Here is a 49,425-nt window from a genome sequence, read left to right as displayed (position 1 = left end):
AATCGTACCCCCCCCCCCCACAGAGCTCCGCCCCCCAACCTCCTGCCCCCCCCCCCCCCGCTTTCCCGTGACCCGGGTCAGGGCGTGCCGGGGTCGCGGTGGTGCGCGGCGATGCCGAAGCGTCCCTGTTCGCCGGGAGCGGAGTCGACCGGGTGGAGGCGGGAGAGGGAGCTGACGACCTGCTCGTCGGCGGGCTTCTCGGCCGCTTCGAGTTCGGCCAGGTCAGCCGCGGAGACGAGGGCGACCAGCGGCTTGCCGTGGCGGGTGACGACGACGCGCTCCCCGCCGTAGACGACGCGGTTGATGAGGTCGGCGAGCTCGGCCCGGGCTTGCGTCACCGGGATCTCGTAGGTCATGCTCCTCATCTTACGGCCTGTACGTCCTGTACATTTTTTACCGATGGAGGTGCCCGACATGGACGCCCGACACGTCCTGCCCTCGTTCACGGAGCGGACCGGCTTCGGAACCCGCACCCTCGACCCGTACTCCAAGCTCCTGGAATCGCGGATCGTCCTCCTCGGCTCGCCGATCGACGAGACCTCGGCCGACGACGTCATCGCGCAGCTGCTGTACCTGGATCACGCGGCCCCCGGCCAGGACATCGCCCTGTACATCAACTCGCCCGGCGGAGCGGTCCACGCGATGACGGCGATCCACGACACGATGGGCTCGCTCCACTGCGACGTGGAGACGACCTGCCTGGGCCGGGCCGAGTCCACCGCGGCGGTGCTCCTCGCCGCGGGCACCCCCGGCAAGCGCATGGTCCTGCCCGGCGCCCGGGTCACGCTCGAACAGCCCGCGCTGGACGAGCCGATGCGGGGGCAGCCGAGCGATCTGGACGTCCACGCGCGCGAACTGCTGCGGCAGCGCGCGCTGGTGGCCGCGATGCTCACCGAACACACCGGGCAGGAGCGGGAGCGGATCGACGCCGACCTCGACCGCACGACGGTCCTGGACGCGCCCGCGGCGGTCGCGTACGGACTCGCCGACCACCTCGTGAGCCGCCGGCGGGCGCCCGCCGGCGGCGCGGCGCGGTGAGCGCGCGGTGGTCCCTGAGCTTCCGCCGCTGCCCGCCCTGACCCGGGCCGAGGGCGAGTTCGTCGACGCCTACCTCGAAGTCGTGGACCTCCTGGGGAAGATCAACCCATCCAGGGGTTCGCATACCTATGGAGCCCTGCGCGCGGCACAAGCCCTGGTGGGACGAGTGGAGGCGTTGCGCGCCGCCCTGACGCTCATGCACATGCGGGGCGAGAACGAGGTGCACGCGGACACATTGGCGCGTGCCCTGCGGGTGTTGGACGGCGAGCGGAGGACGGGCCGGGTCACCGTGCCGCAGACCCGAGCGAGTTGACATACCGGCGTGTCGTGTCGAGGGCCGGACGGCCGACGTGCGCCGCAGATTCCCTCGCTCGTTCGGCGTAGTCGACGAGTCGACACATGCGTCGGGAGAGTTGCGCAACAGGTGTACACATCTGGCGGAATCGAACGTTCCATCGCTGGTGCGGGGCTCGTCGGCCAAACCTCGGAAGATCACAAAGGCTGCCTGTCCACCTGAATGGATCAGTCGTGAGGAGCCTCACATATCGCCGTTTCAGCTCGGTTTTCGCCCATGTCGTGGGTCAAGATCCCTGACGACGACAAGCCCCCGCCGCCGCGGCGGGGCGGTCCGGGCGGACGCCGAGTCCTGCCGCTGTCCCGGACGTCTGGTCGGCAGGAGTGGATCGGCAGGAGTGGAGGACCCGATTTTTGCGGGGCGTACGCGCTGTTCCGGCAGCGAGGCCGCCCCTTGGGGTGAAGCCGCAGCCGCGGCCGGGCATCTTCGCCAGCCCGAACCCGACAGGTCATCCTTCGCAGGCGGCTGACGAAGGGTTGCGCATGACTGCGCAGATGCACGTCCCGTCCCTGCTGTCCCGGGCCGGAGCCGTCTCGGCTCTCACCCTCGCCGCCGTCGGCGGCACGCTGCTCGCCCCAGGAGCGGCGCCGGAGGCCCAGGCAGCCACCTCACACGCGTACAAGGCACTCAGCGTCGCCCAGTCCAAGAAGGGAGCCCCGTACCGGTACGGAGCCAGTGGACCCACCCGGTTCGACTGCTCCGGCCTGACGCTCTACGCGTACAAGAAGGCGGGCAAGTCGCTGCCCCGCACCGCGCAGCAGCAGTACAACAAGACCCGGCACATCGCCGCGTCCAGCAGACAACAGGGGGACCTGGTCTTCTTCCACTCCGGTGGAAGGGTCTACCACGTCGGCATCTACGCCGGCGCGGGCAAGATCTGGCACTCGCCCAAGACGGGCTCGTGGGTGAAGCTCGACAAGATCTGGTCGTCGAAGGTCTACTACGGCCGCGTCCGATGACGGCCCCCGGCCGCTGACGCGGCCCCTCGGACCGGCCTGAGCGGCGGGGTGGCGCCGCCCCGCTCTCCGCCCGGACCGCGGCCCCCGGCGTCCCCTCCGGAGCCCTTCCCCGACGACCGGCTCCCCGGCGGCACCGCCGGAGCGGGCTCACCCGGACGGCCGCACCCGCGCCACCGCCTCCCCTCCCCCGCGCGACCGCGCGGCCGCCCTGTCCCGGTGGCCGGCGGTCCCCGCGGGGGCGGGGTCAGCGGATCGGCACGGGAGCGGCCGCCCAGGGGAGGGTGATCCAGACCGTCTTGCCGCCGTCGTCCGTCGGCGTGACGGAGAACCGGCCGCCCGCCGCGGCCGCGAGCGAGCGGATGATGACCAGACCGCGGCCGTTGTCCTGCTGGACCGCCGCCGGGAGGCGGCGGGGCCGGCGGGGATGGCTGTCGGTCACCCCGATGTGGAGGACCTCCTCGCGCACCAGCCTGATGTCGACGGTGAACGTCGGCGAAAGGCCGAAGGTGTGGACGACGGCGTTGGTGGCCAGTTCCGAGACGATCAGGCGGATCGCGTCGGCGGTGTCCGCGGCGTCGTCGAGTCCCCAGCCGGTCAGGACGTCCGCGACGTACCGCCGGGCCGTGGGGACCGAGGCGGGTTCGCTCGGCAGCGTGACGGATGCTTCCTGATGATCTGCCATGCGACGCTGTCCCTTTCCCGCCGGGCACATCGTCCCGGATTGCACTACGCGTCAGAGTGCCACCGATCGTGCCGCCCCGGGCGGGGTTCCACCAAGATATGTCCCTGTCTGTCGCCCGAAGCGGTGAACTCCACGACCCCGGAACGCGCTTGGGCAGCGGTCACCGCGGCCGGCAGCCGCCCGCCCGGACCGGCGGCGCCTCACCCGACGGGCGCCGTCCGCAGGATCGTCTCCACCGCGCGCTCGATCTGCGCGTCGGTCAGGTCGGCCCGGGCCGTCAGGCGCAGCCGCGAGATGCCGTCGGGCACCGAGGGCGGCCGGAAGCAGCCGACCGCCAGCCCCTGGTCGCGGCAGTCCGCGGCCCAGGCGAGCGCCGCCTCCGGAGAGGGGGCCCGGACCGAGACGACGGCCGCGTCGGGCCGGGCCGCGGTGAGGCCGGCGTCGGTCAGCCGCCGGTGCAGGACGGTCGCCACCGTCCTGGCCCGCTCGGCGAGCCCCGGCTCCGCGGCGATCCGCCGCAGGGCCGCGAGCGCGCCGCCCGCGGCGGCGGGGGCGAGCCCGGTGTCGAAGATGAAGGTGCGGGCGGCGTTCACCAGGTGCTCGACGACCCGGGCGGGCCCGAGGACGGCGCCGCCCTGGCTGCCCAGGGACTTGGAAAGGGTGAGGGTGGCGACGACATCCTCGGCGCCCGCCAGACCCGCCTCGTGCAGGGCGCCCCGGCCGCCGTCGCCGAGGACGCCGAAGCCGTGGGCGTCGTCCACCACGAGACCGGCGCCGTGCGCGCGGCAGGCCGCGGCCAGTTCCGTCAGCGGCGCCCTGTCGCCGTCGACGGAGAACACGGAGTCGCTGACGACCAGGGCGCGGCGCCCGGGGTGCGCGTCCAGGGTCTTGCGTACGGCCTCGGGGTCGGCGTGCGGGACGACGGCGGTCTCGGCGCGCGCGAGTCGGCAGCCGTCGACGATCGAGGCGTGGTTGGCGGCGTCGGAGACGACGAGGGAGTCCCGGCCGCCGAGCGCGGTCAGCGCCGCGAGGTTGGCCGTGTAGCCGGAGGAGAAGACGAGGGCGGCCTCGAAGCCGCAGAAGTCGGCGAGTTCGCGCTCCAGGCGCGCGTGCAGCCGGGTGGTGCCGGTGACGAGGCGCGAACCGGTGGAGCCGGCGCCCCAGCGCCGTGCCGCCTCGGCGGCCGCCTCGGTGACCTCGGGCCGGCGGGTGAGGCCGAGGTAGTCGTTGCTCGCCAGGTCGAGGAGGTCCGACTCGGCCGCCCGGGGCCGCAGCGTCCGGACGAGACCGGCTTCCGCCCGGCGGCGCGCCTCGGCGTCGGTCCAGTCGAACGCGGTACGGCGCGGGCCCGCGGCCCGTGCGTCGTCGGCCTGTGGCATGCGGCGATCCTTTTGTAGGCAGCGCACAGACACTAGCCGGAGGGAGCCGGGGTCGGGATGTGGTCATCCACACACCCCGATCGGGGGCGTTTGTTCGGTTCCTCCTTGGCCCGGGGGTGGGCGGTAGGCAAGGATCAGCGGTTATGGACCTGCTGAACACGCTGGTGGAGAAGGGGCTGCGGCGCGAGCTGCCGACCCGTGAAGAAGCGCTCGCCGTGCTGGCGACGTCCGACGACGAACTGCTCGATGTGGTGGCCGCGGCCGGCAAGGTGCGCCGCCAGTGGTTCGGCCGCCGGGTGAAGCTCAACTATCTGGTCAACCTGAAGTCCGGGCTCTGTCCCGAGGACTGCTCGTACTGCTCGCAGCGCCTCGGCTCCAAGGCCGAGATTCTCAAGTACACCTGGCTCAAGCCGGACGAGGCCTCGCAGGCCGCGGCCGCGGGTGTCGCGGGCGGCGCCAAGCGGGTCTGCCTGGTGGCGAGCGGCCGCGGTCCGACGGACCGGGACGTGGAGCGCGTCGGCAGGACCATCGAGGCGATCAAGGAGCAGAACGAGGGCGTCGAGGTGTGCGCCTGTCTCGGTCTGCTCTCGGACGGCCAGGCGGAGCGGCTGCGGGAGGCCGGCGCCGACGCGTACAACCACAACCTGAACACGTCCGAGGCGACGTACGAGGGCATCACCAAGACCCACACGTACGCGGACCGGGTGGACACCGTGCAGAAGGCGCACGCCGCCGGTCTGTCGGCGTGCTCGGGCCTGATCGCGGGCATGGGCGAGACCGACGAGGACCTGGTCGACGTCGTCTACGCGCTGCGCGAGCTGGACTCGGACTCGGTGCCGGTCAACTTCCTCATCCCCTTCGAGGGGACCCCGCTCGCCAAGGAGTGGAACCTCACCCCGCAGCGCTGCCTGCGGATCCTCGCGATGGTCCGGTTCGTCTGCCCCGACGTGGAGGTGCGGATCGCGGGCGGCCGTGAGGTGCACCTGCGTTCGATGCAGCCGCTGGCGCTGAACATCGCGAACTCGATCTTCCTCGGCGACTACCTGACGAGCGAGGGCCAGGCCGGCCAGGCCGACCTCGACATGATCGCGGACGCCGGTTTCGAGGTCGAGGGCGCGGGCACCACGACGCTGCCGGCGCACCGCGCGGACGCGCTCGCCGCGGCGGGTGGCAGCTGCGGCTCGCACGCTCCGGCCGGGGCCGGCGGCTGCGGTGCGCAGGCGCAGGCCGACGGCGACGCGGGCTGCGGCGGGCACGCCGGCGGCGGCTGCGGTCCCTGCGGCGGCCACGCCGCCGAGCCCGCCCAGGCCCCCGCGGCCGGGGCGGAGACGGAGGCCCCCACCAACGGTGCCCGGCCCGATCTGGTGGCCGTGCGCCGCCGGGGTGCCGGCACGGACCTGGCGCCGAATGCGTAACGACGAACTGCTCGCCCTGGACCGGGCGCACGTCTGGCATCCGTACGGCCCCATGCCGGGCCGTGCGGAGCCGCTGGTCGTCGCGTCCGCCTCGGGTGTGCGCCTCCGGCTCGCCGAACCCGCCGAGGGCCAGGACGAGTTGGTCGACGGCATGTCCTCGTGGTGGTCGGCGATCCACGGCTACAACCACCCCGTGCTCAACGAGGCGGTCCGCGGACAGCTGGACCGGATGAGCCACGTCATGTTCGGCGGGCTCACCCACGAGCCCGCCGTCCGGCTCGCCGCCCGGCTCGTCGAGATCACGCCCGAGCCGCTGCGGCACGTCTTCCTGAGCGACTCGGGCTCCGTCTCCGTCGAGGTGGCGGCCAAGATGTGCCTGCAGTACTGGCGTTCCCTCGGCCGCCCCGAGAAGCAGCGGCTACTGACCTGGCGCGGCGGCTACCACGGGGACACCTGGCAGCCGATGTCGGTCTGCGACCCGCAGGGCGGCATGCACGAGCTGTGGACCGGCGTCCTCCAGCGGCAGGTCTTCGTGGACGCGCCGCCGGCCGCCTTCGAGGAGTCGTACGCCGAGCTGCTGCGGGCCGAGATCGGGCGCCACGCGCACGAGCTGGCCGCCGTGGTGGTGGAGCCGGTGGTGCAGGGCGCGGGCGGGATGCGCTTCCACGACCCGGCGTACCTGCGGGTGCTGCGCGAGGCGTGCGACGCGCACGACGTCCTGCTCGTCTTCGACGAGATCGCGACCGGGTTCGGCCGCACGGGCCGGCTGTTCGCCGCCGACCAGGCGGGCGTCTCCCCCGACGTGATGTGCGTCGGCAAGGCGATGACCGGCGGCTACCTGTCGATGGCGGCCACGCTCTGCACGAGCCGGGTCGCCGACGGGATCTCACGGGGCGAGGTGCCGATCCTGGCGCACGGGCCGACCTTCATGGGCAACCCGCTCGCCTCGGCCGTGGCCCTCGCCTCGCTCGACCTGCTGCTCTCCCAGGACTGGGAGGTCGAGGTCAAGCGGATCGAGACCGGGCTGCGGACCGGCCTCGCGCCGGCGGCCGACCTGCCGGGCGTCCGCGAGGTGCGGGTGCTCGGCGCGATCGGCGTCGTCCAGCTCGACCACCCGGTCGACATGGAGGCGGCCACGCGCGCGGCGGTCCGGGAGGGCGTGTGGCTGCGCCCGTTCCGGGACCTCGTCTACACGATGCCGCCGTACGTGACCGGGGACGAGGACCTGGCCAGGATCTGCAGGGCGGTCCGCGCGGCCGCGGCGGCCGGCTGACCGGCCCGCGCGGAACGGGCCGGTCGGAGCGAGCCGGTCAGGGTGAACGGAAGGAACGGGACAGCAGTGGGAATCATCGTCGTCAGCGGTACGGGGACGGAGATCGGCAAGACCGTGGTCACGGCGGCGGTGGCCGCCGTGGCGACCGCGGCGGGACGGTCGGTCGCCGTCCTGAAGCCCGCCCAGACGGGCCTCGGCCCGGACGAGCGGGGCGACGCGGACGAGGTCGTCCGGCTCTCCGGCGCCGTGACCTCCGCCGAGCTGGCCCGCTTCCCGGAGCCGCTGGCCCCGGACACGGCCGCCCGGCGGTCGGGGCTCGCCCCGGTCGGGCCCGCCGAGGTCGCCGAGGCCGCCCGGAAGCTCGCCGCCGAGCACGACCTGGTGCTCGTGGAGGGGGCCGGCGGCCTCCTGGTCCGCTTCGACGAGGAGGGCGGCACGCTCGCCGACGTGGCCGCGCTCCTCGACGCCCCGGTCCTGGTCGTGGTCCCGGCCGGTCTCGGGACCCTCAACTCCACCACGCTGACGGGCGAGGCCCTGCGGGCGCGCGGCATCGAGCAGCTGGGCGTCGTCGTCGGCAGCTGGCCGGACGCGCCCGACCTCGCGGCGCGGTGCAACCTCGCCGATCTGCCCCGGTCGGCGCGGGCGCCCCTGCTGGGGGCCGTGCCGGAGGGCTCGGGGTCGCTCGCCCCGGCCCGCTTCCGGGCGGCGGCGGGCGACTGGCTCGCGCCCGCGCTCGGCGGCCGCTGGGACGCGGAGGCGTTCGCCGGAACCGTCGGAGTCTGACGTCCGCACGGCCCCGGCCGCGGTCGATCCGTAGGCTGGGGCCATGCGCGCTCACGTTCAGGAGATCGTCTTCGACTGTGCCGGTCCGGCCGCACTCGTCCGGTTCTGGTCCGGGCTCCTCGGCGGGGACCCCGTCGACCGCGGCGAGGACTGGTCGTACGTCGATCCGCCGGAGTTCGTCCGGATCGCCTTCCAGCGGGTTCCCGAGGGCAAGGCGGCGAAGAACCGGCTCCACCTCGACCTGGAGGTCGAGGACCCCGAGCGCGCCGCCGACGAGGCCCTCGCGGCCGGCGCGGTCAGGGTCGGCGGACTCGTCACCGACGAGCAGGGCTCCTTCCAGGTCATGCGGGACCCGGAGGGCAACGAGTTCTGCTTCGTGACCGGATGAGGGGCGCACGGTGACCCCGCCGCGGCCCGGGAGCCGGGCACCCCGCGTCCATCACCCCCTCTTCGCCCGGTTCTACGCGCGCGTGAGCGTGTCGGCCGACGTGCACGGCGGGGTCGGCGCCCTGCGCGCGGAACTGCTCTCCGGGCTCGCCGGCCGGGTGGTCGAGATCGGCGCCGGCAACGGGCTGAACTTCGCGCACTACCCGGCCGGCGTCACCGAGGTCGTCGCCGTCGAGCCGGAGGACCATCTGCGCGGGCTCGCCGCGGAGGCCGCACGGCGGGCGCCGGTCCCGGTGACCGTGCGGAAGGGCACGGCCGAGGACCTGCCGGCGGAGGACGCCTCCTTCGACGCGGCCGTCGTCTCGCTGGTGCTGTGCACGGTACGCAGCGTGCCGCGGGCCCTCGCGGAGGTGCGCCGGGTGGTGCGCCCCGGCGGCGGGCTGCGCTTCCTGGAGCACGGGGCGGCGGACTCCCCCGGTCTCGCGCGCGTGCAGCGGGGCCTCGACCGCACGGTGTGGCCTCTGCTGTTCGGCGGCTGCCACACCTCCCGCGACCCGCTCGCCGCACTCGCGGCGGCCGGTCTCACCGTGGTGACGTCCCGCTCCTTCGACCTGCCGGAGAACGGCCCGCGCCTGCCGTCCTCGCCCTGCTTCCTGGGCACGGCCAGGATCTAGGGGGCGTCTGCCGAGGGCCTCCGCGCGGCCGCCGTCCGTCCTGCGGAACTCCGTGGCACCGCCGCGGCCGGCCGTGGTGGGATCGCGCCATGATCGATCTTCAGATACGTGCCGCCACCGCCGCCGACGCCGAAGACGTCCTGGCCTTCTGGAAGGAGTCGGCCGAGGGGACCTCGATCTCGGACGACACGCACGGGGTGAACCGGCTCGTCGAGCGCGACCCCGAGGCCCTGATCCTGGCCGTGGCCGACGGACGGATCGTGGGGTCGGTGATCGCCGGCTGGGACGGCTGGCGCGCGTCCCTCTACCGGCTCGCCGTCCTGCCCTCGCACCGCAGGCGGGGGATCTCCACCGCGCTGCTGCGGGCGGCGGAGGAACGCTTCGTCGCGCTCGGCGGCCGGCGCGCGGACGCGATGGTCCTGGAGGCGAACGCGTCGGGGCAGCGGCTGTGGACGGCCGCGGGGTACGGACGCGAGGAGCGCTGGCGGCGCTGGGTGAAGCCGCTGAACGGGTGAGTCCGGGCCCCCGCCGGACGCGATTCGCCGCGCCGTTCCGGGTTTGCCCGGGACGGCCCGGGGGAGGTGAGCAGCACCGTGTCCCACGGGTGATCACCACCACATCCGGGGTCTGCGGGCGGGGGCGATCACCTCCTCGCTTTGCCCGTCCTTTACCATGGTGGCTCATCCCCACGACCGAAAGGTGTGAGCGTCCGCCCATGGGCGAGCCTCCCAGTAGCACTGGTTCCGACAGCTCCGGCTTCGACGGCCGACATCGAGCGATCCTTCTCCCGCTGACTGATCATGGGACGGAGGTGAACCGATGACCGAAGTGCTCCTGCTCCTCCTGGCGCTCCTTCTCTCCCTCGCGTGCGGCGCCTTCGTCGCGGCCGAGTTCTCGCTCACGACCGTCGAGCGCGGCGAGCTCGAGGCCGCCGCGGAGCGCGGCGAACGCGGGGCGGGCAGCGCCCTGAAGGCCGTGCGGTCGCTGACCTTCCAGCTCTCCGGCGCCCAGCTGGGCATCACCGTGACCAACCTGGTGGTCGGCATGCTCGCCGAGCCGTCGATCGCGAAGCTGATCCGCGGCCCGATCGAGGCCCTCGGCCTCTCCCCCACCGTCGCCTCGTCGGTGGCCCTCGTCCTGGGCACGGCCCTGTCGACCGTCGTCCTGATGGTCGTCGGCGAGCTGGTCCCGAAGAACTGGGCGATCTCCTCGCCCCTCGCCGTCGCGAAGGTGGTCGCCACCCCGCAGCGGGTCTTCACGGCCGCGTTCAAGCCGCTGATCAGTCACCTCAACAACACCGCCAATCGCATCCTGCACCGCCTCGGCATGGAGCCGACCGAGGAGCTGGCCTCCGCCCGCTCCCCGCAGGAGCTGGTGGCGCTCGCCCGGCACTCCGCCAAGGAGGGCGCGCTGGAGGCGGACACGGCCGAGCTGTTCGTCCGTACGCTCAACCTGGCCGAGCTGACCGCGGAGAACGTGATGACGCCCCGCGTCCAGGTCACCGCCCTGGAGGTGCAGGCCACCGCCGAGGACGTGGCGAACGCGACCCGGGCGACGGGCCTGTCCCGCTTCCCGGTCTACCGCGGCAGCCTCGACTCGGTCGTCGGCATCGCGCACATCAAGGACGTGCTCGCCATACCGGCCGACGAACGGCCCCGCCGCCGCATCGGCGAGATGCTGCGCGAGCCGCTGCTGGTCCCCGAGACCCTGACGGTGGACCGCCTCCTCGACCGGCTGTCGGGCAAGCAGACGATGGCCGTCGTCATCGACGAGTACGGCGGCACGGCCGGCGTCGTCACCCTGGAGGACATCGTCGAGGAGGTCGTCGGCGAGGTCCGCGACGAGCACGACCCGCACGAGACGCCGGACCTGGCGCGGGCGGGCGAGGACGCGGACGGGCGCGAGCTCTGGTCCGCGGACGGCGCCGCCCGCACGGACCAGATGGAGGCGATCGGCCTCCGCCTGCCGGACGGACCGTACGAGACCCTCGCGGGCGTCCTCGCCACCGAGCTGGGCCGCATCCCCGCGGTCGGCGACACCGTGGAGCTGGCCGGCTGGCGCCTCGACGTCGTCGACGCCTCGGGCCGCCGCGCCGCGCGCGTCCTGATGCACGCGCCCGCCCATGACCCGGCGGACGAGACCGGGGACGAGACCGGGGAGGCCCGCCGATGACCGCCGTCCAGCTGTTGATCGGTCTGCTCACGCTGGTCGTCAACGCCTTCTTCGTCGGCGCCGAGTTCGCCCTGATCTCGGTCCGCCGCAGTCAGATCGAGCCGCTGGCCGAGAACGGGGACCGCAGGGCGCGCAGCGTCGTCTGGGGCCTTGAGCACGTCTCCGCGATGCTGGCCGCCGCGCAGCTCGGCATCACGCTCTGCACCCTGGTGCTCGGCATCGTCGCCGAACCGGCCATCGCACACCTGCTCGAACCGGTCTTCGACGCGCTCGGCGTGCCGCACGGCCTGGTGCACCCGATCTCGTTCGTGATCGCCCTGTCGGTCGCGACGTACCTGCACATGCTGCTCGGCGAGATGGTCCCGAAGAACATCGCGCTCGCCGAGCCGACCCGCTCCGCGCTGCTGCTGGGCCCGCCGCTGGTGACGCTCGCGCGGGCGCTGCGCCCGGTGATCTTCACGATCAACGCGTTCGCCAACACGCTGCTGAAGCTGATGCGCGTGGAGGTCAAGGACGAGGTGGCGGCGACGTTCTCGGACGACGAGCTGGCCAGACTCGTGACCGACGCGGGCCACGCGGGACTCCTCGACGACCGGGCCGCCGAGCGGCTGCACGACGCCCTGGAGCTGGGCCGCCGTCCCGTCCGGGACGTCGTGATGCCGGCGGCCAAGGTCGTGTACGCGCGGGTCGGCACCACGGCCGAGGAGCTGGAGGCGCTGGCCGCGCGGACGGGCTTCTCCCGCTTCCCCGTGGTGGACTCCGAGCGCCGGATCCTCGGCTACCTGCACGTCAAGGACGCGCTGGACGTCTCCCCGCGCGACGTCCCGTTCCCGGTGACGGCCCTGCGGCCGATCGCCCGGGTCCGGGCCGCCACCCCGCTGGACGACGTCCTGACCGCGATGCGCCGCAGCCGGACCCATCTGGCGGCCGTGCTCGACGAGGACGACAAGCCGGCCGGCCTCGTCACGATGGAGGACGTGCTGCGCGAGCTGGTGGGGCGCCCCGCGGCGCCGTGACCGCACCCCGCGGACGACGAGGGGCCCCGGGATCGATCCCGGGGCCCCTCGGGCGTGTCAGAGCGCGGTGGCGGCGAGCCAGTCGTCGAGCAGGTCCCGGTCGCCGGTGCGGGTGAAGCGCGGGTCCTCGGCCGCGTACCGGCGGTGCAGGAGCAGCAGCAGCTCCCCGGCGTCCGCCTCGACCGCGGTGGTCGGCGCTGCGGCCCCGTCCTCCCGCGTCCAGGTGAACCCGCCGCCGCCGAGGGTCAGGTTCCGCACGGAGCCGCTGTCGCGGGCGGTGAACCGCAGGACGGCGCCCTCCCGGTCCAGGTGGGCGACGGGTTCGGCGATCCAGGGGACGTAGGGGGCGTCGGCGAGGAACCGGTCGATCGCGGCCTCCGCCGTCGCGGGGTCGAGCGGTGCGGCGGCGCCGTCGAGCGCGATCTCGGCGTCGGCGAGGTGGACGACCGCCTCGTCGAGCAGGCGCCGCGGGTAGGTCCGGACGTGCGGGTCGGCGCCCGGGGACCAGACCGGCAGGTCCGGATCGGTGGCGCGCAGGGTCTCGAGGACCCGCTCGGCGCCGTCGGCGAGCCACCCCGCGTACGCGGCGGGGTCCGCCGGCAGGTCGAGCGGGACGTCGGCGACGTGGACGCGGACCGCGGCCCGGGTGCGTACGAGGAGGTCGGTCCAGCGGTGCAGGGCCCCGAGGTGCCGGGTGAGGTCCGCGAGGGTCCAGCCGGGGCAGGTGGGGACCGGGGTCGCCGGGTCGGCGTCCGCGACGACGGCGGCGAAGCGCCGCACGCGCGCGGCGACCGCGTCGCACACCGCGGCATGGGCTGCGGGGGTGGTGGCGTGGGCCAGCGGCGCGCGGGGGCCGGGCACCACGGGATCGGCGGTGGCGGTGTGCGTCGCGGCCGTCACGGTCGTGCTCGTCGCGGCGGTACGCGTCACGGTCGCGCCCGTCGCCGGGGCGTCGGCGATCCGGGCCGGGAGGCGGAGCAGGGCGTCACGGCGGGCGCCTTCGGGGCGGCGGAGCGCGGCCCGCCGGACGAGGCCGTCGAGGGCGCGGCGGTCGGCCGGCGGGAGGCCGGAGAGGGTGCGGGCCGTGGACTCCAGCCACGTCGTCGCCGTGCCCGGGTCGACGGCCTCGTCCTCGGCGGTCTCGACCGCCGCCACCAGTTCGGCCAGGGCCTCGGCCAGCGCGGCCGACAGCGTCTCGCTCATGGGGTTTCCCCTCCCGGGTCTCCAACGGCATCCCGCGCATACCGCACGGTATGATCGCTCCGTCATGGAGATCAATGCCACGTACAACAGTCTCGTCGCCCTCGGCGACAGTTTCACCGAGGGTATGTCGGACCTGAAGCCGGACGGCTCGTACCGGGGGTGGGCCGACGTCCTCGCGGGCCGGCTGGCCGCCCGCTCGGCCGACTTCCGCTACGCCAATCTCGCCGTGCGCGGGAAGCTCATCGGACAGATCGTCGAGGAGCAAGTCGGCCTGGCCGCAACGATGCAGGCCGATGTGGTGACCCTCGTCGGCGGGCTCAACGACACCCTGCGGCCCAAGGTCGACATGGTGCGCGTGCGGGACCTGCTGACCGAGGCAGTGGAACGCCTCACACCGGCCTGCGGGCAGCTGGTCCTCATGCGCAGCCCCGGCCGCAACGGCCCGGTCATGGAGCGCTTCCGGCCCCGGATGGAGGAGCTGTTCGCGCACATCGACGCCCTCGCCGACCGGCACGGCGCGCTGGTCGTCGACCTCTACGGCGCCCCCTCCCTCGGCGACCCCCGGATGTGGGACGTGGACCGGCTCCACCTGACCGCCGAGGGCCACCGGCGGGTGGCCGAGGCCGTGTGGCAGACCCTCGGCCTGCCGCCGGAGGACGAGTGGCGGACCCCGCTGCCCCCGTCGGCGCGGCCGGGCTGGACGAGCCGCCGGCTGGCGGACGCGCGGTTCGCCCGGGAGCACCTGGGCCCGTGGATCGGGCGCCGGCTGACGGGCCGCTCCTCCGGTGACGGCCGGGCGCCCAAGCGGCCCGAGCTGCTGCCGTACGCCGCTCCGGCCGTCGCCGTGACGGACCCGGGGGCCACGCGCGCGTGAGCTGCGTCTCGTAGCAAGCTCCACATCGGACCGTGGCGCTGGCCTGCAGAAACCGCCAGTAGAATCTGTCCACGTGACTGCTGTGACTGCGAAGCCCCGTATCCCCAATGTTCTGGCCGGCCGCTACGCCTCCGCGGAGCTCGCCGTCCTCTGGTCCCCCGAGCAGAAGGTGAAGCTGGAGCGCCGGCTGTGGCTCGCCGTGCTCCGCGCGCAGAAGGACCTCGGGATCGAGGTTCCGGACGCCGCCCTCGCCGACTACGAGCGCGTTCTCGAGCAGGTCGACCTCGGCTCCATCGCCGAGCGCGAGAAGGTCACCCGCCACGACGTGAAGGCACGGATCGAGGAGTTCAACGCCCTCGCCGGTCACGAGCACGTCCACAAGGGCATGACCTCGCGCGACCTCACCGAGAACGTCGAGCAGCTGCAGATCCGGCTCTCCCTGGAGCTGATGCGGGACCGCACGGTCGCCGTCCTGGCCCGTCTCGGCAAGCTGTCCGCCGAGTACGCGGAGCTGGTCATGGCCGGCCGCTCGCACAACGTCGCCGCCCAGGCCACCACCCTCGGCAAGCGTTTCGCGACGGCCGCGGACGAGCTGCTCGTGGCCTACGCCCGCCTGGAGGAGCTGCTCGGCCGCTACCCGCTGCGCGGCATCAAGGGCCCGGTCGGCACCGCGCAGGACATGCTGGACCTGCTCGGCGGCGACGCCGGCAAGCTGGCCGACCTGGAGCGGCGGATCGCCGGTCACCTCGGCTTCGCGCACGCCTTCACCTCGGTCGGCCAGGTCTACCCGCGCTCGCTCGACTACGACGTGGTGACCTCGCTGGTGCAGCTGGCCGCCGCCCCGTCGTCGATCGCCAAGACGATCCGCCTGATGGCGGGCCACGAGCTGGTCACCGAGGGCTTCAAGCCCGGCCAGGTCGGCTCCTCGGCGATGCCGCACAAGATGAACACCCGCTCCTGCGAGCGCGTGAACGGCCTCATGGTCATCCTGCGCGGCTACGCGTCGATGACCGGCGAGCTGGCCGGCGACCAGTGGAACGAGGGCGACGTCTCCTGCTCCGTGGTCCGCCGCGTCGCGCTGCCGGACGCCTTCTTCGCCCTGGACGGCCTCCTGGAGACCTTCCTGACCGTCCTCGACGAGTTCGGCGCCTTCCCGGCCGTCGTCTCCCGCGAGCTGGACCGGTACCTGCCGTTCCTCGCGACCACCAAGGTCCTCATGGGCGCCGTGCGCGCCGGCGTGGGCCGCGAGGTCGCCCACGAGGCCATCAAGGAGAACGCCGTCGCCTCCGCCCTCGCCATGCGCGAGCAGGGCGCCGAGCGCAACGAGCTCCTCGACAAGCTGGCCGCCGACGAGCGGATCCCGCTGGACCGCGCGCAGCTCGACGAGCTGATGGCCGACAAGCTGTCCTTCACGGGCGCGGCCGCCGACCAGGTCGCGGCCGTCGTCTCCCGGATCGAGGAGATCCTCAAGCAGCACCCGGAGGCCGCCGCCTACGCCCCCGGGGCGATCCTCTGACCCGGACCCCCCGGTTCACCCAGCAGGAGCTGGAGGCCGCCCGCGACCGCGTCGTCCCCGACGTGGCCGCGGGCGGCCTTTCCGTTCTCTTCTGCGGGATCAACCCGGGTCTGATGACGGCGGCGACCGGCCACCACTTCGCCCGGCCGGGCAACCGCTTCTGGCCGGTGCTGCACCTGTCCGGCTTCACCCCGCGGCAGCTGCGGCCGGACGAGCAGGACGAGCTCCTGGCGTACGGCCTCGGGATCACGAACGTCGTGGCGCGGGCGAGCGCCCGGGCCGACGAGCTGAGCCGCGAGGAGTACGTCGAGGGCGGGCGGATCCTGTCGGCGAAGGTGGAGCGGCTCGCGCCCCGGTGGCTGGCGGTCGTCGGCGTCACCGCGTACCGCACGGCGTTCGGCGAGCCGAAGGCCGCGATCGGGCCGCAGCGGCGCGTGATCGGCTCCACCCGGGTCTGGGCGCTGCCCAATCCGAGCGGCCTCAACGCGCACTGGTCGGCGGCGACGATGGCCGAGGAGTACGCCCGCCTCCGCGAGGCCGCCGGGGTGCCCGGCCCGTAGAGCGGGAGCCTGACGAGGCGCGGCGGTCGGCTACGCCCGGGGGTGTCCGCTCCCGTCCGGGGGCGGCTCCGCCGGCGGGGCGACCGTCGTGACCACGGCGAGGAGCTGGAAGGGGAGTTCCCGGTCCCCCTGCGAGACGCCGAGTCCGACCCAGGCTCCGTCGGCCTGCCAGAGGTAGAGGTCGGGGGTGTGGCCGCTGAGCGTGGACCAGGGCTCGGGTATCTCCTCGCCCTCCATGGAGCGCTCCAGGACGGACCAGAGACGGAAGCGGAGGGGCGGGCCCCAGCGCGCGGCGAGGAGGACGGCGAGCCCCTGCCGTTCCGCTTCGTACTGGTCCTCGACGGCCTCCCGGCGCGTGCCGTCGTCCTCCCAGAAGTCCTCGCTGGTCGCCAGTTCGGCCAGGTGGAAGCCCGGACTCCCGTCGAAGCCGCGGGCCCTGAGTAAATCGATCGTCGCCAGGTGGTGCGCGGTGGTCGCCATGGACCCAGTAAAGCCCCCGGCACTGACAGTTGGCGTCGCGTCAGGAGCGCCGGAGGGCGCGGGCCGGGGGCGGCGCTCGCCGCGGCCCTGCCCATTGAGTACCATCCGCCGAAGAGGTGCACGAGCTGGGAGGACACACTGTGGGGCGGCTGACCGGCGGGGATCCCTCTCTGCTGCGGCGGATCAACTCCGCGGTGGTACTCCATGCGCTGCGCGGCGCCGACGCGCCCACGCTCACGGACCTGACCCGGATCACGGGGCTCTCGCGGCCCACGGTCGAGGGGGTCGTCGAGGGGCTCATGGAGGGCGGGCTCGTCGTCGAGTCGGCGCCCGAGGAGGGCGAGGCGCGGCGGCAGGGCCGTCCGGCGCGGAGGTTCCGCTTCCGTGCGGAGGCCGGCCATCTGCTCGGCATCGAGATCGGCCCGCACCGGGTGGCCGCGCTGCTCTCCGGCCTGGACGGCCGGATCATCGGCGCGGGGTCCCGCGAGGTGTCGGAGACGGCGCCCGAGGACGAGCGGCTGGACAAGGTGCGGGCGGTCGTGGCCGACGTGCTGCGCAGGGCCGGGGTCGCCCGGTCCAACCTGCGGGCCGTCGGCGTCGGGACCCCCGGCATCGTGGAGGCCGACGGCACGGTGCGGCTGGGCACGGCCCTGCCGGGCTGGACGGGCCTGGCGCTCGGCGAGCGGCTGCGGCGCTCCTTCCGCTGCCCGGTGATCGTCGAGAACGACGCGAACGCGGCCGCCGTCGCCGAGCACTGGAAGGGCGCCGCGACCGACTCCGACGACATCGTCTTCGTGCTCGCCGGGCTGAGCCCGGGCGCGGGGTCCCTGATCGGCGGCCGGCTGCACCGGGGGTACGGCGGGGCGGCCGGCGAGATCGGCGCCCTGCACCTGCTGGGCCGCGGGGTCACCCCCGAGCACCTGCTGTCGACCACCGACGAGCCGCTGCACCCGCTGGACGAGCAGGCGGTCGCCGAGGTGTTCGCGCTGGCCCGCAAGGGCGACGCGCGCGCGGAGGCGGCGGTCGAGCGCTTCATCCAGCGCCTCGTGCACGACGTGGCGGCGCTGGTCCTGGCGATCGACCCCGAACTCGTCGTGGTCGGGGGCTGGGCGGCCGGTCTCGACGGCGTCCTCCCGCCGCTCCGCGAGGAGCTGGCCCGGTTCTGTCTGCGCCCGCCGCGCGTGGTGCTGTCGCTGCTCGGCGAGGCCGCCGTGGGCACCGGCGCCCTCCGGCTCGCCCTCGACCACGTCGAGGAGCAGCTCTTCGCCGTCGACGGCACGGTGACGGCCCGCCGCTAGGGGATGTTCCCTGCGACGGGCCGTGGGCCGCGATCGGTGGACGGCGGTGCCGCCGCGGGTGCTACGAGGCCATCACCAGGTCGCCGGAGTCGCCGAAGGTGAGGCGGCAGGTGTCGGCGCGGTAGGTGGCGACGGACACGGCGGCGGTACGCCCTCCGGAGAGGTAGCGGGTCGTGACGACGAGGACGGGGGCGCCGGGCAGCCGGTCGAGCTCCTTGGCGTCGTCGGCGCGGGCGGAGCCCAGCTCGACGGCGCGGTCCTGGCCGTCGAGGGCGAGGTGCTGCAGTTCGCGCAGCACGGCGCGGGCGCGGGCCGGCCCGGCGGGCATGTCGATCGCGGTGAGACCGGGAACGGAGGCCGCGGGCACGTAGAGGAGCTCGGCGGCGACCGGCTGGCCCTGGGAGATGCGGAGGCGGCGCACGACGTGCACGCGCTCCTCGGCGCCCGTCTCCAGGACGCGCGAGACGGCGGCCGGGGCCACGTCGGCGGCGGAGTCCAGGGACTGCCAGGCGTCGTCGCCGACACCGGGCCAGGCGTGCTGGGTGGTGGAGACGTCCACGCCGACGCGCGGCGGGGCGACCGTGGTGCCGACGCCGCGGCGCCGCTGGAGGCGGCCTTCCAGCTCCAGCTGCTCCAGGGCCTGGCGGAGCGTGGCACGGGCGACGCCGAAGCGTGCCGCGAGCTCGCGCTCGTTGGGAAGGATCTCCCCGACCGCGAAGTCCGAGTCGAGCGCTTCGCCGATCACTGTCTTGAGGTGCTGGTACTTCGGTTCCGGTACCGATGCCAGCTGCGTGGTCCCCACCCTGATCCTCCGCAATTCGCCGTGTCCCGCGGCGTTTCCGCGCCCTTGTTTATTAAAGGTTCCTGCACTAACTCTGCGACCATAAGGCGAGCCCGACCCTTGGTCAAGACCAATCCTCCGCCGAACGCCCCCGAATGTGACCCTCTGACCTAGATCGTTCACAGGACGTTCGCGCCCTCGTGAGGCGCGCGCAGCACGGAGCCCCGCCCCCGGGTCGGGGGACGGGGCTCGGGGCGGTGCGGTCAGAGGCCGGCGAGGCCCCGGAACTTGTCGGGGTTGCGGAGGATGTAGACGCACTGGATGCGTCCGTCGCGGACCTCGACCTGGAAGACGGAGTCGGGCCGCCCGTCGACGAGGGCGACCAGGGCCGGTCCGCCGTTGAGCTCGGCGAAACGGAAGTCGTACAGCGCTTCGGCCCCCTCGGACACCGCGAACAGGAACCGGCCCACCTTGTCGGCGCCGTCCATGACCCGCAACGGGGCCTTGGACTTCCCGCCGCTGTCGCCGACGAGACGGACGTCGGGGGCGAGCAGGGCGAGGAGCTCGCCGAGGTCGCCGCCGCCCGCCGCGGCGAGGAAGCGCTCGGTGAGGTCGCGCCGCTCGGCCGGGTCGACGTCGTAGCGGGGCCTGCGCTCGTCGACGTGGCGGCGGGCCCGTCCGGCCAGCTGGCGCACGGCGGGCTCGGAGCGGTCGAGGGCGGTCGCGATCTCCCCGTACGGGAAGCCGAACGCCTCGCGGAGGACGAAGACGGCCCGCTCCAGGGGGGAGAGGGCTTCGAGGACGACGAGGACGGCGAGCGAGACGGAGTCGGCGAGCAGGGCGCGCTCGGCGGTGTCCGGGGCGGCCGGGCCGAAGTCGGTGACGACGGGTTCGGGCAGCCAGGGGCCGACGTAGGACTCGCGGCGGCCCTGGACGTGCCGGAGCCGGTCGAGGGCGAGCCGGGTGGTGATCCGCACGAGGAAGGCGCGCGGCGCGCGGACGTCGGCGCGGTCCTCGGCGGTCCAGCGCAGCCATGCCTCCTGGACGACGTCCTCGGCGTCGGCGGTGCGGCCGAGCATCCGGTAGGCGACGCCGAGGAGCATCGGCCGGTGCTCCTCGAAGAGATCGGTCAGGGACTCGGTCGGAGTGGGTGTGGACACCCGTCCATCCCAGCCCAAGCGCACCCTGCTGTCCAGTTTCGGACGCGGTCTTGAACTCCTGGCTACCGAGCGGTAATGCTCTTGCTGACAAGCCGTCCAAGAGACGTCGCACGCCAGGTGTTCAGGACAGGGAGCCGGTATGCCCGCACGGATCGCGTTCACGATCGAGACCCCCACGGGTCCCCGTACGACGTCGATGACGTACGAGCGGAGGGGCGCGGGCGCACCCCTGCTCCTGCTCCACGGCATCGGCCACCACTGGCAGGCGTGGGAGCCCGTCCTCGACGTGCTGGCCGCCGAGCGCGACGTGATCGCCGTCGACCTCCCCGGCTTCGGCGCCTCGGACGCCCTGCCGGACGGCTCCCCGTACGGCCTGTCCACCGTCGTCCCCGTGCTCGGCGCCTTCTGCGAGGCCGTCGGAGCCGAGCGCCCGCACGTGGCCGGGAACTCGCTCGGCGGGCTGCTCGCCCTGGAACTCGGCCGCGAGAAGCGGGTCCGGTCGGTCACCGCCCTCTCCCCTGCCGGCTTCTGGTCCGAGGGCGAGCGGCGCTACGCCTTCGGGACGCTGCGCGCCATGCGGGGCGCCGCCCGGTCGCTGCCCGTGCCGGTGATCGAACGCCTCTCCCGCACCGCAGCCGGGCGCACCGCCCTCACCAGCACCATCTACGCCAGGCCCGGCCGCCGGTCACCGGAGGCCGTCGTCGCCGAGACGCTCGCGCTGCGCGGTGCCACCGGCTTCCACCAGACCCTGGCTTCCGGCCGCGACGTACTCTTCCGCGACGACGTCCCCTCCGTCCCCGTCACCATCGCCTGGGGCACCCGCGACCGGCTCCTCCTGCGCCGCCAGGGCGTCCGCGCCAAGCAGACCCTGCCCGGCGCGCGCCTCGTCCGGCTGCCCGGCTGCGGCCACGTGCCCATGAACGACGACCCGGCCCTCGTCGCCCGCGTGATCCTCGACGGCAGCCGCTGATCCCGCGCGGCCGGTACGGCCGAACAGGCCGGTGCCCAGCGCGGCACCGGCCGCCACCAGCAGGCCCCCGGCCGCCTGCGGAAGACCGAACGCGGCGTGCCCGACCAGCGCGGCGCTCAGCGCGGCCGCCACCGGGATCGCGCCCGTATAGAGAGTGGCCCGCTCCATGCCGATCCGCTGGACCCCCCGGTAGAAGAGGACGAACCCGACGACCGTCGCCAGCGCCGCCTGCCACACCAGGGCACCCGTCTCCACGGCCGTCGGCACGCGCACGAAGCCCGCCCCGTCCACCACCAGACCCACGAGCGCCGCCTCCGCCGCCCCCACCCCGCAGACGGCGGCCGTCAACAGCTTCGGCCCGAGCAGCCGCAGCACCGGCACCGCGAGGACCGTGAACCCCACCTCGCCCGCGAGCGCCGCCACCGACCAGCCGATGCCCACGCCGTCGGTACGGCCCCAGCCCTGCACGGTGAACGCCCCGGCCGCCACCAGCAGCGCCCCGTACAGCACGGCCGGTGCGGGCCGACGGCCCTCCGCCAGCGGCACGAGCACGGCGACCACCACCGGCGCGCAGCCGACCAGCACCCCCGGCACGGCCGGCTCCGCCGTCCGCTCCGCCGCGAGGACCGCCAGGTTGAAGCCCACCATCCCCACCCCCGCCAGCGCCCCCAGCCGCAGCCAGTGACGCGCCGTCAACAGCCGCAGGGGCGCGAGGCCCCCGCGGCCGAGCAGGGGAAGCAGCAGCAGACAGGCCGCCCCGTACCGCAGCGCCTGCCCACCGGCGTACGGATAGCCGCCGAGCAGACCGTTCGCGGTGAACGAGGCACCGACCAGGGCGTAGGCGAGGGTCACCGTCAGGACCCCGCGCAGGGAGTTCGCGTTCATGTCCCCGACGCTAGGAACCCCGGCGGCCCCCGTTAAGGTCCACTTCGACCACGCCATCGGGGACCACTTCGGCGGAGCTCCCGCCGGCCGGTCCCAGCCCGGCAGGACCGCGCCTGGCGCAGGTACGCGACCTGAGCCTGCCCTCCGCCGCGCGTGCGTCCGCTCGCCGGTCCTTCGGAGTCGACGCCGGCCCCGACGGGACGGGGCCACACCGCCGGTGCACCCGATCGCCGCAGATGCCGAATCATGGACCTCCGCCGGGACGCACGGGGACCCGGCGACGCCGAACGAGGGAGGGCCCACCCGATGACGAGCCACGGAAAGGCGGCCTGGGAGCTGCTGCTGCCCGCCGCCGGCGCCCCGGCGCGACGGCGCGGTCCGGCCCTCCAGGAGTCGCTGCGCGAGGCGGTGCGTTCGGGGCGGCTCGCGGCCGGGACCCGCCTGCCGTCCACGCGGGAGCTCGCCACCGACCTGGGCGTGTCACGCGGCCTGGTCACCGAGGCGTACGAGCAGCTCACCGCAGAGGGATACCTGCGCAGCGACCGGGGCGCGGGGACCTGGGTGAGCGGGGCGGCCAGGGCGGCCGCGCACGGCGTCCGCGACCTGGCGCCGGGCGCCCCGGGCGTCCACGTCGACTTCCACCCCGGCACCCCGGACCTGTCGATGTTCCCGAGAGCGGCGTGGGCGGCCGCCCAGCGGTCCGTCCTGGCACGGCTGCCCCATCCCTCCCTCGGCTACCCCGACCCCCGAGGACTCCCCGAACTGCGCGAGGCACTGGCCGCCATGCTGGCACGGCGCCGCGGCGTGGTCGCCGACCCGGAACGGCTCGTGGTCTGTTCGGGCGTGGCCCAGGCGTCCACCCTGCTGGGCTTCGTCCTCCGCTCCCGCGGCCTGCGCGAGATCGGCATCGAGGACCCCGGCAGCCCCGAGCACGGACGGCTGTTCGCCTCGACCGGCATGGACACGGTCTGGCTCCCGCTGGACGACGAGGGACTCCTCCCCGGACCGCTCGCCGCCTCCGGCGTCCGCGCCGTCGTCGTCACCCCCTCCCACCAGTTCCCCTCCGGCATCAGCTGGTCCGCCGGGCGCCGCGCCGCGCTCCTCGACTGGGCCCGGACCGTCGACGGCTACGTCCTGGAGGACGACTACGACGGCGACTTCCGCTACGACCGCGCCCCCGTCGGCGCCCTCCAGGGCCTCGACCCGGAACGCGTCGTCTACACCGGCTCCGTCAGCAAGTCGCTCGCCCCCGGCCTCCGGCTCGGCTGGATGCTCGTCCCCGCCGAGCTCCTGGGCGAGGTCGTCGAACGCAAGCGCACCATGGACCTCGGCAACCCCGTCCTCGACCAGGCCGTCCTCGCCGAGTTCGTCACCCGCGGCGGCTACGACCGCCAGCTGCGCCGCTGCCAGCGCGCCTACCGCGAACGCCGCGACGTCCTCCTCGCCGCCCTCGCCCGCCACCTCCCCGGCACCCACGTGACCGGCATCGCCGCCGGCCTCCACGTCATCGCCCGCGTCCCCGCCCGCTTCGGCCCCGCCCCCCGCTTCCTCACTCGCGCCGCCCACGCCGGCATCGCCCTCCGCAGCCTCGACGACTACGGCACCGCCCGCCCCTCCGACAACACCGTCCCCCTCGTCATCGGCTACGCCCACCTCTCGCCTTCGGCGATCGAACGGGGGGTGCGGGTGGCGGCGGAGGCGGCGACGGGGTGAGCCCGGTGCGGCGGGGCTGGCCGGCCCTTCGTGTGGACCGTCGCCCCGGCGGAACAGTCGCCCGCGACGAGGTGCCCCGGGCGAGGCACCGCACGCGCGAGGTCCTGTTCATGTGGGGTTCGGGTGGGCGTCGTTCCGGGCCGTTAGGGAGGGGGCGGCGCACGATGACCGCAGGGAAGAGATGTCGGAGGCCGTTCATGTCGCACGCCGTGCCTGATCTGCCGTCGCCCGGGCGACGGGGTTTGCTGAAGGGGTCGTTGGCGGTGTCCGCCGCGCTGGCGGTCGGGGCCGCGGGGCCGGCCGTGGCGCCGGCGTTCGCGCTGTCGGGGAGGCCGAGGGCGGGGTGGGGGGTGCAGACGGGGGACGTCACGGCGTCCTCGGGGCTGGTGTGGGTGAGGTCGGACCGGCCGGCGCGGATGGTGGTGGAGACGTCGGCGACGGAGTCGTTCCGGCGGGTGAGGAGGCATCAGGGGCCGCTGGTGGGGCCGGGGACGGACTTCACGGGGACGACGGCCCTGCGGGGGCTGCCGGCCGGGGAGCGGGTGCACTACCGGGTCACGCTGGCGGACCCGGACGATCCGCGCCGTACGTCCGAACCGGTGCTCGGCAGCTTCCGTACGGCGCCGGAGCGGCGGCGGGACGGGGTGCGGTTCCTGTGGTCGGGCGACATCGCGGGCCAGGGGTGGGGGATCAACCCGGACATCGGGGGGTTCCGCGCGTACGAGGAGATGCGGCGGCTGGATCCCGACTTCTTCCTGTGCAGCGGTGACTCGATCTACGCGGACGGGGTGATCCAGCCGAGCGTGACCCTGCCGGACGGGCGGATCTGGCGGAACGTCACGACGCCGGAGAAGGCGAAGGTCGCGGAGACGCTCGACGAGTACCGGGGGAACTTCCGGTACAACCTGCTCGACCACCACGTGCGCGCCTTCCACGCGCAGGTGCCGTCGGTGGTGCAGTGGGACGACCACGAGGTGCGGAACAACTGGTACCCGGGGCAGATCCTGGACGACGCGCGCTACACGGAGAAGGACGTGGACGTGCTGGCCGCGCGGGCGCTGCGCGCCTTCGGCGAGTACACGCCGGTGTCCACCCTCCACGCGCGCGGGGGCGGGCTCGGGAGCGGCCACGGGGGCCGGATGCACCGGGTGGTGCGGTACGGGCCGCTGCTCGACGTGTTCGTCCTGGACATGCGCTCGCACCGGAACGCCAACTCCCCCGGCCGGCAGGCCGACGACTCCACCGGCATCCTCGGGGCCGGGCAACTGGCGTGGCTGAAGCGGGAGCTGTCCGCTTCGACGGCGGTGTGGAAGGTGCTGGCCGCCGACATGCCGCTCGGGCTGGTCGTGCCGGACGGGGCGACGGACTTCGAGGCGGTCGCGCAGGGCGATCCGGGGGCGCCGCTGGGCCGTGAGCTGCAGATCGCGGAGCTGCTGCGGTTCGTGAAGCACCGCCGGATCACCGGGACGCTGTGGCTGACGGCGGACGTGCACTACACCTCGGCGCAGCACTACGCGCCGGAGCGTGCGGCGTTCCGGGACTTCGCGCCCTTCTGGGAGTTCGTGTCCGGGCCGCTGGCCGCGGGCGGGTTCCCGGCGAACGCGCTGGACGGGACGTTCGGACCGGAGCGCGTGTTCGTCCGGGCGCCGGAGCGGGCGAACGTGTCGCCGATGGAGAGCCCGCAGTACTTCGGCGAGGTCGACATCGACGGCGGCAGCGGCGAACTGACGGTCAGGCTGCGGGCCGAGGGCGGCCTCGTGCTCTTCAGCAAGGTGCTACGGCCCGGACTCGTGGGGCAGTAGCGACGGCAGGGCTCGTCCGGGCTGCGGCGGGAGCGCCGGAACGCCCGTCGAGCCCTCCCCCGAGGGGGCCCTCGCGCGGCGCCGCGGTCCGGCGCGGGTGAGTGTCAGTGGCGGGGCCTACCGTCGTTCCCATGACGCGATCCGTTCAGGCGCTCGCCTACGCACGCCCGTCCGCGCTGGAGTCCTCGGGCTCCGGGCGGCGGCTCGGCCTGGAGACCTCGGGGGGTCTGACCCCTCGGGGTGCCGAGGCCCGTCCGCGTTTCTTCGCCGGGTTCCTGGCGGCGCCTCAGGCGGCGGCCCGGGGGCTGCTCGCGGTCGCCGACGTGGCCGCGGCCCGCCATCACCAGCGGATGCGGCCGGGCTCGCTGGACCCGGTGGTGACGGGGAACGGCGACCGGCTGCGGTTCGAGTCGTTCTCCGGCTGCGGCGGGGTGTACGCGCGCCTGGACGTGCTGGGCGAGGGGCTCGGCGGGGCGGGGACGGGGCACGGCACGACCAACGTCGACGTGAACGGCCCGCTGCGCGAGGCGCTGTCGCGGGTGACGGGGGACGATCCGCTCCACCTGCGGGTCGGCCCCGAGGAGTTGGCGGTGACCACCCTGGCGGGGGCCGTCGTGGAGAAGAGGGTCCCGTTGCCCGACCGATGGCTGCGGGGCTTCGCCGAGGCGCAGGTCGCCTCGGCGCGGTGCGACCTGCGGGCGGAGCTCGCCGGGCCGGACGCGGTGCGCTTCGTACGCTCCCTGCCCCGCGCGCAGGGCCGGGGACACGGTCCGGTGTGGCTCGTGCCGTCGGGCCGGACGCTGCGTCCCACGACGCGGCCGGGTCCGGGCGCGGTGTGCCTGGCGGGGCCGCACCGGCTCGCCGCCCTGGAGCGGGTCCTGCGGCACGCGACCGGGATGCGGGTGTACGGGCCGGTCCCGGACGGCGCGGCCGTGGGGAGCGCCTGGGAGGTGACCCTGCCGGGCATGCGGCTCACCCTGACGCTCTCCCCCGACCCCGCGCGGGGCTTCTCCGGCGAAGGCGGCGTCCTTGAGGCGCTCGCCGCGGAGGAGGCGGCCGGGGACGCGGAGCTGGTCGCGGTGCTGCTGGCGTGGGAGCCCCGGATCGACCCGGCGGATCTCGCTGCGCGGGCGGGACTCCCCCTCGACCGCGTGCGTGCGGCCCTGACGCGACTCGGCTCGGCGGGCCGGGTGGGGTACGACGTGGCCGACGCGGCCTGGTTCCACCGCGAGCTGCCCTACGACGCCGACCGCGTCGAGCGGCACAACCCCCGTCTGCTGGACGCCCGGAGACTGGTCGCGGACGGCGTGGTGGCGCTCGACGGCGATCTGGCGACGGTGGCCTCGGGCGACCGGCGCTACCGGGTCCGTCACGCGGACGGTGTCCTGAGCTGCACCTGTCGCTGGTGGTCCGACCACCAGGGGCGGCGCGGACCGTGCAAGCACGCGCTCGCGGTGCGGATGGTCCGGCGGGGAGCGGCGGCGGCCGGGACGGCGCGGGAAGCGCGGTGACGGGGCCCGGGGCAGGGAGGCGGGAGCGCCCGCACCGGAGGCGGAGGCGCCGGCGTCGGGGAGCCCCGCGCGCGGCGGGGACGAGTCGGTGACGAGGGGCGGGAGGAGCAGGGCCGTGGGGAAGCAGACGTCGACGGGGAGCGAGGGGTCCGTGGAGAGCGGGACCGAGACCGGGAAGGCCATGGGGAGCGTGCGGACCGTGGAGGAGGAGAAGGGCGGGGACACCGCGAGGGCCTCGGGGATCGACGAGCTGGTCGCGGCGGTGCGGGCGGGCGGTTTCCGGGAGGTGCCGGGGCTGCTCGAACCGCTGGACGCGGCCGGGCGCAAGGCGGCGCTCGGACGGCTGAAGGCGCTGCGCACGGAGGTGCGGGGCTGGGCGGGCGCGCGGGAGCGGGAGGCGGCGCTCGTGCGGCGTGCCCTGTACGTGGCGGGGGCCGGCTGTCACCCCGGCGCGGCGGGGGCGGCCACCTGGCTGGGCGGGCGTGACCTGCTGGCCTGGCGTTCGCAGGACGGGGGTCTGGTGCTGCGGGTGGTGGCCGGGCGGAGCGCGGAGTGGCAGGCGGAGCTGGCGGGCCGGCTCGCCGCCCGGCCCTCCGTGGCGGAGCAGAGCTACGGGCTGATCCGCCGTCTGGTGGAGCGGGCCGGCTGCGCGGTGCCCGCGTCGGACGGCTACGTACGGGCCTGGGCGCGCGAGGTCACCCCCGGCGGGCGCTGGGTCCACCGGGCGGACGAGGCGCCGCCGCTCGTGCAGCGGCTGCGGGTGGATCCGCAGACGGCGTTCCTCGTGGTGCACGCCCTGGCGATGCCGGAGCCCCCGGAGCAGATGACGTGGGCGGTCGACGCCGACTCGCCGCGGCACTGGCCGACGGCGGTCGCGACGCTCGTCGGGGAGGGCGTGGTGGACCGGACGGAGGCCGTGGACGCGGCCGTCTCGCGGCTGCTGCGCGGGGGCCGTCTCCATGATCTGCGGTTCCCGCTGGAGGTGCTGCGGCTGCTCGCTCCGACGACGGCGGAATCCGGCGCGCGGGTCCCGGATCTGATCGGGATCGCGGCGGACGCCCCGTCGCCGGTGGCGGGGTACGCGCAGGAGGCGCTGGCCGCGCTGGCGGTGGAGGGGGCCCTACCGATGTCCGCGCTGGCCGAGATGACGGGCGCGGTGCTGTTCCGCACCGAGAAGAAGCTGGTGCAGGCGCAGCTGGTGCTGGTCGGCAAGGTGCTGGCGCGCGAGCCGGGCGGAGCGGGCGACCTGCTGCCGGCCGTGGCGGAGCTGTTCGGGCACGAGGACACCGCGCTGCAGGAGCGGGCGCTGAAGCTGATGGGCCGGCACCTGTCCGCCGTGGACGCCTCGGTGCGCGCGGAGCTGGCCGACCGGGCCGCGGAGGTGGGGCCGGTGCACCGGCAGGCCGTGGCGGACCTCTTCGGGACCCCGGTGGCGCGGAGTCGGGCGCCGTACGTGGAGATCCTGCCGCCGGTGGCCGGGCCGCGGCGGGTCGAGCCGCCGGCGGCCTCGGTGGAGGAGCTGGTGGAGGAGCTGCTGGCGAAGGGCGTCTCCGAGGACCCCGTCCGGTTCGAGCGGGCCTTCGACGGGCTGGTGCGGCTCGCGCACCGGGACCGGGAGGGCGTGACGCGGGCGGTGCGGGAGGCGTTCGCCACCGTCGAGTGGGAGCAGCCGCACCACTTCACGCACCACTCCCACGGGCTGCACGCGGTCCTCGCGGGGCTGCTCGGCATCGTGGAGCCGGCGTGGATCGACGACCGGCTCGCGCGGGGCGGGGCGACCCCGGACTGTCTGCACCAGGGGCTGACGGAGATCACGGACGCCCGGCTGTGGGAGGCCGCGGCGCTCGTCGGTACGGACGCGCTGCCGTTCCTGCTCGCCGCGCCGACCCTGGACGGCGGCGGCATCGCCCCGTGGGTGCTGGTGGAGCGGTTGCGGGCCCTGCGGGACGCGGGCGTCGAGCCCGCCCCGGCCGATCTGGCGCAGGCGCTGCTGCGGGTGCTGCGGGGTGATCCGGAGGCCGGGGAGGCCGCCGTCGAGGCGGCGGCGCTGGACACCGGGGCCGGCCGGCGGCTGGCGGCGTGGCTGCGGTCGGACGCGCCGCCGGCCGCGCGTGTGCGCTTCCTCAGGAGGGAGGGGCAGCGGTCGCTGCTGCGGTGGTCGCTCCAGGACCGGCTGGTCGTCGACCTCGCCGACCGGGCCGTCCTGCGGGAGGAGTTCCCGGCGGCCTTCCGGTGGCTGGGCGGCACCCTGGAGGCCACGCCCCGCCGCTGTCACCACTGGGTCACGGGCCTGGAGCACTGGGCGGCGGTCCTGCCGGCCGACCGGGAGCTGCTCGCGGCCTGTGTGCTGCCGTCGCTGACGCGGACCCTCGACAGCACCCGGGAGTCGACGGAGCCGCTGGCTCCGCTGGCCGAGGCGGAGGGTCCGGTGGGCCGGGCGGTGGCCCTGGCGGTGGCGCTGGGTCTGGGCACCGGGGACGCGGACGACCGGCTGCGGGCGGTGGACGCCCTGCTGGTGCTCGCGGCCCGGGGCGATCTGGACGCGCGCGGGGTGGGCGAGGAGCTCGGGTGGCTTGTCGCCGAGGGCTCCGTCAAGCCGAACCGGCTGGCGGACGCGGCCCGGACGGCGTCGGCCACCGGTGCGTACGCGACGGTCTGGGCGGTGCTCGCGGCCGCCCTGCCGGCCGTGCTGGTCCCGGACAAGCCGGTCCGGGGGCTGGGCGAGCTGCTGGCGGTGGCGGCGGAGTGCGTGGAGCGGTGCGGGGCGGGCGGGGAGCCGTCCGGACTGTCCGCACGGGTGGCGCGGGGCGGTTCGACGCAGCTGGCCACGCAGGCGAAGCGGCTGCTGGACGCACTCCGTCAGGGGAACGGTCAGACCACGCCATAAACGGCCTGAATCGGTCGTTAAGGCTCCAGATCGCCGCTTAACCCGTCAGTCACAAAGCGTTCGTGATCACGCAACACCGCTGGGTCACAGTGAGGGCATGACCGATGTGACGTCCTCGAAGAGCACCCGCCGCCCGCACCACTGGCGGCACGACCTGATCGAGCTGGCCGCGCTGTTCACCGCCGTGGTGGTGGCCGACACGATCGCCAAGACCATCGCCAAGGGCCCGGACGGACCCTACCTGCTGATCTTCTCGGCGATCGCGCTGGCCGCCACCGCCACGTTCCACACCTGGTGGGCACGGCGCCACGGCCATGCCAGCCATGCCCCGCCCGTCGACGACACGCCCGGTGTCACCGACGGGCGCCCCACCACCGCGTCGGCGGCCGGCGAGGACCGGGGCGGGCAGGAGGGGTCCGCGGCGCCGGCCGAGACCGTGCTGTGGCGGATGCGGACCACCGTCGCGGACACCCCGGGCAGCCTCGCCGCGCTGTGCACGGTCCTCGCCGGCCTGCGGGTGGACATCCTCACCCTCCAGACCCACCCCCTGGCCGACGGCACGGTCGACGAGTTCCTGCTGCGCGCCCCGGCGGACCTCTCCGCCCACGCCCTCGCCCGTGAGACCGCGGCGGCCGGCGGCCGCGACACCTGGACCGAACGCGCCGACGCCCACGACCTGGTGGACACGCCCACCCGGGTCCTCGGCCTGGCCACCCGTACCGCGCTCGACGCCGCCGAACTGCCGCTCGCCCTGCGCCAGCTGCTCGGGCGCTGCACGCTCCACTCCGTGCCCGCCGTCTCGCTCACCGGCCGCCCGATCGGCGAACAGGCGCCGGTCGAGGGCGTCCTGGAGGAGACCGTGATGCGGCTGCGCGACCCGCACGGCGGCTCGATCATCATCGAGCGGCCCTATCTGGCCTTCACCCCGACCGAGTTCGCCCGCGCCCGGGCGCTCGTGGAGCTCGACGCGCGCCTCGGCCCGCGGGTCCCGCGCAGCCAGGACGTGCTGACCCTGCCCGAGGGCAACGAGATCACCGTCCGCCGCGCCGACCAGCGCGACCTGGCCGCCGCGCGCGCCATGCACGACCGCTGCTCGGCCCGCACCCTGAGCCTGCGCTACCACGGCCCGGTCGGCGACGCGGACCGCTACCTCGACCACCTGCTCAGCCCGCGCTTCGGGCGCACCCTCGCCGTGCAGACGACCTCCGGCCGTCTCGTCGCCCTGGGCCACCTGCTGTGGGACGGCGACGAGACGGAGGTCGCCCTCATGGTCGAGGACGACTGGCAGCGGCGCGGGATCGGCTCCGAACTCCTCGGCCGGCTCGTGGCGATGGCCGAGGAGGCCGGCTGCGACAGCGTGTACGCCGTGACGCAGTCCTCCAACACGGGGATGGTGGCCGCGATGCGGGCGCTGAACCTCCCCCTCGACTACCAGATCGAGGAGGGCACCCTGGTCATCACCGCCCGACTGGCCTCGGCGCCGCGATCTGCCGCCCGGACGCAGCTGGAGCAGCCGCACGGAGGGGCGCGGCGGGCGGAGCGCTGAGCGCCTGCGTCAGGTCCCGCCACAGGTCCTCGACGTCCTCCAGGCCGACCGACATCCGCAGCAGGCGGTCGCTGACGCCCGCCGAGCGCCGGTCTCCCTCGGCCACGATGCGGTGGCTGATGGAGGCCGGGTGCTGGATGAGGGTGTCGACGCTGCCGAGGCTGACGGCCGGGGTGATGAGCCGGACCCCGGCGATCACGTCGTGCGGGTCGCCGTACACCTCGAACGCGACCATCGCACCGCCGATCCGCGGGTAGTGGACGCGGGCGATCCGGGGGTCGGTGGCGAGCCGCCGGACGAGTTCGGCGGCCGAGGCCGAGGCGGCCCGCACCCGGACCGGCAGGGTGGAGAGACCGCGCAGCAGCAGGTAGCCGGCGAGGGGGTGGAGCACCCCGCCGGTGGCGAAGCGGACCTGACGGAGGGTCCGGGCGAACTCCTCGTCGCAGGCGACGATGCCACCCATGACGTCGCCGTGGCCGCCGAGGTACTTGGTGGCGCTGTGCAGCACGATGCGGGCGCCCTGTTCGACGGGCCGCTGGAGCACCGGGGTGGCGAAGGTGTTGTCGACCAGGAGCGGCACCGAGCCGCAGGAGTGGGCCAGGGCCCGGATGTCCGCCTCGGCGAGGGTCGGGTTGGCCGGCGACTCGACCATGACCAGGCCGGTGTCGGGCCGGATCGCCTCCGCGACGCCCGCCGGGTCGGTCCAGGTGACCTCGGTGCCGAGCAGTCCGGCGTCGAGGAGGTGGTCGCTGCACCCGTAGAGCGGGCGGACCGCCACCACGTGGCGCAGGCCCTGGCTCGCCCGGGCGAGCAGGACGGCGGTGAGGGCCGCCATGCCGCTGGCGAACGCGACGGCGGCCTCGGCGCCCTCCAGCCGCGCGAGGGCCTCCTCGAAGCGGGCGACGGTGGGGTTGTCGAGCCGGGCGTAGACCGGCGGCCCGTCGAGGCGGGCGCCGGTGGCGGCGAACTCGTCGATCCGGGCGGCCTCGGCCCGGGCGTCGTACGAGGGGTAGGTGGTGGACAGATCGAGCGGCGGGGCGTGCAGTCCGAGCCCGGCGAGATCCTCGCGGCCGGCGTGCACGGCATCGGTGGCAAGGGCCCTCGGGGTGGCCGAGGGGCCGTAGTCCATGGCGTCCATGGCGGCACTGTGAACGGATACCGGGAAGTAGCGGAAAATCGCCGTGCTACGTTCGACGGATGGCCGATTCTGTCGTACTGGACGCGGTCGATCTGCACATTCTTCGCCTCTTGCAGAACGACGCCCGGTCCACCTATCGCGAACTCGCCGCCGAAGTCGGCGTGGCGCCCTCGACCTGCCTGGACCGGGTGGCCCGGCTGCGCCGCACCGGCGTGATCCTCGGACAGCAGCTACGACTGGATCCGGCCAAACTCGGGCGCGGGCTGGAAGCATTGCTTCTGGTCCAGGTCCGCCCCCATCGGCGGGAACTGATCGGTCCGTTCGTCGACCGCATCCGGGCGCTTCCCGAGTCACGGGCCCTGTTCCACCTCACCGGCCCGGACGACTACCTGGTCCACGTGGCCGTGGCGGACCCCGCCGACCTGCAACGACTCGTGCTCGACGAGTTCACGTCACGCCGTGAGGTCGCCCGTGTGGAGACCCGGTTGATCTTCCAGCAGTGGGAGTGCGGGCCGCTTCTGCCGCCGGGGCCGAGCCCCTCCTTGTCAGCCGACTGAAGCCGGACGAGGGTGACGCGGGCCCGTCCCAGGCGCCAGGATGACCCCCATGCCAGAGACTTCCAGCAGCGCGCTGCCCCGCCAGGTCGCCGACGATCACGTCGACGCACTCATCGCCCTCGACCCGATCACCGGAACGTACCTGGGAGTCAAGGAGAGCGCCGGACTGCTGCCCGACTTCTCGCCCGCCGGGCAGCGGGCCGTCGCCGACCTCGCACGCCGCACCCTCGCCCGCCTCGACGAGGCGGAGCGCGCTCCCGGCGCGGACGACGAGGCCGAGCGCCGCTGCGCCCGCCTGCTGCGCGAGCGCCTGACGGCGGAACTCGCCGTCCACGAGGCCGAGGAGGGCCTCTGCGCGGTCAGCAACATGCGCTCCCCCGCGCACAGCGTCCGGATCGTGTTCACGGTGATGCCCACCGAGACCGAGGAGGACTGGACAGCGGTGGCCAGCCGGCTGCGCGCCGTCCCCGCGGCCCTGGAGGGGTACCGCTCCTCCCTCGAACTGGGCCTGGAGCGCAAGCTCCACGGCGGTCCGCGCCCCACCGCCACCTTCATCGGACAGCTCACCGAGTGGTCGGGCGGACCGGCCGCGAAGGCGGGCTGGTTCGAGGAGTTCGCCGCCTCCGGTCCCGACACGCTGCCCGCCGGGCTCCGTGCCGAGCTCGCGGCGGCCGGCAAGGACGCCACCGGCGCCGTCGCCGCGCTGCGGGACTGGATGCGCGACGTCTACGCGCCCGCCGTCGCCGACGCGTCGGACACGGTGGGCCGCGAGCGGTACCAGCGCTGGACCCGGTACTTCAACGGCACCGACCTGGACCTCGACCAGGCGTACGCGTACGGCTGGACGGAGTACCACCGGCTGCTCGCGGAGATGCGCGGCGAGGCCGAGCGGATCCTGCCCGGCGCGGGCCCCTGGGAGGCGCTCGCCCACCTCGACGAGCACGGCACGCACATCGAGGGCACGGAGGAGGTCCGCGTCTGGCTCCAGGGCCTGATGGACGAGGCCATCGAGGCGCTCGACGGCACCCACTTCGAACTCGCCGACCGCGTCCGGCGGGTGGAGTCCCGGATCGCCCCGCCCGGCGGCGCGGCGGCCCCCTACTACACGGGGCCGTCCGAGGACTTCTCGCGCCCGGGCCGCACCTGGCTGCCGGTCGACGGCACCACCCGCTTCCCGGTGTACGACCTGGTGTCGACCTGGTACCACGAGGGCGTTCCCGGCCACCACCTGCAGATCGCGCAGTGGGTGCACGTCGCCGACCGGCTCTCCCGCTACCAGGCCACGCTCGGCAAGGTCAGCGCCAACGTGGAGGGCTGGGCGCTCTACGCGGAGCGGCTGATGGACGAACTGGGCTTCCTGCCGGACGCGGAGCGGCGCCTCGGCTACCTCGACGGCCAGATGATGCGCGCGTGTCGCGTCATCGTGGACATCGGCATGCACCTCGGCCTCGACATCCCGGCGGACTCCCCGTTCCGCCCCGGCGAGACGTGGACCCCGGAGCTCGCCCAGGAGTTCTTCCAGCTGCACAGCAGCCGTCCGGCGGCCTTCGTGGAGAGCGAGATGACGCGCTACCTCTCGATGCCCGGCCAGGCGATCGGCTACAAGCTGGGCGAGCGCGCCTGGCTGCTCGGCCGCGCCAACGCGATGGCGGCGCACGGCGACGCCTTCGACGCGAAGGCCTGGCACATGGCGGCGCTCTCGCAGGGGCCGCTGGGCCTCGACGACCTGGTCGACGAGCTGTCGCGCCTCTGACGCACGGCGCCGCGGACACTCTTCCGCATGGTGAGAATCCCCGGCCGATTCCTTGATCGGCCGGGGATTCCCCTGCAGAGTCGGGGTCATGAGCCATGATGACACCCCGGACGCCACCGACTGGCGCATCCTGGAGGCGCTGCAGAGCGACGGCCGCGCCAGCTTCGCCGAACTGGCCCGCGCCGTCTCGATGTCACCGTCCGCGGTGACCGAGCGGGTACGGCGCCTGGAGGAGGCGGGGGTGATCGCCGGGTACACGGCGATCGTGGACCAGGAACGGCTGGGCATGCCGATCCTCGCCTTCGTGCGGCTGCGCTACCCGCACGGCAACTACAAGCCCTTCCACGACCTGCTCGACGCCACCACGGAGATCCTGGAGGCGCACCACGTCACCGGGGACGACTGCTTCGTGCTGAAGGTCACCGCCCGCTCCATGCGGCACCTGGAGGAGATCACCGGGAAGATCTCCACGCTCGGCTCGGTGACGACGAGCGTCGTCTACTCCTCACCGCTGGCCCGGCGCTCCGTCAGCCGCTGAGCGCCTCCGCACCGGTCCGCATCCGCACGGCCGAGCCGTGCCGCGCCTTGACGACCTCCAGTTGGGCCGGGACGCGGCGGCGCAGGTCGCCCACGTGGCTGACGATGCCGACGCTGCGGTCGCGTTCGCGCAGCGAGTCGAGGACGTCGAGCACCTCGTCGAGGGTCTGCTCGTCGAGGCTGCCGAACCCCTCGTCGATGAAGAGGGTGTCGAGCCGGATGCCGCCGGCCTCGTCCGTGACGACGTCGGCGAGGCCCAGCGCCAGGGCGAGCGAGGCGAAGAACGTCTCGCCGCCGGAGAGGGTGGCGGTGTCCCGCTCGTTGCCGGTCCAGGCGTCCACGACGTGCAGCCCGAGGCCCGCCCGCTTGCCGCCGGAGCGCGCGTCGGAGTGGACGAGCGTGTAGCGGCCCCCGGACATCCGCTGGAGCCGGGCGGTCGCCGCCGCGGCGACCTGTTCGAGCCGGGCGGCCAGGACGTACGACTCCAGGCGCATCCGGCGCTCGTTCTCGGCGGAGGTCCCCGCGGTGAGCCCGGCGAGCCGGGCCACCCGGTCGTACTCCTCGCGCAGCGGTCCCAGTCGGCGGACCTCGGCGGCGGCCTCCCGGGAGAGGGCGGTCAGCCCGGTGGCCCGCTCCCCCGCGGCCGACAGCGCGGACGCGGCCGTGCGCAGGGCCCGCTCCGCCGCCGTGTGGGCGGCCTGTGCCGCGGCGGGGTCGGCGGGCGGGAGGGCGGCGGCCTCTTCGGTGCCGGGCTCGGAGAGCCGGTCGGCGACCGCGGCGGCCTCGGCCCGCCAGGCGTCCACGCGGTGCTGGAGGTCGCGGCGCTCCCGCTCGTCGAGCAGCGCGCCGGCGGCCTCCTCCGGTGTGGTGAAGCCGGCGCGGTAGGCGGCGTCGGCGAGCCGGTCGTCGGCCTCCTTGAGCCGCTGGGCGGCGAGTTCGGCGGAGCGTACGGCCCCGGCGGCGTCGACCAGGAGGGCGATCCGCCGCTCCAGGACGGTGGCGTGCTCGGCCACCGAGGCGAACGTGCCGCGGCCCCGGGCGAGTTCCTCGTCCAGCGCCGTCTGCTCGCGGTCCAGCGCCTCGCGCCGCGAGGTCCTCGCGGCGACCCGCCGCTCGGCCTCCCGCTGCGCGCCCGCCCGCTCCTCGTGCTCCCGCTCCGCCCGCGCGAGCGCCTCCCGCGCGCCGTGCGTCTGCCCGGCCAGCGCGTGCGCCTCGGCGTGCAGCCGCGCCAGCTCCCCGACCTCGTCGGCCAGGTCGGCGACGGAGGGTTCGGGCGCGCCGTCCGGGGCCGTCGCGGCGCCGTCGCGGTCGGCCCCGGTGGGCGGCGCGAGGACCTCGGCGCGGGCCGCGGACCAGGCTTCCCCGGCGGCGGCGACCTCGCGTTCGGCGGCGTTGCGGGTCTCCTCGGCCGCGGTGTACGCCGCGTAGGCGGCGTCCTCCGTGGCGCGGTCGACGTGTCCGGCGGTGGTGCGGGCGGGGGCCGGGTGGGCGGTGGAGCCGCAGACCTGGCACGGGTCGCCGTCGGCGAGGGTGACCGCGAGTTCGGCCGCGATGCCCTCCAGACGGCGGGACTTGACGTCGAGCCAGCGCTCGTGAGCGGTGTTGCGGAGCTCGCGGGCGTCGGCGAGGCGGGCCTCGGCCGCCCGGGTGGAGTCGGCGAGGGCGTCCCGGCGCCGGGCGGCGGCGAGCCGGCGGCGCGCGGGCTCCAGCCGTCCGGCGAGGTGTTCGGCGCGGGCGGCGGCGTCCGTCGCGGCCTCGACGCGCTCGACGAGTCCGGCGCGGCGCGGCTCCCAGCCGGCGAGCCAGCCCGCGGCGTCCAGGAGGGCGTCCTCGTCGGCGCGGGCCTCGCGGGCCAGGACGGTGCGCTCGTCGGCGATCACGGAGGCGCGGCGCTCGGCTCGGCGGGCGGCCTCGAGGCCGCCGAGGTCCTCGCGGAGGCGGCGTTCGAGCGCCGAGAGGTGCTCGGCCCCGGCGTCGCCGAGGTCCGGGGGCAGCAGGGCTCGGGAGCGGTCGCGGGCGGCGTGCGCCATGGCGTGCTCGCGTTGGGCGTCGCGGCGCAGGCCGAGGGCGGGGGCCACGCGGTCGGCCTTGAGGCCGCGGTCGAGCGCGGCCTGGTGACGGTCGCGCTCGGGGGTCTTGGCCGTGAGGTGTTCGTGGCGGCGGAGCGCGTCGGCGTGCCGGGCCTGGCGGGCGGCGAGGTCGTTCTCGGCGTCGAGGCAGGCGCGCGCGGCGGCCTGGGCGGTCTCGGCGGCGGCGCACCGCACCCCGGCGATGTCGAGGGCCTCGCGGGCCTCGGTGCGGGCGACGGCGGCCCAGGCCAGGGCGGCGTCGGCGAGGCCGGGTTCGCCGGGCCGTCCCTCGACGGGGGTGCGGGCGGCGTCGAGCCCGCTCGCGGCCTGCGTCATGCGCTGGGTGAGGGCGAGGAGCCGTCCGTCGCCCTGCTCCACCTGCTGGAGCGCGGCGCGGCGCAGGTCGGCGAGCCGCTCCTCGACGGCGGCGAACCGGCGGGTGTCGAAGAGCCGTCCGAGGAGGCGGCCGCGGGCCTCGGCGTCGGCGCGGAGGAACTTCGCGAAGTCGCCCTGCGGGAGCAGGACGACCTGGCAGAACTGTTCGCGGCTCATGCCGACGAGCTGGGTGATCTCCTCCCCCGTCTCCTGGTGGGAGCGGCTGAGGCCGGTCCACTCCCCGGTGGCGTGGTCGTACGCGCGCAGCCAGGTCTGGGCCTTCTCGGTGGTGAAGCCGCCGCCGCGCTTCTTGGGCCGCTGCTGGGCGGGCCGCCGGGTGATCTCCAGCCGCCGCTCCCCGACGGTGAGGTCGAGCAGGACCTCGGTGGGGGTGCCGGCGGGGGCGTGGTCGCTGCGCAGGGTGGTGCCGGGGGCCTGGCGGACGCCGGGGACGCTGCCGTACAGGGCGAAGCAGACGGCGTCCAGGACGGAGGTCTTGCCCGCGCCGGTCGGTCCGTGGAGGAGGAAGAGCCCCGCCGAGGACAGGGCGTCGAAGTCGACGGACTGCGTGGTGCCGAAGGGCCCGAACGCGGTGATCTCCAGTCGGTGCAGCCTCACCGGTCCGCCTCCCGTTCGGCCGTGTCGACGCGCACGTCGTCGAACGCCCCGTAGAGGACGGCGCGTTCGGCGCCGTCGAGGGTCGCTCCGCCGCGGACGTGGGCCACGAAGTCCTCCGCGATCTGCCGGTCGCTGCGGTCGCGGAGCCGCTGGGCGTAGGAGGCGCCGTCGTCGCCGGCGGTCCGCTCGGGGTCGAAGACGAGGTGGAGGGTGTGCGGGAAGCGCTCGGTGAGCCGGTTCATGGGCTCGGCCGGCCGGACGGGGTCGGTGAGGGTGGCCTCGACCCACGCCTGTTCGTGCGGGGTGAGCGCGGGGTCGGCGAGGAGGTCGTCGAGCCGGCCGCGGATCCTGGCGAGGGGGCGCGGGACGGGGCAGTCCAGGCGTACGGCGTCGGTGATCGCGCCGTCCTCGCCGAGGTCGATCAGCCACATCGTCTTGCGGTGGTCGGCCTCGGAGAAGGAGTACGCGAGGGGTGAGCCGGAGTAGCGGACGCGCGGGGTGAGGGTCTGACTGCCGTGGAGGTGGCCGAGGGCCACGTAGTCGACGCCGTCGAAGACGCCGGCGGGCACGGCGGAGACCCCGCCGACGGTGATGTCCCGCTCGCTGTCGCTGGCCGCGCCGCCGGCGACGAAGGCGTGGGCGAGGACGACCGAGCGGGTGCCGGCGGGCCGGGTCGCGAGGTCGGCGCGGACCCGGTCCATCGCGGCGCCGAGCACGGCCTCGTGGCCGGCCTTCTCGGCGCCGAGCCGGTCGCGGACGAGGGCGGGTTCGAGGTAGGGCAGGCCGTAGAGGGCGACGTCGCCGTGTCCGTCGGCGAGGACGACCGGGGTGCCGATGCCGTCGGGGTCGGTGCGGAGGTGGATGCCGGCCCACCGGATGAGCCCCGCGCCGACGCCGAGGCGGCGGGCGGAGTCGTGGTTGCCGGAGATCATGACGGTGGGGACGCCCGCGTCGGCGAGGCGGTGCAGGGCGGTGTCGAAGAGTTCGACGGCGGGCAGCGGCGGGACGGCCCGGTCGTACACGTCGCCGGCGACGAGGACGGCGTCGACGTCGTGCGCGTGGACGGTCGCCACGAGGTGGTCGAGGAACGCGGCCTGGGCGTCGAGGAGACCGACCCGGTGGAAGGACCGGCCGAGATGCCAGTCCGAGGTGTGCAGGAGCCTCACGATGCCGTTCCACCCCGCATGTGCGCCGCTCCCGTCCGCTCGTTCCGTTCCGTGCGGCCTCCACGCTATCCCGGCGGACGGGGTGGCTGGGGCCGTCCGGGAAACCGGCGCCGGGGCGGTGGCGCACCGCGGTCACGCGCCGGACAAGGGGTGTGGGCGGGCGGGGCGGTCCGGGTGGCGGGGCGGGCGGGTGGGGCGTCTCACACCGGGCCCGCGGGAAGAGGGACGGCTCCCGGCCCGCGCGGGGCCGGACGCCTCACCGGTCGCCCGAGCGCCCGCCGGTGGCCGTGGCCCTCACCCGTCGCCGTACGCCTCCCCGCCGAGTTCGACGGTGGCCGTGCCGGCGGTCGCGTCGGCGAGCCAGGCGCGGAAGGCGGGGACGTCGGAGTCGGGGAGGCCGATCTCCAGGGTGACGGCGTCGGCGTAGCGGACGTCGCGGACGGCCCGGCCGGTGGCGCGCAGGTCGTTCTCCAGCTTGCCCGCCCGCTGGTGGTCGACGGTGACGGTGGCGAGCCGGTAGCGCCGGCGGGTCACGGTGCCGAGGGCGTCGAGCGCCTCGCCGACCGCGCCGCCGTAGGCGCGGATGAGGCCGCCGGCGCCGAGCTTCACGCCGCCGTAGTAGCGGGTGACGACGGCGACGACGTACCGCATCTCGCGGCGCAGCAGCATCTGGAGCATGGGGACGCCGGCGGTGCCGCCGGGCTCGCCGTCGTCGGCGGCCTTCTGGACGGAGGCGTCGGCGCCGAGGACGTACGCGAAGCAGTTGTGGGTGGCGGTGGGGTGCTCGCGGCGGACGCGGGCGACGAACTCCTGCGCCTCCCGCTCGTCGGCGACGGGTGCCAGCGCGCAGAGGAAGCGCGAGCGGTTGACCTCGGTCTCGTGCACGCCCTCGCGGGCGAGGGTGCGGTACTGCTCCTGCATCCGGCCAGCCTACGTTCCGTCGCTCCGTCGTTCTCCCGGGGCCGGTGCGGGGGCGGCGGTGCGGCCGGCGTAGGGCAGGGCGCGCAGGGCCAGTGCCCAGCCGAGCCGGGCCTCGCCGGACTCGCTGGAGCGGCCGGTGAGCTCGGCGATGCGCCCGATGCGGTTGAGGACGGTGTTGCGGTGGCAGTAGAGCTGTTCCGCGGCGCGGGAGGCCGAGCAGCCGTGGTCGAGCCAGGCGCGCAGGGTGGTGAGGAGCGCGGCCCGTTCTCCGCCGGTGGCGAGGACGGGCCCGAGGTGGACGGTGACGATCCGCTCGGCGATGTCGGTGCGGCCGCTGAGGAGGACCTCGGCGAGCCGGGCGTCGAAGCCGGCGACCTCGCCGCTGCCGGCCCGCAGGGTGCGCAGGGTCTGTTCGGCGAGGCGCAGGGCGCGGCCGGCCTGGGAGAGCCGCTCGAACTCCGGGGAGACGCCGGCGGTCACGCCGGTCCGCTCGCGCAGGGCCGTGAGCAGCCCGGACGCCACGGGGTCGGCCGGGCCGCCGGCGCCGGGCGCGGCCCGGCCGGGGGGCGTGACGCGGCGGGGCAGCCGGACGATCCCGGCGTACCGGCCGGAGCGCGGCCGCCAGAAGGACCACAGGCCGTGGGCGTCGAGGACCGGCGCGAGGTGCGGCGGGGCGGCGGGGTCCTGGGCGGCGACGACGACCACGTACCGGTCGGCCGCCGGGACGCCGAGCGCGGCAGCGGCCGCCGAGGCGACGGCCGGGTCGTCGGCGCGGCCGTCGAGCAGGGCCTCGAAGAGCGCGACGCGACGGGTGTCCTGGCGGCTCTGGAGCTCCAGCTGGGCGATCCGGTACGCGTCGGCCATGGCGACCGAGAAGCGGTCGATGGTCTCCCAGACGCCGCCGGCCATGTCGAGTTCGATGTCCCGGCTGTCGGAGCCCCGTCCGGCCCGGACGCGCAGGTGCTCGGCCATGACCTGCCAGAGGATGCGGCCGCCGCGCCGGTAGGCCTGGAGCACGGTGTCGAGCGGCACGCCCTGTTCGGCGCGGCGGCGGCCGGTCTCGCGGGCCGCCCACTCGAAGTCGCCGCCGGTTGCCTCCAGGCCGCCGAAGTCCTCCAGGGCGCGGATGAGGTTGTCGCGGCAGATCTCCCAGAGGTCCTCGCGGGTGACGGGGGCCCCGGAGGCGTACGTACCGGAGTGGGCGCGGATGTCGTCGACGGCGCGGTCGGTGAGCCGGTCGACCTCGCCGAGCATGGCCGTGGCGAGGGACCGGCGGAGGGCGCCGGAGCCTCCGGCGCCGCCGAGGGGGGTGTGGCTTCCGCCGGAGCGCGCCCCTGGGGGCTCGCCGGGCACGGCCGGGCTGTGCGTCATGGCTCGCACGGTAACGCCGGAATTTGGCGGATGCCACGGGTCGGGCCGGACGGTGGGGCCGCTGCCCAGCTCGGTCCGTCACATGGTGGGCGTCTGCACATGGCGTGCGGACGGGGTGGCGGCGGAGTCTGAGCCGTGTCAGCCGATGGTCGACGGCGCCGTCGGCCCGCTCCCCGGAGCGGTGTGCGAGGCGCCGCTCGGCTCCGTGTCCCTGGAGCGTGTCATGTCACTGAGCGTCGCCGGTGTGCTGGGCGAGTCCGCCCGTCACTTCCCCGACCGGATCGCGGTCGTCGAGGGGGCCACCCGGCTCACCTACGGGGAGCTGTGGACGGAGGCGCTGCGGTGCGCCGCGGGGCTGCGGGAGGCCGGGGTGAAGCCGGGCGACCGGCTCGCCGTGCTGCTGCCGAACACCGTCGAGTTCCTGCGCGTGTACTACGGGGCGCTCGCCGCCGGCGCGACGGTCGTGCCGGTGCACGCGCTGCTCGTCGCCGACGAGGTGCGGTACGTCCTGGAGCACAGCGGCGCGGTCGGGATCGTCAGCGGCGGGCCGCTGTGGGCGGTGGCCGACGAGGCGGCGCGGGCCGCCGGGGTGCGGGCCTTCCAGGGGGCTCCGTCGGGGGCCGGGCCGCTGGCCGCGCCGGAGCCGTCGGAGCCGGGCGCGGTCGCGGTGGTCCTCTACACGAGCGGGACGACGGGCCGTCCCAAGGGCGCCCTGCTGACCCATCTCAACATCGTCATGAACGCCTCCGTGACCGCGCAGGACCTCCTCGGCCTCGGCGAGGGCGACGTGGTCCTCGGCTGTCTGCCGCTCTTCCACAGCTACGGCCAGACGTGCGCGATGAACGGCACCCTGCGGCAGGGCGCGACGCTCGTCCTCATGCCCCGCTTCACGGGTCCCGCCGCACTGCGGATCCTCGCCGACGAGGGGGTGACGGTCTTCATGGGGGTGCCGACGATGTACCACGCCCTGGTGGAGGCGGCGGCGGGGTCGGAGCTGCGGCCGACGGCCCTGCGCGCCGCCGTGTCGGGCGGTGCTGCGCTGCCGGTCGCGGTCCTGGAGCGCTTCGAGGACGCCTTCCGCACGCAGGTCCTGGAGGGGTACGGCCTGACGGAGACCTCGCCGGTGGCCACCTTCAACCAGCCCCACCTGGGCCGCCGGCCGGGGACGGTCGGGCACCCGGTGTGGGGGGTCGAGGTGGGCGTCGCGGACGCGGCCCTCGACGGGGAGGTCCGGCTGCTCGCCGACGGCGAGGTGGGCGAGGTCGTGGTGCGCGGGCACAACGTCTTCGCCGGGTACCTCGACGACCCGGCGGCGACGGCGGCCGCGGTCGTGGACGGCTGGTTCCGCACCGGCGACCTCGGCGCCCGCGACGAGGACGGCTTCCTGCGGATCGTGGACCGCAAGAAGGACCTGGTGATCCGCGGCGGGTTCAACATCTACCCGCGCGAGGTCGAGGAGGTCCTCGTCCGCCACCCGTCGGTCGCCGAGGTCGCGGTGATCGGCGTCCCCGACGAGGAGAAGGGCGAGGAGGTCTGCGCGGTGGTGGTCCGCCGGGACGGCTCCCCGCTCACCGCGGACGCGCTCGTGGACTGGTCCCGCGAGCGGCTGGGCCGCCACAAGTACCCCCGGATCGTGCGCTTCGTCGACGCGCTGCCGCTCGGCCCCACCGGCAAGGTCCTCAAGCGCGCGCTGGTGTCGGGGGGCTGAGCCGTGCGCGTACCGTCCCCTCCCGGCGACCCCTCGCGTCGTCCCGGTCCCGTCGTCCCCTTCCCGTCGCCCCGAGAAAGGCCCGAAGCGATGCCGGAGCAGGCACCCCCCGAGGTCCGGACGCGCGCCGGCGCTCTGCGCGGCTCCCTGGAGGACGGCGTGGCCGCCTTCCTCGGCGTCCCCTACGCACGGCCGCCCGTGGGCGCGCTGCGGTTCCGGGCGCCGGAGCCGGAAGCGGCCTGGGAGGGGGTGCGGGAGGCCACGGCGTTCGGGCCGACGGCGCCGAAACGGCCCTACGCGCCTCCGCTCGACGCGTTGCTGCCCGACCCCGAGGTCGCGGGCGAGGACTGTCTCAACCTGAACGTGTGGGCTCCGTGGGGCACTGCGGGGCCCTCTGACGACGCCGTGGCGGAGGGCGGCCGGCCGGTGATGGTCTGGATCCACGGCGGGTCGCTGGTCCACGGCTCCTCGTCGGTCCCGGTGTACGACGGCACCGCCTTCGCCCGCGACGGCGTGGTACTCGTCTCGCTCAACTACCGGCTGGGCGTCGAGGGGTTCGGGGTCTTCCCCGATGCCCCCGCCAACCTGGGGCTGCGCGACCAGATCGCCGCGCTCACCTGGGTGCGGGAGAACGTCGCGGCGTTCGGCGGCGACCCGGAGCGGGTGACGGTGTTCGGCGAGTCTGCGGGGGCGATCTCGATCGCGGCGCTCCTCGCCTCGCCGCTCGCGGAGGGACTGTTCCGGCGGGCGGTGCTGCAGAGCGGGGCACCGATGGCGCTGCCGCTCGCCGGGGCGCGCCGGACCACCGAGGCGGTGGCGGCGCGGCTCGGGGTGCCGGCGACGGCGGAGGCGTTCGGGCGGGTGGACCGGGAGCGGCTGCTCGCGGCGCAGACCGAGGTGACCGGCAAGGGCTCGCCGCTGACCGGCGGCCACTCCTTCCGGATCGCCGTGGACGGCGAGGTCCTGCCGCGCGATCCGGCCGAGGCGCTCGCGGCCGGGGCCTCGGACGGCGTGGACGTCCTGATGGGGACGACCACCGAGGAGTACCGGCTCTGGTTCGTGCCCGGCGGCGTCGTGGACCGGATCGGCGCCCTCGCCCAGCGGCTGTTGCTGTGGAGGACGAAGGTGCCGTCGCGGACGGCGCGGGTGTACCGGGCGGGGCGGGCGGGGGAGAAGCCGGGCGAGGTGCTCGGCGCGATCGCCACGGACAAGCTGCTCCGGGTCCCGCTGAACCGGCTCGCGGACGCCCGCCTGCGCGCCGGGGCGCCCGGCCGCACGCACTTCTACGAGTTCGGCTGGCGCTCCCCCGTCCTCGGCCTCGGCGCCTGCCACGCGCTGGAGCTGGGTTTCGTCTTCGACACGCTCGGTCTGCCGGACACCCGCGCCCTGACGGGTCCGGACGCGCCGCGGGAGCTGGCGACGGCGATGCACGCCGCCTGGGTGGCCTTCGCCGCGACCGGCGACCCGGGCTGGCGCGGCTGGGACGCGACCCGCCCGGTGATGACCTTCGGCCCGGGTGCTCCGTCCCTCGTGGAGGCCCCGCGCGAGGCCGAACGGCTCGCCTGGGGCGCCTGAGGCGTCCGCCGGGAATCACCGCGCCGCGCGGCTCGTTCTCCTCGTGGACGGGCCGCGCCGAGGAGAGGCAGCAGAGAAGATGAGCGTCGACACCACGACCAGCGAGCCGACCGGCTCCTCCACCGCGGAGACGGTACGGCGGATCCTCACGTCCACGGGCGACACCTGGGCCGTCGTGGGGCTCTCGTCCAACCGGGCGCGGGCCGCGTACGGCGTGGCGGCCGTGCTCCAGCGCTTCGGGAAGCGGATCGTCCCGGTCCACCCCAAGGCGGAGACGGTCCACGGCGAGCAGGGCTACGCGTCCCTGGCCGACATCCCGTTCCCCGTCGACGTCGTCGACGTGTTCGTCAACAGCGACCAGGCGGGCGGCATCGCCGACGAGGCGGTCGCGATCGGCGCCAAGGCGGTCTGGTTCCAGCTGGACGTCGTCGACGACGAGGCCTGTGCGCGGACCCGCGCCGCCGGTCTCGACATGGTGATGGACCGCTGCCCCGCGATCGAGATCCCGCGCCTCGGCTGAACCGCGCGCGGACGGCCCCGCCGGCGCCCGGGAGGCGCGCGGCGGGGCCGTCGCCGTACGGGGCCGGGGCGGGTCAGCCGACCGGGACGCCGAGGCCCTCCAGGACGACCGCGCCCGGCAGTTGGGCGAAGGCCTTGCCGGGCAGGATGAGCTTGCCGCGGCGTCGCCCGCTGCCGATGAGGACCCACTCGGTGTCCAGGACGGCTGCGTCGACGAGCAGGGGCCAGTCGGCGGGGAGCCCGACCGGGGTGATGCCGCCGTACTCCATGCCGGTCTCCCCGGTGGCGGCGTCCATCGGGGCGAAGGACGCCTTGCGCGCCCCGAGGTGCTTGCGCACGACCCCGTTGACGTCGACCCGGGTCGCGGACTTCACGACGCAGGCGGCCAGGGTCGTCGTCTCGCCGCGCCTGCCCGCGACCACCACGCAGTTGGCGGAGGCGTCGAGCAGGTCGGCGCCGTGGTGCGCGACGAAGTCGGCGGTGTCGGCGATGGCCGGGTCGGTGTCCACGTAGAGCAGCCGGTCGGCCGGGACGGGCCCCGTCCAGGCGCGGACGGCGGCCGCGACGGGGCCGGTCAGCAGGTCGAGGCGGTCGGGGGCGGGCCGGGCGTCGTCGAAGTCTCCGATGGGTGCGCGCATGGCGCCACGCTAACAACCCCGGTCCGGGCCGCGGGCGTTCGTCTCAGCGTACGGGCGGGATGGAGACGGCCATCGTCATCTCGGCCGGTGCGTCGCCGTCGTTGCGGTAGACGTGCGCCACGTTGGCCTCGAAGACGGCGGAGGTGCCGGCGGGCAGGGTGTGTTCCTCGCCGTCCACGACGAGGGTGAGGATCCCGGCGGTGACGTGCAGGAGCTCGGTCGTGCCGTCGGGGTGCGGGTCGGAGGCGCTGCCGTCGCCCGGCATGAGGGTCCAGGACCAGAGTTCGAGGGGGCCGCGGGCCTCGGTGCCGACGAGCAGGGTGGTGTGGCTGCCGGTGGAGGTGGACCACATGCGGACGGCCTGGCCGGGCGGGACCAGCCGGACCTGGGGGCCCTGCTCGTAGTCGAGCAGGGTGGTGATGGAGACGCCGAGGGCGTCGGCCAGCTTCACCGTGGTGCCCACGCTGGGGTTGGTCCTGGCCTGCTCGATCTGGATGATCATCCCGCGGCTGACCCCCGCCCGTGCGGCGAGCGCGTCCAGGGTGAAGCCCCGCTCCTTGCGCCAGCGCTTCAGGTTCCGGGCGAGCGACTGCGTGAGCTGGTCGAGGTCCGACACATTCCGTCCAATATTCTGGATGACAGAGTTCAATGAACTGAACTACGGTGAGGTGTACCCGATCGTTCACCGCACTGTACTGCGTCCTGCCGTACGCGACTGCGAGGCTTCCATGACCGCCCTGTTCGCCCTGGCCACCAGCCTGCTCTGGGGGCTCGCCGACTTCGGCGGCGGACTGCTCACCCGCCGGATGCCCGCCCTCACGGTCGTCGTGGTCTCCCAGGTCCTCGCGGTCCTCGTCCTCGGAGCGGTCGTGCTCGCCACCGGGGCCTGGAGCGAGGCGGGACCGCAGCTCTGGTACGCGGTCGGGGCCGGCGTCGTCGGCCCGGCGGCCATGCTCGCCTTCTACAAGGCCCTCGCCCTCGGCCCCATGGGCGTGGTCTCCCCGCTCGGCTCGCTCGGCGTGGTCGTCCCCGTCTCCGTGGGACTGCTGGTCGGCGACCGCCCGGGGCTGCTCCAGTTCGCCGGCATCGGCGTGGCCGTCCTCGGCGTCGTCCTGGCGGGCGGCCCCGAGCTGCGCGGCGCGCCCGTCCGGCGCCAGGCGGTCCTGCTGACCCTGCTGGCCGCCTTCGGGTTCGGCTCGGTGATGGCCCTGATCTCCGAGTCGTCCACCACGGTGACCGGCCTCTTCCTCGCCCTGTTCGTCCAGCGCGTGACCAACGTCCTGGTGGGCGGGGCCGCCCTCCTCGCCTCCGTGCGGCGCGGCGGCCGGGCGCTCCCCGAGGGCGGCGCCGCGGTCGTCCGCGCGGCCCTGCCCGCCCTCGCCTTCGTCGGCCTCGCCGACGTCGCCGCCAACGGCACGTACGCGCTCGCGGCCCAGCAGGGTCCGGTCACCGTGGCGGCGGTGCTGGCCAGCCTCTACCCCGTCGTCACCGCGCTCGCGGCCCGCGGCGTCCTCAAGGAACGGCTGCGCGCGGTGCAGGCGGCGGGGGCGGGCCTGGCCCTGGTGGGCACGGTCCTCCTCGCCACCGGCTAGCCGGTGCGGGGCCGGCCGGTCAGGACGGCACGGACTCGGTGGACTCCGTCCGCCCGGCCTCCCAGGCCGCCAGCGCCGCGAGCTGCTCGGGCGTGACGTGCTCCGGGATGGGCACGGGGGCGGGCGTGCGCAGCGGCGGCTGCCAGCCCTTCTCCGGGTCCCAGCTGCGGACGACCCGGGCCGGGGCGCCCGCGACCACCGAGTGGTCGGGGACCTCCCCGCGCACCACGGCGCCGGCGGCGACCACCACGTTCCGGCCGAGCCGCGCGCCGGGCAGGATCACGGCGCCGGTGCCGAGCCAGCAGCCGGGGCCGATGGAGACGGGCGCGGAGCGCGGCCACTGGCGGCCGACCGGCTCGTCGGGGTCGTCGTAGCTGTGGTTGGTCGAGGTGATGTACACGTACGGACCGCAGTAGGTGTCCGAGCCGATGGAGACCCGCGCGTCGGCGATGACGTGGCTGCCCCGGCCGAGGACGACCCCGTCGCCCAGGGTCAGGACGGTGTCCGGCCCGAGGTCGAGGTCCGGCAGCATGCCCGCCGTGAGGGTGACCTGCTCGGCGATGATGCAGCACTCGCCGATCTCGATCCACGGTTCGCCGAAGACCGTGCCCTGCGGGAAGGCGAGCCGGGTGCCGGCGCCCAGCCTGCGGAAGCGCAGCCGCCCGGGGTGCTCCGCGGTGACGGAGCCCGCCCGCTGGACCCAGCGCCAGCCGCCCTGCACGGCGTGGGCCAGGACCCGGCGCCGCCAGGCCGCGAGGGAGGAGAACGTGTTTCTGTTCCTGGGCACCCGGCCACCGTAGTCGGCGCCGTCGTGCCTGATCAGTGCGGTGCGCTGTGATGTCCGTCATGGGCACGGCATAGGCTGCGGCCGGGAGTGTCCGCGGGCGCGACACGACGGCTGACGATCAGGAGCGAACCATGACAGAGGCGTTGATCAAGGGTGTGGGCGGCAAGGAGCCGCTGGTCGACCCGACCGCCTTCACCGCCCCGACCTCCGTGGTGCTCGGCGAGGTGACGCTCGGCGCCCGCGCGAGCGTCTGGTACCACGCGGTGCTGCGCGCGGACTGCGGCCCCATCGCGGTCGGCGAGGACTCCAACATCCAGGACAACTCCACCGTCCACGTCGACCCGGGCTTCCCCGTCTCGATCGGCGACCGGGTGACCGTCGGCCACAACGCGACCGTGCACGGCTGCGTGATCGAGGACGACGTGCTCGTCGGCATGGGCGCGACGGTCCTGAACGGGGCCCGGATCGGCGCCGGCTCGCTGGTCGCGGCCCAGGCGCTCGTCCCGCAGGGGATGCAGATCCCGCCGGGCTCCCTGGTCGCGGGCGTCCCGGCGAAGATCCGCCGCCCCCTGACCGACGAGGAGAAGGAGGGCATCAAGCTGAACGCCGAGATGTACCTGCTGCTCGCCAAGGGGCACGCCGAGGCCTTCGAGGACTGAGACGCACGGCCCGCCGGGCCCGGGGGGGGGGGGGGGGGGGGGGGGGGGGGGGGGGGGGGGGGGGGGGGGGAGGGGGGGGGGGGGGGGGGGGGGGGTGGGGGTGGGGGGGGGGGAGGGGGGGGG

Annotated in this window: 44 protein-coding genes and 1 riboswitch; of the genes, 29 read left to right on the top strand and 15 right to left on the bottom strand. The window is 75.1% G+C overall.

Annotated elements, in window-relative coordinates; all coding sequences use genetic code 11:
• Positions 1-77: 77 nt before the first annotated feature.
• Positions 78-356 carry a type II toxin-antitoxin system Phd/YefM family antitoxin gene (locus tag ACZ60W_RS28270; protein WP_469758203.1) on the bottom strand — a complete coding sequence of 93 codons (279 nt, stop codon included), beginning with the start codon at positions 354-356 and terminating at the stop codon, positions 78-80.
• Between the two features lie 58 nt (positions 357-414).
• Between ACZ60W_RS28270 and ACZ60W_RS28265 the strand changes: the two genes are divergently transcribed.
• From ACZ60W_RS28265 to ACZ60W_RS28255, 3 genes are all read left to right on the top strand, one after another.
• A complete protein-coding gene (locus ACZ60W_RS28265) occupies positions 415-1,038 on the top strand; it encodes an ATP-dependent Clp protease proteolytic subunit (RefSeq protein ID WP_469758202.1) in 624 nt (207 codons plus the stop codon).
• Positions 1,039-1,045: 7 nt separating this feature from the next.
• Positions 1,046-1,351, top strand: a complete 306-nt coding sequence (locus ACZ60W_RS28260; RefSeq protein WP_469758201.1) for a hypothetical protein — start codon at positions 1,046-1,048, stop codon at positions 1,349-1,351.
• A gap of 390 nt (positions 1,352-1,741) precedes the next feature.
• A riboswitch (cyclic di-AMP (ydaO/yuaA leader) is annotated at positions 1,742-1,872 on the top strand.
• A gap of 3 nt (positions 1,873-1,875) precedes the next feature.
• A complete protein-coding gene (locus tag ACZ60W_RS28255; RefSeq protein WP_469758200.1) occupies positions 1,876-2,352 on the top strand; it encodes a C40 family peptidase in 477 nt (158 codons plus the stop codon).
• 244 nt (positions 2,353-2,596) lie between these two features.
• Here ACZ60W_RS28255 and ACZ60W_RS28250 read toward each other — a convergent pair whose 3' ends face one another.
• Both ACZ60W_RS28250 and ACZ60W_RS28245 read right to left on the bottom strand, forming a co-directional pair.
• On the bottom strand, positions 2,597-3,034 hold the full coding sequence (locus ACZ60W_RS28250) for an ATP-binding protein (RefSeq protein ID WP_469758199.1): 438 nt from the start codon (positions 3,032-3,034) through the stop codon (positions 2,597-2,599).
• A 200-nt stretch (positions 3,035-3,234) separates the two neighbouring features.
• Complete coding sequence (locus tag ACZ60W_RS28245) at positions 3,235-4,413, bottom strand: 8-amino-7-oxononanoate synthase (protein ID WP_469758198.1); 1,179 nt, start codon at positions 4,411-4,413, stop codon at positions 3,235-3,237.
• A 143-nt stretch (positions 4,414-4,556) separates the two neighbouring features.
• On the opposite strand from ACZ60W_RS28245, the gene bioB reads away from it, so the two are divergent.
• From bioB to ACZ60W_RS28205, 8 genes are all read left to right on the top strand, one after another.
• Positions 4,557-5,828 carry a biotin synthase BioB gene (bioB, locus tag ACZ60W_RS28240; RefSeq protein ID WP_469758197.1) on the top strand — a complete coding sequence of 424 codons (1,272 nt, stop codon included), beginning with the start codon at positions 4,557-4,559 and terminating at the stop codon, positions 5,826-5,828.
• On the top strand, positions 5,821-7,101 hold the full coding sequence (locus ACZ60W_RS28235; protein WP_469758196.1) for an adenosylmethionine--8-amino-7-oxononanoate transaminase: 1,281 nt from the start codon (positions 5,821-5,823) through the stop codon (positions 7,099-7,101). Before bioB ends, ACZ60W_RS28235 begins: the two co-directional genes overlap by 8 nt.
• 66 nt (positions 7,102-7,167) lie before the next feature.
• The gene (bioD, locus tag ACZ60W_RS28230; RefSeq protein WP_469758195.1) at positions 7,168-7,884 is read left to right on the top strand and encodes a dethiobiotin synthase; all 717 of its coding nucleotides are present in this window, start codon (positions 7,168-7,170) and stop codon (positions 7,882-7,884) included.
• A gap of 43 nt (positions 7,885-7,927) precedes the next feature.
• Positions 7,928-8,272 carry a VOC family protein gene (locus ACZ60W_RS28225; RefSeq protein WP_469758194.1) on the top strand — a complete coding sequence of 115 codons (345 nt, stop codon included), beginning with the start codon at positions 7,928-7,930 and terminating at the stop codon, positions 8,270-8,272.
• Positions 8,273-8,282: 10 nt separating this feature from the next.
• Complete coding sequence (locus ACZ60W_RS28220) at positions 8,283-8,945, top strand: class I SAM-dependent methyltransferase (RefSeq protein ID WP_469758193.1); 663 nt, start codon at positions 8,283-8,285, stop codon at positions 8,943-8,945.
• 89 nt (positions 8,946-9,034) lie between these two features.
• Positions 9,035-9,460, top strand: a complete 426-nt coding sequence (locus ACZ60W_RS28215; RefSeq protein ID WP_469758192.1) for a GNAT family N-acetyltransferase — start codon at positions 9,035-9,037, stop codon at positions 9,458-9,460.
• A 304-nt stretch (positions 9,461-9,764) separates the two neighbouring features.
• Positions 9,765-11,117 (top strand): hemolysin family protein, encoded by a 1,353-nt coding sequence (locus tag ACZ60W_RS28210; protein ID WP_469758191.1) that lies wholly within the window; start codon positions 9,765-9,767, stop codon positions 11,115-11,117.
• The gene (locus ACZ60W_RS28205; RefSeq protein WP_469758190.1) at positions 11,114-12,133 is read left to right on the top strand and encodes a hemolysin family protein; all 1,020 of its coding nucleotides are present in this window, start codon (positions 11,114-11,116) and stop codon (positions 12,131-12,133) included. The genes ACZ60W_RS28210 and ACZ60W_RS28205 overlap by 4 nt, the downstream gene beginning before the upstream one ends.
• 57 nt (positions 12,134-12,190) lie before the next feature.
• Here the strand turns inward: ACZ60W_RS28205 and ACZ60W_RS28200 are convergent, their stop codons facing one another.
• Complete coding sequence (locus tag ACZ60W_RS28200) at positions 12,191-13,336, bottom strand: maleylpyruvate isomerase N-terminal domain-containing protein (RefSeq protein WP_469758189.1); 1,146 nt, start codon at positions 13,334-13,336, stop codon at positions 12,191-12,193.
• 64 nt (positions 13,337-13,400) lie between these two features.
• Between ACZ60W_RS28200 and ACZ60W_RS28195 the strand changes: the two genes are divergently transcribed.
• From ACZ60W_RS28195 to mug, 3 genes are all read left to right on the top strand, one after another.
• Positions 13,401-14,210, top strand: a complete 810-nt coding sequence (locus tag ACZ60W_RS28195; RefSeq protein WP_469758188.1) for an SGNH/GDSL hydrolase family protein — start codon at positions 13,401-13,403, stop codon at positions 14,208-14,210.
• Between the two features lie 73 nt (positions 14,211-14,283).
• Positions 14,284-15,726, top strand: coding sequence for an adenylosuccinate lyase (purB, locus tag ACZ60W_RS28190; protein WP_469758187.1), 1,443 nt, complete (start codon positions 14,284-14,286; stop codon positions 15,724-15,726).
• A gap of 62 nt (positions 15,727-15,788) precedes the next feature.
• Entirely contained in the window at positions 15,789-16,286 is a 498-nt protein-coding gene (mug, locus tag ACZ60W_RS28185; protein ID WP_469758186.1) for a G/U mismatch-specific DNA glycosylase, read from the top strand.
• 30 nt (positions 16,287-16,316) lie between these two features.
• Here mug and ACZ60W_RS28180 read toward each other — a convergent pair whose 3' ends face one another.
• Positions 16,317-16,766: a hypothetical protein gene (locus tag ACZ60W_RS28180; protein ID WP_469758185.1), complete on the bottom strand. Its 450-nt coding sequence runs from the start codon at positions 16,764-16,766 to the stop codon at positions 16,317-16,319.
• 140 nt (positions 16,767-16,906) lie between these two features.
• Between ACZ60W_RS28180 and ACZ60W_RS28175 the strand changes: the two genes are divergently transcribed.
• On the top strand, positions 16,907-18,064 hold the full coding sequence (locus ACZ60W_RS28175) for an ROK family transcriptional regulator (protein WP_402466246.1): 1,158 nt from the start codon (positions 16,907-16,909) through the stop codon (positions 18,062-18,064).
• Positions 18,065-18,125: 61 nt separating this feature from the next.
• Here ACZ60W_RS28175 and ACZ60W_RS28170 read toward each other — a convergent pair whose 3' ends face one another.
• Both ACZ60W_RS28170 and ACZ60W_RS28165 read right to left on the bottom strand, forming a co-directional pair.
• Positions 18,126-18,866, bottom strand: coding sequence for a GntR family transcriptional regulator (locus ACZ60W_RS28170; RefSeq protein WP_469758184.1), 741 nt, complete (start codon positions 18,864-18,866; stop codon positions 18,126-18,128).
• A 242-nt stretch (positions 18,867-19,108) separates the two neighbouring features.
• A complete protein-coding gene (locus ACZ60W_RS28165; RefSeq protein ID WP_469758183.1) occupies positions 19,109-20,005 on the bottom strand; it encodes an RNA polymerase sigma-70 factor in 897 nt (298 codons plus the stop codon).
• Between the two features lie 139 nt (positions 20,006-20,144).
• Here ACZ60W_RS28165 and ACZ60W_RS28160 point away from each other — a divergent pair, with 139 nt between their 5' ends.
• The 6 genes from ACZ60W_RS28160 (at position 20,145) to ACZ60W_RS28135 (ending at position 31,319) form a co-directional block, all read left to right on the top strand.
• Entirely contained in the window at positions 20,145-20,975 is an 831-nt protein-coding gene (locus ACZ60W_RS28160; RefSeq protein WP_469758182.1) for an alpha/beta fold hydrolase, read from the top strand.
• 1,191 nt (positions 20,976-22,166) lie between these two features.
• Positions 22,167-23,573, top strand: coding sequence for a MocR-like pyridoxine biosynthesis transcription factor PdxR (pdxR, locus tag ACZ60W_RS28155; RefSeq protein ID WP_469758181.1), 1,407 nt, complete (start codon positions 22,167-22,169; stop codon positions 23,571-23,573).
• A 197-nt stretch (positions 23,574-23,770) separates the two neighbouring features.
• Positions 23,771-25,375, top strand: coding sequence for an alkaline phosphatase D family protein (locus tag ACZ60W_RS28150; protein ID WP_469758180.1), 1,605 nt, complete (start codon positions 23,771-23,773; stop codon positions 25,373-25,375).
• Positions 25,376-25,506: 131 nt separating this feature from the next.
• Positions 25,507-26,886, top strand: a complete 1,380-nt coding sequence (locus ACZ60W_RS28145) for an SWIM zinc finger family protein (RefSeq protein ID WP_469758179.1) — start codon at positions 25,507-25,509, stop codon at positions 26,884-26,886.
• A 115-nt stretch (positions 26,887-27,001) separates the two neighbouring features.
• On the top strand, positions 27,002-29,773 hold the full coding sequence (locus tag ACZ60W_RS28140; protein ID WP_469758178.1) for a DUF6493 family protein: 2,772 nt from the start codon (positions 27,002-27,004) through the stop codon (positions 29,771-29,773).
• A 97-nt stretch (positions 29,774-29,870) separates the two neighbouring features.
• Positions 29,871-31,319, top strand: a complete 1,449-nt coding sequence (locus ACZ60W_RS28135; protein WP_469758177.1) for a GNAT family N-acetyltransferase — start codon at positions 29,871-29,873, stop codon at positions 31,317-31,319.
• Here the strand turns inward: ACZ60W_RS28135 and ACZ60W_RS28130 are convergent.
• A complete protein-coding gene (locus ACZ60W_RS28130; RefSeq protein WP_469758176.1) occupies positions 31,231-32,457 on the bottom strand; it encodes a trans-sulfuration enzyme family protein in 1,227 nt (408 codons plus the stop codon). The genes ACZ60W_RS28135 and ACZ60W_RS28130 overlap by 89 nt on opposite strands.
• 59 nt (positions 32,458-32,516) lie before the next feature.
• Between ACZ60W_RS28130 and ACZ60W_RS28125 the strand changes: the two genes are divergently transcribed.
• From ACZ60W_RS28125 to ACZ60W_RS28115, 3 genes are all read left to right on the top strand, one after another.
• Positions 32,517-33,014 carry an Lrp/AsnC family transcriptional regulator gene (locus ACZ60W_RS28125; RefSeq protein ID WP_469758175.1) on the top strand — a complete coding sequence of 166 codons (498 nt, stop codon included), beginning with the start codon at positions 32,517-32,519 and terminating at the stop codon, positions 33,012-33,014.
• A gap of 49 nt (positions 33,015-33,063) precedes the next feature.
• Positions 33,064-34,767: a DUF885 domain-containing protein gene (locus ACZ60W_RS28120; RefSeq protein WP_469758174.1), complete on the top strand. Its 1,704-nt coding sequence runs from the start codon at positions 33,064-33,066 to the stop codon at positions 34,765-34,767.
• An 88-nt stretch (positions 34,768-34,855) separates the two neighbouring features.
• Positions 34,856-35,305, top strand: coding sequence for an Lrp/AsnC family transcriptional regulator (locus tag ACZ60W_RS28115; protein WP_469758173.1), 450 nt, complete (start codon positions 34,856-34,858; stop codon positions 35,303-35,305).
• Here ACZ60W_RS28115 and ACZ60W_RS28110 read toward each other — a convergent pair.
• The 4 genes from ACZ60W_RS28110 to ACZ60W_RS28095 form a co-directional block, all read right to left on the bottom strand.
• On the bottom strand, positions 35,295-38,366 hold the full coding sequence (locus ACZ60W_RS28110) for an AAA family ATPase (RefSeq protein WP_469758172.1): 3,072 nt from the start codon (positions 38,364-38,366) through the stop codon (positions 35,295-35,297). The genes ACZ60W_RS28115 and ACZ60W_RS28110 overlap by 11 nt on opposite strands.
• Positions 38,363-39,532, bottom strand: a complete 1,170-nt coding sequence (locus tag ACZ60W_RS28105; RefSeq protein WP_469758171.1) for an exonuclease SbcCD subunit D — start codon at positions 39,530-39,532, stop codon at positions 38,363-38,365. The genes ACZ60W_RS28110 and ACZ60W_RS28105 overlap by 4 nt, the downstream gene beginning before the upstream one ends.
• Before the next feature lie 294 nt (positions 39,533-39,826).
• A complete protein-coding gene (locus ACZ60W_RS28100) occupies positions 39,827-40,453 on the bottom strand; it encodes a YigZ family protein (protein WP_469758170.1) in 627 nt (208 codons plus the stop codon).
• A gap of 9 nt (positions 40,454-40,462) precedes the next feature.
• Positions 40,463-41,824, bottom strand: coding sequence for a PucR family transcriptional regulator (locus ACZ60W_RS28095; RefSeq protein WP_469758169.1), 1,362 nt, complete (start codon positions 41,822-41,824; stop codon positions 40,463-40,465).
• 223 nt (positions 41,825-42,047) lie between these two features.
• Between ACZ60W_RS28095 and ACZ60W_RS28090 the strand changes: the two genes are divergently transcribed.
• From ACZ60W_RS28090 to ACZ60W_RS28080, 3 genes are all read left to right on the top strand, one after another.
• Positions 42,048-43,532 carry a long-chain-fatty-acid--CoA ligase gene (locus ACZ60W_RS28090; protein WP_469758168.1) on the top strand — a complete coding sequence of 495 codons (1,485 nt, stop codon included), beginning with the start codon at positions 42,048-42,050 and terminating at the stop codon, positions 43,530-43,532.
• A 90-nt stretch (positions 43,533-43,622) separates the two neighbouring features.
• Positions 43,623-45,107, top strand: coding sequence for a carboxylesterase/lipase family protein (locus ACZ60W_RS28085; RefSeq protein ID WP_469758167.1), 1,485 nt, complete (start codon positions 43,623-43,625; stop codon positions 45,105-45,107).
• Between the two features lie 79 nt (positions 45,108-45,186).
• Positions 45,187-45,627, top strand: coding sequence for a CoA-binding protein (locus ACZ60W_RS28080; protein ID WP_469758166.1), 441 nt, complete (start codon positions 45,187-45,189; stop codon positions 45,625-45,627).
• Between the two features lie 73 nt (positions 45,628-45,700).
• Here the strand turns inward: ACZ60W_RS28080 and ACZ60W_RS28075 are convergent, their stop codons facing one another.
• Positions 45,701-46,264, bottom strand: a complete 564-nt coding sequence (locus tag ACZ60W_RS28075; RefSeq protein ID WP_469758165.1) for a YbaK/EbsC family protein — start codon at positions 46,262-46,264, stop codon at positions 45,701-45,703.
• A gap of 43 nt (positions 46,265-46,307) precedes the next feature.
• Positions 46,308-46,880 (bottom strand): helix-turn-helix domain-containing protein, encoded by a 573-nt coding sequence (locus ACZ60W_RS28070; protein WP_469758164.1) that lies wholly within the window; start codon positions 46,878-46,880, stop codon positions 46,308-46,310.
• Between the two features lie 112 nt (positions 46,881-46,992).
• Between ACZ60W_RS28070 and ACZ60W_RS28065 the strand changes: the two genes are divergently transcribed.
• Complete coding sequence (locus ACZ60W_RS28065; RefSeq protein WP_469758163.1) at positions 46,993-47,856, top strand: EamA family transporter; 864 nt, start codon at positions 46,993-46,995, stop codon at positions 47,854-47,856.
• Positions 47,857-47,875: 19 nt separating this feature from the next.
• Here ACZ60W_RS28065 and ACZ60W_RS28060 read toward each other — a convergent pair whose 3' ends face one another.
• Positions 47,876-48,643, bottom strand: a complete 768-nt coding sequence (locus ACZ60W_RS28060) for an acyltransferase (protein ID WP_469758162.1) — start codon at positions 48,641-48,643, stop codon at positions 47,876-47,878.
• 131 nt (positions 48,644-48,774) lie between these two features.
• On the opposite strand from ACZ60W_RS28060, the gene ACZ60W_RS28055 reads away from it, so the two are divergent.
• Positions 48,775-49,302 carry a gamma carbonic anhydrase family protein gene (locus ACZ60W_RS28055; RefSeq protein WP_469758161.1) on the top strand — a complete coding sequence of 176 codons (528 nt, stop codon included), beginning with the start codon at positions 48,775-48,777 and terminating at the stop codon, positions 49,300-49,302.
• The last annotated feature ends 123 nt before the right edge of the window (positions 49,303-49,425 follow it).

Source organism: Streptomyces sp. NPDC104202 (genome assembly GCF_055584185.1).
This window is presented reverse-complemented; position numbering and strand designations above follow the sequence as displayed.

Excerpts from the sequence above, each read along its gene's own strand:
- ACZ60W_RS28270 (WP_469758203.1), bottom strand. The coding sequence starts at position 356 with ATGACCTACGAGATCCCGGTGACGCAAGCCCGGGCCGAGCTCGCCGAC.
- ACZ60W_RS28085 (WP_469758167.1), top strand. The coding sequence starts at position 43,623 with ATGCCGGAGCAGGCACCCCCCGAGGTCCGGACGCGCGCCGGCGCTCTG.
- ACZ60W_RS28150 (WP_469758180.1), top strand. The coding sequence starts at position 23,771 with ATGTCGCACGCCGTGCCTGATCTGCCGTCGCCCGGGCGACGGGGTTTG.
- ACZ60W_RS28215 (WP_469758192.1), top strand. The coding sequence starts at position 9,035 with ATGATCGATCTTCAGATACGTGCCGCCACCGCCGCCGACGCCGAAGAC.
- ACZ60W_RS28265 (WP_469758202.1), top strand. The coding sequence starts at position 415 with ATGGACGCCCGACACGTCCTGCCCTCGTTCACGGAGCGGACCGGCTTC.
- ACZ60W_RS28245 (WP_469758198.1), bottom strand. The coding sequence starts at position 4,413 with ATGCCACAGGCCGACGACGCACGGGCCGCGGGCCCGCGCCGTACCGCG.
- ACZ60W_RS28115 (WP_469758173.1), top strand. The coding sequence starts at position 34,856 with ATGAGCCATGATGACACCCCGGACGCCACCGACTGGCGCATCCTGGAG.
- ACZ60W_RS28195 (WP_469758188.1), top strand. The coding sequence starts at position 13,401 with ATGGAGATCAATGCCACGTACAACAGTCTCGTCGCCCTCGGCGACAGT.
- ACZ60W_RS28120 (WP_469758174.1), top strand. The coding sequence starts at position 33,064 with ATGCCAGAGACTTCCAGCAGCGCGCTGCCCCGCCAGGTCGCCGACGAT.
- bioB (WP_469758197.1), top strand. The coding sequence starts at position 4,557 with ATGGACCTGCTGAACACGCTGGTGGAGAAGGGGCTGCGGCGCGAGCTG.
- ACZ60W_RS28225 (WP_469758194.1), top strand. The coding sequence starts at position 7,928 with ATGCGCGCTCACGTTCAGGAGATCGTCTTCGACTGTGCCGGTCCGGCC.
- ACZ60W_RS28095 (WP_469758169.1), bottom strand. The coding sequence starts at position 41,824 with ATGACGCACAGCCCGGCCGTGCCCGGCGAGCCCCCAGGGGCGCGCTCC.
- ACZ60W_RS28100 (WP_469758170.1), bottom strand. The coding sequence starts at position 40,453 with ATGCAGGAGCAGTACCGCACCCTCGCCCGCGAGGGCGTGCACGAGACC.
- ACZ60W_RS28090 (WP_469758168.1), top strand. The coding sequence starts at position 42,048 with ATGTCACTGAGCGTCGCCGGTGTGCTGGGCGAGTCCGCCCGTCACTTC.
- ACZ60W_RS28135 (WP_469758177.1), top strand. The coding sequence starts at position 29,871 with ATGACCGATGTGACGTCCTCGAAGAGCACCCGCCGCCCGCACCACTGG.
- ACZ60W_RS28210 (WP_469758191.1), top strand. The coding sequence starts at position 9,765 with ATGACCGAAGTGCTCCTGCTCCTCCTGGCGCTCCTTCTCTCCCTCGCG.
- ACZ60W_RS28065 (WP_469758163.1), top strand. The coding sequence starts at position 46,993 with ATGACCGCCCTGTTCGCCCTGGCCACCAGCCTGCTCTGGGGGCTCGCC.
- ACZ60W_RS28080 (WP_469758166.1), top strand. The coding sequence starts at position 45,187 with ATGAGCGTCGACACCACGACCAGCGAGCCGACCGGCTCCTCCACCGCG.
- pdxR (WP_469758181.1), top strand. The coding sequence starts at position 22,167 with ATGACGAGCCACGGAAAGGCGGCCTGGGAGCTGCTGCTGCCCGCCGCC.
- ACZ60W_RS28075 (WP_469758165.1), bottom strand. The coding sequence starts at position 46,264 with ATGCGCGCACCCATCGGAGACTTCGACGACGCCCGGCCCGCCCCCGAC.
- ACZ60W_RS28055 (WP_469758161.1), top strand. The coding sequence starts at position 48,775 with ATGACAGAGGCGTTGATCAAGGGTGTGGGCGGCAAGGAGCCGCTGGTC.
- ACZ60W_RS28250 (WP_469758199.1), bottom strand. The coding sequence starts at position 3,034 with ATGGCAGATCATCAGGAAGCATCCGTCACGCTGCCGAGCGAACCCGCC.
- ACZ60W_RS28125 (WP_469758175.1), top strand. The coding sequence starts at position 32,517 with ATGGCCGATTCTGTCGTACTGGACGCGGTCGATCTGCACATTCTTCGC.
- ACZ60W_RS28235 (WP_469758196.1), top strand. The coding sequence starts at position 5,821 with ATGCGTAACGACGAACTGCTCGCCCTGGACCGGGCGCACGTCTGGCAT.
- ACZ60W_RS28205 (WP_469758190.1), top strand. The coding sequence starts at position 11,114 with ATGACCGCCGTCCAGCTGTTGATCGGTCTGCTCACGCTGGTCGTCAAC.
- ACZ60W_RS28160 (WP_469758182.1), top strand. The coding sequence starts at position 20,145 with ATGCCCGCACGGATCGCGTTCACGATCGAGACCCCCACGGGTCCCCGT.
- ACZ60W_RS28200 (WP_469758189.1), bottom strand. The coding sequence starts at position 13,336 with ATGAGCGAGACGCTGTCGGCCGCGCTGGCCGAGGCCCTGGCCGAACTG.
- ACZ60W_RS28145 (WP_469758179.1), top strand. The coding sequence starts at position 25,507 with ATGACGCGATCCGTTCAGGCGCTCGCCTACGCACGCCCGTCCGCGCTG.
- ACZ60W_RS28130 (WP_469758176.1), bottom strand. The coding sequence starts at position 32,457 with ATGGACGCCATGGACTACGGCCCCTCGGCCACCCCGAGGGCCCTTGCC.
- ACZ60W_RS28180 (WP_469758185.1), bottom strand. The coding sequence starts at position 16,766 with ATGGCGACCACCGCGCACCACCTGGCGACGATCGATTTACTCAGGGCC.
- ACZ60W_RS28255 (WP_469758200.1), top strand. The coding sequence starts at position 1,876 with ATGACTGCGCAGATGCACGTCCCGTCCCTGCTGTCCCGGGCCGGAGCC.